Source organism: Psychrobacter sp. ANT_H56B, from assembly GCF_008369245.1.
Classification (GTDB): domain Bacteria; phylum Pseudomonadota; class Gammaproteobacteria; order Pseudomonadales; family Moraxellaceae; genus Psychrobacter; species Psychrobacter cryohalolentis.
The window spans coordinates 1-57671 of record NZ_VOBF01000009.1 but is presented as its reverse complement, the minus strand read 5'-3'; the positions used below and the strand labels follow the sequence as shown (position 1 = coordinate 57671).

The window sequence follows — 57671 nt, the reverse complement described above, 5'->3', positions numbered from 1 at the left end:
AGTTTTGTTGTGGCTTTAGTGTTAGAGCTTATGGAGTGGCGCGTTGTCTGATAAGCTTTTTATTAAGACAGCAGCGCCACTTTAGTCACAACTCATGGTATATGGTTGCGTCATGCCACAAGATATTAAAACATTTAAACAATGATGCAATGCTAAATGGTACATTGTGAATGAGAATACCGTTTTATATTGAAATATTGTTGCATGCGCCAATGCTTTTTAACCCTCTTATATTGGAATCATTATGGCAAACTTAAAAGAAATACGTGCCAAAGTCACCAGTATTCAAAGCACCCAGAAAATTACTCGCGCTATGCAAATGGTAGCTGCCAGTAAAATGCGCCGTGCCCAAGAGCGCATGGAAGTGGGTCGCCCGTATGCTGATAGTATGCGCCGGGTTATTTCGCATTTGGTGCATGCCTCATCCGATTATAAACATCCATATATGGTAAGCCGTCCAGTCAATAGAGTTGGCTATATTGTCATCACATCTGATCGTGGTCTAGCGGGTGGTTTGAATATCAACTTATTCAAAGCCTTATCTAAGAATATTCAGAAATACCAAGAGCAGTCTGTACAAGCTGAATTTGCTGTCATTGGCGCTAAAGGTGTCAGCTTCTTTAAAAGCTTTGGTGGCAAAGTCACCTCAGCCGTAACTGATTATGGTGATAAACCTACTTTTGAGCAGATAAATGCGCCAGTTCAAGCGATGCTTGACGATTATACAAACGGTAAAATAGATCGCATTTATGTGGTTTATAATAAGTTTGTCAATGCAATGACTCAAAAGCCAACGGTCAATCAGTTGGTACCTTTACCAGAGAGTGCATTTGGTGAAGAAGAGAGTGGCATTCAGACTGAACTTAGCTGGGATTATATCTACGAGCCTGATATTAAAACATTGATTGATGAATTGCTTGGACGTTACATTGAGTCTATCGTCTATCAAGCGGTAATGGAAAACATTGCCTCTGAGCAATCCTCACGTATGGTTGCGATGAAAGCGGCGACAGATAATGCTGGCGACCTAATTAACGATTTACAGTTGGTTTATAACAAGCTGCGTCAAGCGGCGATTACCCGAGAAATATCGGAAATCGTTGGCGGTGCTGCTGCTGTTTCATAATTGAAACCCTTTATAAAACCCAATATATACAGAATTTCCAGGAGAACGCAATGAGTAGCGGTCGTATTGTACAGATTATTGGCGCGGTTCTTGACGTTGAGTTCAACCGTAATGAAGTACCTAAGATTTTTGATGCTTTGCTAGTTGATGGCACCGAAACTACTTTAGAAGTACAGCAACAGCTGGGTGATGGCATCGTACGTACGATTGCTATGGGTTCTACTGAAGGACTCAAGCGTAACCTTCCAGTTACCAATACTGGTGGCCCAATTTCTGTGCCAGTTGGTATCGGTACGTTAGGTCGCATCATGGATGTTCTTGGTCGTCCTATCGATGAAGAAGGCCCAGTACAAGCAGATGAGCGTTGGTCAATTCACCGTGAAGCGCCAAGCTATGCAGAACAATCAAACAGTACTGAGCTGTTAGAGACTGGTATTAAAGTAATCGATTTACTTTGCCCGTTTGCTAAAGGTGGTAAAGTTGGTCTGTTTGGTGGTGCTGGTGTTGGTAAAACCGTCAACATGATGGAATTAATCAATAACATCGCGCTTAAGCATGAAGGTTTGTCAGTATTTGCGGGTGTTGGTGAGCGTACGCGTGAAGGTAACGATTTCTATCACGAAATGCAAGAAGCTGGCGTTGTAAACACCGAAGACTTTAGCAAATCTAAAGTTGCGATGGTATACGGTCAGATGAATGAGCCACCGGGTAACCGTCTACGTGTTGCACTGTCTGGTTTGACCATGGCTGAATACTTCCGTGATACGAAAGATCCTGCTACTGGCAAAGGTCGTGACGTATTGTTGTTTGTTGATAACATCTACCGTTATACACTAGCCGGTACTGAAGTATCAGCATTGCTTGGTCGTATGCCATCAGCGGTTGGTTATCAGCCAACACTTGCTGAAGAGATGGGTATGCTGCAAGAGCGTATTACTTCTACGCAATCAGGCTCTATTACTTCTGTGCAAGCGGTATATGTCCCTGCAGATGATTTGACCGATCCATCACCAGCAACGACGTTTGCTCACTTGGATGCAACTGTGGTACTAAGCCGTGATATCGCTTCACAAGGTATCTACCCTGCAGTTGATCCATTAGATTCAACGTCACGTCAGCTTGATCCATTGGTTATCGGTGAAGAGCATTACAACGTTGCTCGTGGTGTTCAAGAAGTTCTACAGCGCTATAAAGAATTAAAAGACATCATCGCGATTTTGGGTATGGATGAGTTATCAGAAGAAGATAAATTAGTCGTTTATCGCGCTCGTAAAATTCAGCGCTTCTTATCACAGCCATTCCATGTCGCTGAAGTCTTCACTGGTGCACCTGGTAAATATGTACCATTACGCGACACCATTGCTAGCTTTAAAGCAATCATCGCAGGTGAATATGACAGCTTACCAGAGCAAGCCTTCTATATGGCTGGCGGCATCGACGAAGTCGTTGCTAAAGCTGAAAAAATGAAGTCTTCTGCTGCGTAAGTGGTATTAGTATTCGCTAAAAAGTAGGTGTAATATAAACTTTATATCTACTCTTTAGTAACGTGTTGCGTTTTTGATCGCGCTTTGATAGTAAGGAATTAAGTATGGCAACGTTACAATGTCGCGTCGTAAGTGCTCGTGAAGAGTTGTATTCAGGCGAAATTAGCATGTTAATAGCTAGTGGTACCGAAGGCGAGATTGGTATATTGCCAGGTCACACTCCGCTTATTACTTTGCTAAAGCCAGGTGCAATGCGCGTACAAACGCCAAATGGCGAAGAAGAAGTGATTTACGTCTCAGGTGGCGTACTAGAAGTACAGCCAAAAATGGTTACCGTACTTGCTGATACTGCCATGCGTGCACACAATCTTGACGAAAGTAAAATCGTTGAAGCACGTAAGAAAGCGGAGCAAATGCTGGTCAACCAGTCTGATACCGTACAAACTAATGCTGCCTTGGCGTCATTGGCGGAATCTGTTGCTCAGCTACAGACCATCCGTAAGTACAAAAACCGTGCTTAATATTTTTTACTTGTAAGGGTAAGTATTTACTCTTGTAAGCAATCATAAAAAAACAGTCCTTTATGGGCTGTTTTTTTATGGCTGTTAGTTTTATTGGATAGTGATGGTTTTTAGCTTTTAGCCAAAAAGCTACTAGCAACAACGGCAATATATGGTTATATTAAGGGTTGGAAAATAGTTTGCTAACTTATAGAGTTGAGTTGTTTTATGCGCTTTACTTAGTGATCAGGCTTATGATTGAAAGCTTTAGACATAGCGAAACGGTTATCAGCAAATAAAGTTATTTGACGCTTTTTGAATATGATAAACGGTATGATTTTTGCACGTAAAATAAAGTTTTAATGGTCGTAGTTTATAGGTTTTGTTAACGACTATAAGCTATAGTATAAGAAGCTGCAGGATTAATAGTATACTGTGCTGCCAAGTTTGTAACAGCTATATAAACAGCAGTTGCACTATTTTGTAGTGCTATTCATTTTACTGCTCTTATTTTGACTACTTTTAAATGAGATGTATTAGAGGATATAACAATGACAACGAATGATGATGACAACACCCCCCGAATTTTGATTGTTGAGGACGATGAGCGTCTGGCCATGTTGACCCAAGATTATTTGGTCAAAAACGGTCTAGAAGTGGCGATTGAAACGGATGGTAATCGCGCCATTCGTCGTATTGTCAGTGAGCAGCCAGATTTGGTTGTACTTGATGTCATGCTTCCAGGTAGCGATGGCTTGACAGTCTGTCGTGAAGTACGTCCACATTACCAAAACCCTATCTTAATGCTGACGGCTCGTACTGAAGATATGGATCAAGTATTGGGTCTTGAGATGGGCGCCGACGATTATGTTGCTAAGCCTGCTCAGCCACGTGTTTTATTAGCGCGTATTCGTGCGTTATTGCGCCGTTCAGAAAACGCCCCGTCAGAAGATGTGCCACAGCGTCTAGAGTTTGGTGAATTGGTTATCGATAATGGTGGTCGTTCAGTGAATCTAGGTGATGAGTTAGTAGATTTCACCAGTGCAGAATATGATCTACTATGGTTGCTTGCTTCTAATGCTGGACGTATCTTGTCACGTGAAGATATCTTTGAGCGTCTACGTGGTATTGAGTATGATGGTCAAGATCGCTCTATTGACGTCCGTATCTCACGCATTCGTCCAAAAATCGGTGATGATCCAGAAAATCCAAAACGTATCAAAACCGTACGTAGTAAAGGCTATCTATTCGTAAAAGAAGGCAACTAATCGCCGACTTTTGCTATAAGTCTTGATTGTTCCTCGTTATGCAATAAGAAACCAGCGTAAAGCTGGTTTTTTAGGGTTTAAATATTAAGTTTTTAACCTTAGTTGCTGCGTTATGTGGTTTAATTAAGCGATAATTTTATGTACTAGTTTAATTATCATTAAATATATATCACAGCAACTATTATCCTATAGTGGTTATAATAGGTATTATATCTATTGATAACGCTTATTCATCAGGTTGGTCACGGCACGTATGTCATTAGTCTCTTCTCTTAAACACAGTATTTTTGTTCGTATTTATGCAGGGCTATTGATAGTCTGCTTGTGTGTGGCACTATTTGCCCAGCTATTGATGGATACCATCAATAAAGAGCGCGTCCAATCTTATCGTGAAAATATGGCGACAGGGGCGTTTCATATCGTGAGTGAGGGTTTGGCTCACCAAGAAAACGAGGCGCAACGTGATTATTGGTTGTCTGATGCCAGTAGTTTGTTTGGCTCAGAATTTAAGATCGTGTCTATCGATGAAGTTGATTTTAATGCCAGCGAGCTGCGCCGTTTTGAGAAAGAAAACACGGTCGTACGCTATATCAGCCAACTGACCACTGCCGATGTCTATTATCGCCTACCAGACAATCAAGGTGTTTTGACTGCGCGTATCTCACAAGTGACTGAGCAGCAAGTCAGAGCTATCGCCGTATTTTTGCTAGATGATTTGTCCTATTATATTACTTTGTCTGATAAACGTGCACGTTTGGCACAGTTAGAAGAAAAGTTTTCATTTCCTTTAGCATTTAAAGCAGTAGCGGCGCTCAATTTGGATCCTGATCAGATGGCACGCTTGCGCCGTGATGAGGTGGTTATCTTATTGCAAGATACCAATACCAGTAAAAGTAACTCGTCTATCAAAGTCATTGTGCCGTCTGAAATTAGTGATATGGCAATTTTGATCGGTCCAGTACCTTTATTTAATTGGTTTCCACTAAACTTGATCGTCAGTATGATTTTGATCAGTATGTTTTTAATTAGTTTGGGTGTGTATGCACTGATTTTCCCGCTTGAGCGCAAGTTACAACTGATACAGGTCGGGGTGAATGAGGTCAGTAAAGGTAATCTTGAAAGTCAAGTACAGGTGATTGGTCAAGATGAAATCGCCCGTTTAGCTGCAACCTTTAATGCCATGACTTCTCATATTAAGCGTTTGATTGAGTCGCAGCGAGAGCTAACGCGAGCGGTGTCACATGAGCTACGTACGCCCGTTGCACGTATTCGCTTTGCTGTTGATATGCTGGCAGATACTGATGATGAAGATTCGCGTTTTATGCAGCGTGACTTTATTGATGAAGATATCGAAGCACTTAATGGCTTGATTGATGAGATTCTCACCTATGCGAAACTTGAAGAAGGCTCGCCCAAACTAGATTTGGAACCAGTCAATCTTCGAGAACTGCTTGAGCAGATTGAGCGTGAAACCAATGCCTTGGGTAAACCGATTAAAATTGTCACCAAACTGCCAAATGCTAAAGTAGAAGCAATAGCAGATAGACGCTACTTACATCGCGTGATTCAGAATTTGGCTGGTAATGCTCTTCGTTATGCAGAGACTACGATTATCATTAGTGCTGGGGTCAAAAAGGGCAATGCCTTTGTCAGCGTTGAAGATGATGGTCACGGTATTCCAGAAGCAGATCGCGAAAAGGTCTTTATTCCATTCTCCCGCTTAGACGATAGTCGGACGCGTGCCTCAGGTGGCTACGGTTTGGGCTTGTCTATCGTATCACGCATTGCTTTTTGGTTTAATGGTCGTATGAAGGTTGATGAGAGCCGAGATCTTGGTGGCGCGCGGTTTGTGATGACATGGCCTATCAAGCCACTGACACAAATTTTAGCGGCCGATGAATTAACCCAAGATAAGAGTGAGCGTGAGTTTGATGCATAAGCATCGTTAATATACTTTTGAAATAAAACAGTGCTGTTAAGATGACTTTTATAAAGGTAGCAAAATGCCTATCGAAATAGTATTTCACTTGTAGCTATGTTATTTCTAACTGATCATAAATGAGGCTAACAAGTTATTTATTGCTGTTACTTAGTCTTTAATGGAGGAGGGCAACGGATGCCGTATTTATTTGGGGGTTTGGTGGTATTAAATGCTGTGACATTAGGATATTATTTATTCTTACAGCAGCCAAGTACTACTCAGACTCTAAAGGTAGCGCAGGATCAGATTACCCAGCCTTTAGCGTTTGCTAACAGTGCTGAGTATATTCCGCCTGCTATTGGCAACAAGTAATAAGTTTTATAACCGTTGAAGTTTTTATATCTAAAAAAATAATACTAAAAAAGCAACGATAGCCAGTCGTTGCTTTTTTAGTATTATTGATTGGCACTATTATGATCAGTTCAATATAAAAGTGATTAAGCGAGAAAAATTCGTCCCAGTCTCGCCCCATAAAATCACGTATCTATTTTATTTAATATCAACTTTCTCAATAAATGACTTTGTAGCGGGATCGACATCCAAAGGTTGCTCTCCGGCAACTTCTGAGATGAGAGGGATGCGAATACAGACCTGCAGACCACCATCTGGATGATTAATAGCCTCAACTGTTCCATGATGCAAGCGCGCGATACGGTCAACAATCGCCAAGCCGAGTCCACTACCCTGAGTGGTACGCGCTGATTCGCCACGCTCAAACGGCTGCATGACACGCTCGAGTTGGTCTTCTGCCACCCCATCGCCGCAGTCTCGCACACATATAATCAACTGCTCTTTTGCTTCTTTATTGACTGTATTTTCGGTCACGACATCGCTGTATTCTATCACCTCTTTTTCTACAAAGGTTGGCATGACAACAGCAGACAGATAAATAGGCGGCTCACCATAACGCTTGGCATTATTCACCAGATTGATAATCAGGCGCTTAATCGACATAGGACGTACGGGCACAAGCTTGCTGCATTCTGACTGATAAATAAACTCTAGTGGCGCAAATTGCACCATAATCTCATTAAATATGGTATCTAAATTGGTAAGGCGTACAGGCTCATCGGAGCCATCTTTCATAAACGAGATAAATTGCTCTAAAATAGCATCCATATCTTCGATATCGTAAATCAACCCTTCACGAAAAAAATCATCGGGCAGCATTTCAGCAGTTAAGCGCATACGAGTCAGCGGGGTACGCAAATCGTGTGAGATGCCGGCTAACATTATCGTACGCTCTTTTTGCGCTTGGTTGAGAGTAGTAAACAGACGGTTAAAAGCCATATTTACTTGGCGAATCTCGGTAGGACCATGACGGGTCGGTAGCGTTGTTGCATGACCCAACTGAATATAGTTGGTAGCAGCACGTTGAAGATAACGTAGAGGACGATTTAATTGACGGGCTAATAAAATGATCGTCAACAGTGTCAAAATGGGTAGCCCAAACAAAAACAAGATCAATAAAGTAGGGCTGTACTGCGAATAATAGACCACAGGTTCGCGTATCCAAAAACTGCTATCACGACTGTCTTGTACCCAAAGTTGAGGGGTTGGTTTAAATTTAAAATATACTTCAACTGGTCGCCCCAATTGTGCACTGATTTCTCGCTGTAACACATCCGTAAAAACACTGACAAAAGCTTTGTCCGCAACCTCTGGAAAGTCACTTGGATTATCTACCACTACTACATGTGAGTGCTGATAAATCCACTGACGGACTTCAGGGTTGTCCTGCCAGTCTCGATTGGCGCTGTTCATCAGCCGAAGCTCGCTGGTCAAATAGCGCGCATGGCTTTTGAGCTCTGGTAAATATAGACTGCGCCAAAAAAACAAAATTGATACCCCGACGCTAATGAGAACAATAAAAGCCACCATTAGAGTGGTTAGCAGACTATTAGAGTAAGAGCGGGGTAACCAGCTTTTATGAGGCAATGGTGGGTTTGGCGTGGTCATAGGAATCCAAATTATAATGAGGCAGTGACAGATGCTATTGCTAGGATAGCATAACCCATTAATAACGCTGGCAATATCATCCGCTTAAGATAAAGGCATATGATAGAGGAGTATCCATCATATTAGCAGCGTGAATGATGAATCTTATTTACAGTCATAACGATTTAAGCTATTGTTAATAAATAATTAAATAAGCACAGTTTATGTTTTCAATAAAATAAGACTGTGGTATAATTATGCCCTTTTTGGTATACCTGCGAAAGAGAGAATTCACATGGTTGTTATTCGTTTAGCACGGGGCGGTGCCAAGAAACGCCCATTTTATCAAGTAGTTGTTGCTGATCAACGCCGCGCGCGTGACGGTCGCTATATTGAAAACATCGGCTTTTTTAACCCACTCGCTAAAGATTCTGAAGAAGCAGTGCGCTTGAACATGGAAGCGTATAATGCGTGGGTCGCAAAAGGTGCACAACCTTCTGATCGCGTTGCTTCATTAGCAAAAGCTTATAATAAGTCTGCTGCTCAAACTGAAGCTACTGCTTAAGTTTTGGCTGCAACATACTGATAGTGCATTTATGCATCCATCAGTTGGCTTAAGAATACCTAGCGTAACTGGTCTAACCAGGGTACGCCATTAACTGTTTATCGCTTTTGACGACGTTTATCGTTTTTAATGGCTTTTTATTTATCATCGCTGTTTTTATCATTGTTAGGTTAGCCGTTATGTCGTCTGCTCCAAACGCTAGTGCCCTTATGAAAATTGGTCAGCTCAAAAAGCCTTATGGCATAAAAGGTTGGCTTTGGGTCTTTAGTGAAACAGACGATCGTACGGCGATATTTAATATCAAGCCTTGGTGGATGGAAACTGCTACCGGTATGAAACCTTTGACAGTAAAGGCTTGGCGTGAGCAAGGCACAGGAATTGTGGCTCAGTTTGAGCAGATTCCTGATCGTAATGTTGCTGAGACCATGAATGGGGTAACTCTTTGGGTCGAGCAAGACATCTTGCCAGAACCTGCTGAGGATGAATACTATTGGTCGGATTTGGTCAGCCTGCGCGTAATGAACGAGCAGGATGAATATCTAGGCGATATTACTGAGATGTTTGAAACTGGCGCCCACGCTATCATGCGGGTTGCGGCAACGACAGACAGCTTGGATAAAGAAGAGCGCCTAATTCCATGGCATAAGCAAACTGTAGTGAAAGTCGATCTGACTGAAAAGACAGTGCTGGTTGCATGGCCAAGTGACTATTGATAATAGTTTTAACTTTGCGGTTAAGCTTTATCAGTAATAACACCGATTTATTTAGCCAATATTAGCCACTGCGCAAGTAGACATCTGATGTATTTTGCCGTTATTAGTATTTTTCCTGAAATGTTTGCCACGATTCGTGAGTTTGGAATCACAGGTCGGGCAGTCACTCAGAAGCAAGTAACGATTGAATGCATCAACCCGCGTGATTTTACCAGTGATAATTATCGCCGTATTGATGAACGTCCGTATGGTGGCGGTCCTGGCATGGTGATGATGGCTGAGCCATTATCCCAAGCGATTGAGGATGCGCGCCTACGAGCAAGTCAGCATGGCTGCCGTGTCGACAAAGCGCACTGTCCGGTGATTTATATGTCGCCACAAGGACAGACGCTGAGTGAGAGTAGTGTGGTCGATATGACCGAGTATGACGGCATGATTATATTATGCGGTCGTTACGAAGGCATTGATGAGCGCTTACTGTCGCAGTATGTTGATATGGAAATATCACTTGGTGATTATGTGCTTACCGGTGGTGAGCTACCGGCAATGGTGCTAATGGATAGTGTGATACGTCGTCTGCCTGATATTATGGGTGATGATAAGTCAGCTGAGCAAGACTCGTTCGTCGATGGCTTGCTTGATTGTCCACATTATACCAAGCCGCATGAGTTTGCAGGTATGGCAGTGCCTGAAGTGTTACTTTCAGGTCACCATGCCAATATCGCGAAGTGGCGCTTTAGTCAGCAAGTCGAACGTACGCAAGCGCGTCGTCCAGACTTATGGCAAGCGTTTACGCCAACGGTAGAGCAAGCAAAGTGGCTAAAGGCATTAGCAAAAGCTGATAAAAAATAGCGGTTAAAAAGATAAGCAGTTAAGTAATAAAATTTTGAGCAACAACAAAACGAGTCATAGCATAATGGCCGTTTGTCATAACCTACTTACGTTGTGTCTTATTAAAAAGAGATATAATTAATTATTACAAACAGGTGATATGCGTCAAGCCTCTATTATCTAATGTGAGGAGATAACTCTCATGAGCAACAAGCATCCATTGGTTCAGGTCATCGAAAATGCTCAATTGATTGAGCGCCCAAGCTTTGCACCCGGCGATACCGTTGTGGTTCAAGTAAAAGTACGTGAAGGTGAGCGTGAGCGTTTACAGGCTTTTGAAGGCGTTGTAATTGCTAAGCGTAACCGCGGTTTAAACTCAGCGTTTACCGTACGTAAAATCTCAAGTGGCGTTGGTGTTGAGCGTGCATTCCAATTGCATTCACCAATCATCGATAGCATTGAAGTGAAACGCCGTGGCGCTGTTCGCCGTGCGAAACTGTACTACTTACGTGAGCGCTCTGGTAAATCAGCACGTATCCGCGAGAAGCTTGCTCCGCGTGCGCCTAAAGTTGTTAAGGCAAAAACTGATGCTCGCGTTCCTGATGCAGTTGAAACTGCACCTGGTATTTAAGCAAAAGTTTGCCATCTTTAGTGAGCTGTATGGTATACAGTTGACTAGAGTAAGGCGATAGTAGATACAAACCCTTATTCATAGGTTTATCATATAAATAAGCGGGTCATACCAAAAAAGACAAAACCCCAATCTGTGCATATGCCAGATTGGGGTTTTTGTTTCTGTCGCTTTAAATCACAGAATTAAATTAAAGCTTTAAACGTTGCCTTTAATCATCGAGATTTTCAATACGGCTGTTTTGGTCTTTAGATTTGCTGTACTTACGCAAGCGTATGTATAGCGTCTTGGTGACGATAGCGATGGTCTTTTGCTGATCGTCCACGATATCTACTTGGTATTCACGAAAGACGGGTTCACCCTCTTTTGCCAGCTCTTGAATGGCTTTAATCTCACTGCTAGGGATTTTCATGCGAGCAGTGACTTTGCTATTGCCCGGCGCGATAAATTCAATATGTGAACTTTTATCCCAAACAACGTAACTGCTACCCAGTTGATGCATGAGCATGAGCATATAAAATGGATCAACCATTGAATATAAGCTGCCACCAAACTGTGTCCCTACAATGTTCTTATTTAAACTATTTAGTCCCATATTGACCACACATAAACCCTGGTCAAGGTTTATGTGCTCAATCTTGATGCCGGCACCGATATAAGGTGCATAAGTGTTGATACGTAGCTTGAGCAGATAAGGCGTGAGCAATGGCATAATATTTTTTTTAGCGTTACGTTTTAGCGTCTCAAGATTTTTGGGTAGTAAACTCATAAACTTATCCTAGGGAACTTCTTGATTTTTAGACTGCTATTATTCAATCGTTATGGGTAAAAAGGTATTTATCATAGTGAAAAACTTATAAAGGCGCTAGAGCTAAAGCGTAACTTCATTCAAATCTTAGCGCTTTGTTTTTGTCTATTGCGTGATTGTCGATGGTTTATGTACCATAACGCATCATTAATTATAAGAACCATCATCATAATGACTACAATCTACTATTTTATTAGCAACTAAGTAGTTAATAAGTTTGTATTTATTTCAAAAGGAAACTTTATGTTATTAATGGCTGCTATATTTATAGTATATTCGAATCGTTATACATTCGCGTTCTAAAGTCTCATGACATACAATGACTGCATTTTTTCTTCAGTGGCTGAACACTTATCGTAAGAGTAGTAAGTGGATAAGCAGTCACTAAAACGTCGGTCGACACAAGGAAATGTGATGAGTAACACGCAGCTTCCCCCTTTAGATGCCAATCCGCAGCAGCCAACCCCTTCTGATAATGATGTTCAAAGTAGTTATGTAGAATTACATAAGCCCTATTCAAGTTTTAAAAATCGTGATGCCTACCTCAATCATGAACTGCAAATCATGCAGCCAAAACGCTGGCGCGCCAACTTACCGTTCCGTGACTATCGTTTTGAGTACGAGGATACTATTCCTGCAATGGCAGCGACCATTGGTAAAGTCGTGATGGTGGGTGCTATTGCGGCGACCTTTGCAGGACCACTCGGTTTGGGTGATGCTTTTATCTTAGAAAACGTCCGTTATGAGTTATTGATTGTTTCGTTTTTTGTCATTTTATTCTCAGGTTTTCTACTACCGACCGCCAACCTTGCGGGTACTCATGGGCCTTTAATTCCGCTTATTCCTATTGTTGTCGCAGCTGGTGGTCACCCGATGGCCTTTGGTCTGCTCATCGGTGCCTTTGGATTATTATTGGCAATCAGTAAAGGGGGCAGTTTACTAGCAAATTTGACCAGTAAAGGCGTGTGCGGTGGTTTGCTGCTCTACTTGGGATTTATTGGTACGATATCACAAGTTAAAAACTTGTTTGCATGGGCAGAGGGCATTGGCATGGCGCATATTGCTTTTGTGGTGATTTTGCTGACGATTATCTTGTATGCCGTGTTAGAAAATTTTCAAAAGCGCTGGCTGGCTGTGCCACTGAGCTGTTTGTTAGGTGGTGGCGTGGCGTTCGCTATGGGTGCACCTTTTGCCTTTAAAACCGCACCCGGTCTACCGCATATGAGCCCTATGTATTGGTGGGGCGAAAATACTGGTTGGATGTTAGGATTACCGACGGTTGAGAGCTTTATCGTGGTATTACCTTTTGCGGTGTTAGCAGTGGCGATGTGGTCGCCAGATTTTTTAGGTCATCAGGTTTTCCAGAAAATCAGCTATCCCAAACGTACTGAACGTGTACTGATGGATATTGATGATACGATGACCAGTGCATCGTTTCGTCAGGTCGTAGGTTCTGTGCTCGGTGGGGCGAACTTTGCGTCGTCATGGGGTACGTATATCGTACCTGCAGCAATTGCCAAACGTCCCATTCCAGCTGGTGCGATTTTGACAGGACTATTCTGCCTTATCGCAGGTGTTTGGGGTTACCCTATGGACTTGGCAATCTGGGAGCCAGTGATGTGTGTGGCTCTGATTGTTGGGGTATTCATTCCATTGCTTGAAGCTGGGATGGAGATGACTCGCGAAGGTAAAACCACCCAATCTGCCGCCATTGTCGTCTTTGCATCTGCGTTGGTGAATCCCGCCTTCGGTTGGTCTATTACTTTGGTGCTTGATAATTTAGGATTAATTGGCTCTAAAGAGCGTAGTGCCAGTCTGACCAAAATGAGCCGCTGGATTATTCCTGTGATCACCTTCGTGATATTGACCGGGGTTATGGCTATCGTCGGTATGTTGCCAGGTATCCCAGCACTATTACCAAATTTCCGTCACTAGTCGCACTGTAGGGTTGTTTTTCTGCAAAAAGTCAGCCTTGGTGCTGGCTTTTTTTATGGTTATTGCTAAGCTGATAAGGGTTCTTGTAAAACCCATACCATCGCCCCATAAACATCTGTATATCAGTATCTTGAGAGCAATAAATTCTATGGTCAATGTCTCAGAATCGAGTCCCATCGATGACAAGAAAGCCCGTCTTAAACATTTAATCCAGCGCCTGCCAAACTTGCCGGGAGTGTATAAAATGCTGGGTAAAAATGGTGATATTTTATATGTCGGCAAAGCTAAATCACTCAAGAGCCGTGTGAACAGCTACTTTGCGAAAACCATTGATCATCCTAAGACACGAGCACTGGTGGCACGGATACATAATATTGAAACCATCATTACCCGCAGTGAGACGGAAGCGCTGTTACTTGAGCAAAATCTGATTAAAGAATATCGTCCGCCTTATAACGTGCTACTGCGCGATGATAAATCCTATCTCTATGTGTTTATTTCAGCAGATAAGCCTTATCCAAGATTGGCTTATGGTCGCGGTAAAGGCAATCACCAAAAGGGTCGCTTTTTCGGTCCTTTTCCTTCTGCGCATGCGGCAAAAGAAACACTGGTGCTCATGCAAAAAATGTTTCAAATGCGCCAATGTACCAATACCTTTTTTAAGCAACGTAAGCGTCCGTGTCTTGAATACCAAATTAAGCGTTGCCGTGCTCCTTGTGTGGGCTTAGTATCGCCAGAAGAATATAGCGAGGACGTCAATAATACTATTCGTTTCTTAAAAGGTGACTCTAGTGATATCCATACTGCTTTGATTGAAAAAATGGAAGCTTCTGCTGAAGAGCTAGACTTTGAAAAGGCAGTTTTTTATCGCGATCAGCTGTCTATGCTGCGTGAAGTACAAGCCAAGCAAGCCGTTTATACAGTGCAGGGTGAGGCAGATGTGATTGCTATTGCCAGTCAAGCAGGCATGACCTGTGTCAACGTATTGACGGTTCGTGGTGGGCGCGTGCTTGGCGGTAAGAACTACTTCCCTGATGTCGATAGCAGTGAGCCTCTTGCAGACAATTTATCAGCGTTTATCACCTCATTTTATTTTCAGGTGACAGATGATTTGCCAGCAGAGATTATATTGAGCGATGAATTACCAGATCAGCTAGCAGTGAGTGAAGCGTTGGCAACACACTTTGGTAGTAAGGTCGTTATCAAAACCAGCGTACGTGAGCACCGTGCTGAATGGTTAGACTTAGCAAAACTCAATACTAATAATGCACTAAAAACCAAACTTGGTGATTATTTAGAGTTACATGCACGCTTTGGGGCGTTAAAAGATGTTTTGACTGAAGTCACGGATCGTACCATTGACCGTATCGAGTGTTTTGATATCTCGCATACGATGGGCGAGGCGACGATTGGTAGCTGTGTGGTCTTTGATCAAGGTGGCTCGCGTCGTCGTGATTATCGTCAGTATGCTATCCATGACATTGTCGGCGGTGATGACTATGCAGCGATGAAGCAGGTTTTGACACGGCGTTATAAGAAGCAGCCATTGCCGGATTTATTGCTTATCGATGGTGGTAAAGGGCAGCTTGGTATCGCCAAAGAAGTGCTGACTGAGTTGGGTATCCTTGGTGATACTTTGCTTATCAGTGTGGCAAAAGGTGAAGGACGTAAGGCTGGACTTGAAGTTCTACACTTTATTGACCATGAGCCACTTGACTTGCCTATGGATAGCAAGGCGCTGCATTTATTAATGCATATCCGCGATGAAGCGCATCGTTTTGCGATTACAGCGCATCGTAAGAAGCGCGATAAGCGTCGTTCATCGTCGGTGCTAGAAGTGATTCCGGGGCTAGGTGAAAAGCGCCGCCGTGACTTGCTCAATCACTTTGGCGGCATGCAGCAATTGCTCGGTGCCTCGCAGCAAGAATTGGCAGGCGTGCAAGGAATTGGTCCGGTATTAGCGAAAACCGTTTATAAAGTGCTGCATGAGTAGTCGAGGTAATGTTCGTCAAATTTAGGTTTATGTTCATAAACTTTGAACATGAAAAAAGAGGCTGTCCTAGAGTTATTTAGGATAGCCTCTTTTTACGTTTTGTTTAAAATTTTACTATTATTCAGCGCTTTTTATTTTATAAGTCACAAATCTAAAATCTAACGCGCTTTTTTCATCATGCATTTGCTCAGATTCTTCCGCAACTTCAAACTCACTTGGCAGCTCAGGATAAAAGGCATCGCCATCAACGATTTCAGTATCGACGTGAGTCAGTTCGATACGGTCGGTGTACAGCAATGCATCGCTAAACACGCGCTCGCCACCAATTACCCAAATCGTATCAAGATGCGCACCATGCGCAAGGCTTGCTGCTTGGGTTAAGGCATCGTCTAAATTATGCATTACATAAGCTTTATCACTGCCGACTAAGCCTTTTTGCTCAGCATAATCTATCTGGCTACTAATAATAAAGCTCACACGTTTAGGTAACGGCTTGCTGCCCATTGACTCAAACGTCTTGCGACCCATAATGACGATACCTTGTATCGCACCGTCATTTGGTTTGGTCGTCATGCTTTTAAAATGCTGTAAATCGGCTGAGATATGCCACGGTAGCTCATTGTCTTTACCAATACAGCGATTGCTACTGATAGCCGCTATTTGGGCAACTTCGGTGTTGGCATAACTCATAAATTATCCTTTGCTAATGTTTAAATATATTTAAATACAATTGAACAAACAGGCGCTATACCGCAACTTGCGCCTTAATCGCTGGATGAGACTCATACCCATCAACGCTGATATCCTCATAATTAAAAGCAAAAATATCTTTTACATTAGGGTTAAGTGCTAATGTCGGCAGCGTATAAAGCGAGCGGGTCAGCTGCAGCTCCACTTGCTCACGGTGGTTTTGATAAATATGGCAATCGCCACCGGTCCAAATAAATTCACCAACTTCTAGATTACAAACTTGTGCGACCATATGGGTGAGCAAGGCATAGCTGGCAATATTAAATGGCACACCTAGGAATAAATCTGCTGAGCGCTGATAGAGTTGGCAGGAGAGTTTATTATCCGCAACAAAAAACTGGAATAACGTATGACAAGGTGGCAGCGCAACTTGATCTGCTTCACCCGGATTCCAGCCAGAGACAATCAAGCGCCGCGAGTTAGGATTAGTCTTTATTTGTTCAACCACTTGTGCGATTTGATCGACACCGTCAGAGTTATACTGCCCATCTGCAGTTGTGGTCGCGCCATAATTACGCCATTGGTGACCATAAATAGGACCTAAATCGCCTGCAGGTCGATTAAAACGCGCAGTTTGCTCTGTAGTTGCCCATTCATTCCAAATGCGTACACCGTTTTGTTGCAAATAATCAACGTGGGTACTGCCACTTAAAAACCATAGGAGCTCATAAGTGATAGACTTAAGATGAACTTTTTTGGTGGTTAACAATGGAAAGCCATCGGCTAAATTAAAACGTAACTGCGCGCCAAAATGGCTCAGCGTACCAGTACCAGTACGATCACCTTTTTCCGTGCCTTCGTTAAAGACAAGGCGTAGCAGGTCTAAATAGGCTTGCTCGTTTTTACTGATAGAGCTGTTCATGGTCATAAAATTACTCTTCTGCGCTATTAAAACGCATCTTTAATATAGTTCTTAACGTGGTGCATGAAGAAGATAAAGCTTAATAAGCGGCTTGCTTACCCCAATCATAAATACCGCGCTTATAAGCATAAATTAGCATAATCAAACCAGCGATAATCATCGGTGCGCTCAATAGCTGTCCTTTAGTCATCCAACCTAATAAAATAAATCCTTGGTCAACATCAGGCTGGCGGAAGAATTCGATGATAAATCGGCTGATACCATAACCTAGTAAGAACACAGCAGAAGCAGCCATACGTGGACGCGGCTTTGATGAATACCACCATAAGAAGATAAATAGCAGCAGACCTTCGGCAAAGGCTTCGTATAGCTGCGATGGGTGACGCGGCAGCACATACTGACCATTGACCTCAATCATCAACTCTTGCAATTGTGGATTGCTCTGTAATTGCTCCATATCAAAGGCAGCGGCTTGCGGAAAGTAGGTCAGCCAGTTATAGCCACCGTCTGAGACGCGTCCCCATAGTTCACCATTAATATAGTTGCCGATGCGACCAAATAATAAGCCGGTTGGTACACAAGGCACGATAAAATCGAATACTTGAAAGGCAGTTTTCTTATATTTACGAGCAAAAAACCACATACCTACCATAACGCCGAGAAAACCGCCGTGGAAAGACATACCGCCTTCCCAAACTTTTAATAGATAGGCAGGGTTTTGTAATAGCTCGCCAAACTGATAAAACAGCACATAACCGATACGACCGCCTAAAATGACACCAAGCGCACCATAAAAGACCAAATCAGACACCATATCGGTGGTCCAATTGTCACGTTTGCTGCTGCGATACCATGCCAGACCAAAAGCTGCGGCAAATGCGAGCAAATACATCAAGCCATACCAGTGTACTTCTACTGGACCCAAGGACAGCGCTACAGGATTATACTGAGGATGAATTATCATAAGGGCATCATCATTATTGGTAATTAAATGCTGTCTATAATAGCAAAATTCATCCCTTGCGAACACTATGATAAATGTATGGTTTATTGAATGAATAGCAAAGCGCTAAAAAAACCGATAAGATGAAAAAAAGCGCATCAACTTCTAAGGAATTATCATGTCTGCTACCGTATCATCACGATCATTTTTGCACGATAAACGGTTAACTACCGTAGTTGATGTGCAATCGCCAAACCTTAAGCGAAACAGATTATCTTTATTGTGTATAGTCGCATCAGGCTTCAGTTTTTTCGTGCCAGTGACGGCGCAAGCAGCAACCAGTAGTATCGAACAAATTACCATTTATCAAGGCTTAGCCAGTGTCACTCGTGCATTACCCATCAGTGGCACAGGTGAGCAGACACTGGTTTTTTCCTGTCTTTCGCCTGCGATTGAACCCGAAAGTATTAGTGTACAAGCACTGGGCAATGTCAATATCGGTGAAGTTAGTATTCAAACCTTGAGTGGCGAGCAAGCAGCGCAGTGCCAGTATCAAGGAGCAGCTAATGTACAGACTCAGCAGAATAATCTAGCGGATATCAGTGCCGAATTGGAAGCGGCACGCCTGACCAAAGCCTATTTGCAAAACCTAACCAAAGTCACGCAAATAAACACCACTGGCACCCTTGCCAATAATGCACGCGACTTAGAAACGCAAGCCGCCAGTATTAACAAAAAAATAGTAGAGCTACAAAAACGAGAAGCTCGTGCTAAAGACGACTTAAATCAGCTGGTCGCTGGCAGTACTTCTTCAGTACAGAGTAATGTCACCCAAGTCAGTGTACGTACCGCTAGCCGTTCTGCTAGTAGTGTTAAATTACATTATCAAGTACGCGGTGCCAGCTGGGAGCCGACTTATCAAGCGCGTTTAAATACCGATAATAAACAACTCAATATCACCGCCTCTGCCATCATCGCCCAACAAACGGGAGAGAATTGGAACAATGTGCCAGTTATCTTAAGTACCGTTAATCCCAATCAAACGACGACCAGCCAGCTACCAAGAGTTAAACGTTTGTCACTATATGAAGAAGAGCAAGCTAAGTTGAGCCGTTATGCACAACCAATGATGGAAGCTGCTCCAGTGGTTGTTGTTTCTGCCAGCGACAGTTATGGCGGTGCAGGTGGTATGGCGCCGCTACCGAGCTTTACGGTTAGTAGTCAAAATAAAAACGGTATCACTGAATATCGCCTGCCGCAGCGCGTCAGTATTCCAAGTGATGGCAGACGCGTACGCACTATTATTGATGAACAATCCGGCATCAGTAAGCTTTGGCTACGGAGTACACCAAGCATCGAAGCTGCCGCTTACTGGTATGCGTCTGCACCGTTTTTGACGCCAGCTTGGGCAGATGGTTCATTGCAACTGTATCGCGACGATAACTATGTTGGTCAGTCGCGCTATGATTATCAGAGTTTAAAAGAGCAGGGGATTGGTTTTGGTGTTGATCCGAGCTTGCTTGTGAAACCACTGACTGATGAAGACAAAAAAGGCGACAAAGGCGTATTTAATCGTCAACAAACCAAGACCATCACTCAGGCTTATCAATTTACCAATCAGCACAATCGTAGTATGCGCATGCAAGTGTTAGGCGCAGAACCCTTGAGTAGCGATGACAGCATTAAAGTAACCGCGACGCATACACCAGCGATTAGCAAAAAAGATTGGAATGATAACAAAGGAATGGTAGCGTGGGAGTTCGATTTACCGAGTCAACAATCTCAAGTCGTGCAGTCGATCTATCAAATTAGCTATCCTGCGGATAAAAAATTAAGCACGAATTAATGTTAAATCAGAACCATATAATCGATTCAATTTAAAAAATACAATCCTGATGGGAATGCTGCTGGGATAAATTTTATGAAGCCTCTGGAGTGCGAAGCGCACAGCAAGCGAGGAAAATTTATCCCAGCATAACCCTATTTTGAACGACTCTATTTTATATTGAAATGACTATATAACAATCATATAAAAGGAATTCTATGTGTATTGTCGCCATTGCTTGGCAGTTATTTGATGAGCTGCCTTTGGTTTTATTATCTAATCGCGATGAGTTTCTACAGCGTCCGACAGAGCCACTACATCAATGGGAAGATAAGCCTATTTTTGCAGGGCGTGATGCGCAAAGTGGCGGTACGTGGTTAGGAATTCACCAAGAGCAGCATGCTGAATTTTATAAGCAAAATGGTCGCTGGGCGGCAGTATTGAACTTTCGCGATGGTGTGCAGGCAAGTAATGATGAGCGCTCACGTGGTGAATTGGTCGCTGATTTTTTGACCAGTTGCTTAAGCACGATGGAATTTGCACGGAAAATCAGTCTGCAAGAATATGCTGGGTTTAATCTGATTATCGGCGATAGCAAACAAGCGGTTGTCGTTAATAACCGTGGTCATGCACCAACACCTTTATATGCAGGCTTGCACGTATTCTCTAATGGTCAGCCAGAAGAGGGTTGGTTTAAGACAGAGCGTTTGCGTGGCAGGTTACGTCAAGAAATATTGCCATTAATTAGCGAAAATAGTGATTTTGAATACTGGCAAGACGCTGCTTTTAAGGTATTGTCCGATAATACTCAAGCACCAGAAGAAGAGTTACCAAATACTGGTATCGATATCAAAATAGAGCAAGCGCTGTCTTCGATTTATATTGAAGGTGCCAATCTTACTGGCATTGCTAGTAAGGAGGCTGCCAATAACGCCGTGCCAAGCTATGGTACAAGGACACAAAGTATTTTAACGTTACGGCGAAATACTATTAAAGATTCAGGCATTCAAGCTGAAATCGTCAGCCGTGAATGCTCTCATTAGCTTTTTATAAAAATCCAGTGATAAAAAAATACCGTTAGTGATATGAAATATCACTAACGGTATTCATTATTGTGCTAATTGCATGAAAAATTGGTGAGTTTATTCCACCAACAAATGGTTGTTTTGTTCCGGAATAATAAGCCCTTGTTGAAGCGGTAGCTCGGGCACCAATTCTTGTAAGGCGCGACGATATACGCTGCGTTTAAAGTGAATCACTTGTCCAAGTGGATACCAGTAGCTGACCCATTGCCAGTTATCAAACTCTGGTTTTCCCTCATCAAAGCGGATGTGTTGGGTATTTGGCTCATCTAAGCGTAGCAAAAACCATTTCTGTTTTTGCCCAATACATAAAGGGTACTGCCCATGACGCACATAACGTTTTGGTAAGCGATAGCGCAACCAATCTTGCGTAACCGCTAGCAAATCGACATGACGCGGATGTAGACCGACCTCTTCCCAGAGCTCGCGATACATCGCATCCATCGGCGTCTCCCCACGGTCGATACCGCCTTGAGGGAACTGCCAAGCGTTGTGACCAATACGTTTTGCCCACAGAACTTGCCCTTGTGTATTTGCCAAGATGATGCCGACATTGGCGCGAAAGCCGTCTGCATCTATCATGACGTAACCTTTTAAAATGTTTAAAAATAGCTTATTTCAACAAGGCACAGTGACAGCAATCATAATTATTATAGGGTGATTGCTATCGATACTTTGGCAAAATAAGATTCATTACCATCATTAAACCAAGAAAAGAGCAAAATGTGTAACAGTATTTTGCTATAAAATGTTTCACAGCTTTAATGATTTAAAATCAAGAGGTTATATAAAGATATTTAAGCAGACTTTTGTGTATTTTTTAGCTAAGGTATTTTGCTGTCAAAGTTTTTGCTTTAGTGTCTTATCGTTATAAGTGCTTACTTAATAATATAAGTAATAATACGAGTTTTTGATTCATTAATGCGGGTTTTAGCTTATGCTACACTAGTCATATTTTGCTTATCTTAATCAACGATAAAGTATTAAATCGATAAAGTTATTCTTATATATTGAACCAATAATATCGAACAAATAAGAACCTATTATTAAATAAAACTAGGAATATTAAAAATGTCAGAATCTAAAGCAAGCGTTACATGGCAAGAGAACAAAGCCTTTATGGGTATATCGCCATCAGGGCATAATGTACAAATCGATGCTGATAAAGAAAAAGGCGCCAGTCCAATGGAGCTGATTCTACTAGGGCTTGGAGGTTGTGCTAGCTATGATGTGGTGGCGATTTTGCAGAAATCGCGTCAAAATGTGACTGACGTACGTTGTGAGCTGACTGCTCAACGTGCTGAAACCGTACCGGCTGTCTATACTGATATTCATATGCATTTTGTCGTGACCGGTCAAGATGTCAAAGAAAGCCAAGTAGAAAAAGCCATAAAATTATCCGCAGAAAAATACTGCTCAGCCAGTCGTATGTTAGTACAAGGCGGGGTCAATGTGACGCATGACTTTGAAGTTATCGCAGGATAAAGGCGAATATATTGATGAATTTATTCTTAGGGTTGGTCTCTGATACTGCATCGTCAGCCATTTGGGCGATGGTCGTAGCAAGTCTGTTGCCATTAACAATGGCATTGACTGCAAAAATGCTCGGCGGCTTTAATTTGGCTGACAATGCCCATCCACGTAATTTTTTACAAGGTACGACGGGCGCTGCTGCACGTGCTAATGCCGCGCAGCAGAATAGCTATGAGACTTTACCGGTATTCTTAGCTGCAGTCTTAGCAGCGATGCTGTTTTTTGTGCCACAGCTGATTGTAAATACATTGGCTTGGCTATACGTACTGATTCGTATCAGTTTTTGCGTGGCTTACATCACTAATTTGGAGATGTTCCGCTCCATACTTTGGGCGTTATCGATTGCCTGTTGTTTGATGTTATTCTATTTAGCGATTAGAGTGAGTGTTTAATCTTATTCGTTAGACAAATTGCCTTTAAGATAAAAGCAGCTATTATTGGCGCACACTGGCTTGCAGTGCACTAATGATAGCTGCTTTATTTTTCTCTCTTTTAATACTGTCCCATAATATCTTCGCCTCGCTATAGCCTTTGGTGAGCATCGCTAACCATTGTTTATAACGACCGACCAATACAATATCGCTTTTTGCTGTGCCTTGCAGAAATTTAATCTGATGCGCAATCAGGTCTTGCCATAATAATGTTGTTTCATTGTTTAAAGTCTGACTATGTTCTCTATCAACCTGTGCAATTAAGTCGGGACGGGTAACTGCACCGCGACCCAACATCAAATGCTCTGTACCCGATTGCGTCATACAATTTTGTGCGTGCTCTGCATTCCATATTTCGCCATTGGCAATGACGGGAATATCAAGCGCATTAAAGCCTTGAATCTTGTCCCAATAGGCTGGCGGCTTATATCCTTGGGTTTTAGTTCGTGCATGAATGGTCAGCCAATCAGCACCACTGTCGTTAATCGCAGCTTTGATATCATCCATGCGACTGGTATCGGTATAGCCTAAACGAATTTTGGCTGAGACTGGAATGTCGGCAGGTACCGCTTGACGCACCGCGCTGATAATCTGATACATGGTTTCGGGTTCATCCAGTAATACCGAACCACCACGGTGGCTATTGACCGTTTTAGCAGGACAACCAAAGTTAATATCAATCGCTGGCGCACCAAGCTCGGCAGCATAAGCGGCATTTTCTGCCATGAGTTGCGCTTCACTACCGAGTAGCTGGATATGAATCGGTGTGCCACAGGCAGTTTTAGCATCATGACGCAATTCTGGAACGTACTTATAAAATACATGCGCTGGCAATACGTGCTGAGTCACACGGATAAATTCGCTAACCGACCAATCATAAGGGCGACCCAAGTCCGATGCAATTTGCGTGAGAATTTGTCGCATTAACGGGTCAGTCAAACCTTCCATTGGTGCAAGGAGTCGGACAGGATTGGCAAATAGATTTTGTATTGTTTTTTGACGTATTTGAAGTTGCTGACTATTATTCATGCTTGTTGTTCACTGCTAAAAGGGTGCTATTAAAATGTTGCCATAAAGAAAGATAGGCTAGAGGTTTAGAGTGGCAAATACAGAGAGTGACTAACTGAGGAAAATTAAGTATTACCAAAAATAACTTTCTTACCTGTCTGCAATCCTGATATTAGATCTTTAATATTATGAATATCTAAATTGCTCTGGGCACGCGTGCAAGCGACGTATAGTAAACGCAACTCTTCTGGACTTATCTTGACGGCATTGGTCGTCACATCATAATAGAAGTCATCATCGAGCTGTACTTTTCCCCATTCAAGCCCTTTCGCCTTATGGGCAGTGGAGATAACATAGTCAGCATTTTCGATACTGGTAAGACTATTGACAGCTTGGCTTAATACATTGGTGCCATGATCATCGACCAATTTCACCAATGTTTTTAGATCACTGCCTTCATTGGTTTCAGAGTACTCTTGTACATCGCCCCAATTATAAAAATACGCCAGTTCGGGCACGCCATAAGCAGACTTGCCATTTTTTAAGTTTTCGGCGGCCTGACAAAATTTAAGCATACGATCGGTATCAGCTTGTAGCGCCACGCGGTGACCGAGCTTGAGTCCAGTCAATAGTTGCGACATTGCTGCCGCATTGGTACGGCAAAGGATGGCATCTTTTTTACTATGTACCATACCCTTATCAGTAGAAGATTGCTTATTAGGATTGCCTTTCAACGGGACATCTTCTTGCAATGCTTTAAGCAAAGTATTGGCAATCTCAGCAATCGGTTCGCCAAAACGAAACGACTGGGTCAATAAGGTTTGTGGTAAGGGTAGTTTTTTCATCGCATTGACTGCGCCGCGCCATTCATAAATCTGCTGATGAGCGTCACCCACATAAATTACTTGCCGTGGCTGCTGGGTTAAAATTCCCATCATCAATGGATCGGCATCTTGGGCTTCATCAAACAATATAAAATCAGCGGGAATACTGGGTTTAGACAGTGCCCATAATTTAAGATAAATATCATGCCCGATACCAGCTGGATGGCGCGCATCAATCGACTGTAGCCAGCGTTGCTCAACGGCAGGGTAGAGCATTTCACGCAACTGTTCGGCATCTGACTCATCGAGCCAGCTTGGAAATTCGATATGCCTTGGTGCAGGATAACTGGCATGGGTGCTACAAAAATTGCTGACAGCGTCACTGACAAACCGAGATAGTCTAGCTGGTGTGAGGGTAATGTATTTATTAATGCCATCCATTTGCCGACGTACTTGGACGGGCTGCAAACCCAAATCATCACCCAGACGTTTGGGTGAAAAACGCGGCAACGACAGCTTAGCTGTGATATCACGGGCGACATGACGATAAGCAAGCGAATGAAAAGTGCGACATTCCACATGGGGTGGAAACTTTGAGCGAGCATCATTGGCAATCGTTTTGTTAAAAGCTAAATATAAGCCACGTCCACGCAAACGCTCACCAATCAGTTTTAAGGTCGTCGTTTTACCAGCACCCGCATAAGCCACCACTTTAAATGACTTGTGATCCATCGCCATGTTGAGCGCGCTCAGTTGCTCATCAGTGGGATCGCTCATATAAGCTGGCATAGATGCGGACATAAAAAATTACCTAAAAGAGTAAAACGGATCAAAAATGACGGGGGTAAAAAAAGCCACTGCATAGACAATGGCTGGCTCGTCATATGAAATTGCAAAATACTTGCAAGTGCACATGACAATAATAAAAAAACTGATAGAAAATAAAGGTGGAAATAAGCAGGTTATATTAACAGATTAGCACGTTGGCTGTTTTTGGAATAAGTGTCTGACAAGTGATGTTATTCTTTATTTAACCCTGTATCGCTTGCTAAGGTAGGACTGTGTTCTTCTTTAATTAATATTTTCGCTAAAAATAATCCTAGCTCAAATAGTAGCCACATCGGAATGGCAAGCATCAACATCGACACCCCATCAGGCGGTGTAACGACCGCAGCAACGGCAAAACAGCCGACAATAATATAACGACGTTTATCTTCTAAGCTCTGAATGGAGACGACGCCAGTCAATATCAATAGCAAGGTGACGACTGGAATCTCAAAGGTTAAACCAAAGACCATAAAGAGTTTGAGTGCAAAACTTAAATAACTGTCGATGTCGGTCATCGGCAAGACGTTCTGCGGCGCGAACATAATAAAGAATTTTAGAACCCCTTTAAGGACAATAAAATAAGAGAAAGCCACACCCGCATAAAATAAAAATATAGAGGACATTAAAACGGGAATGGCGATTTTTTTCTCTTTTTTATATAAACCGGGTGCGACAAACGACCAGATTTGATACAAAATGTAGGGCATTGCAAAGAATGCAGCGACAAAAACAGTCAGGCGTATCGGTGCCATAAAGTTGGAAGTGATATCCGTCGCGATCATCGTTGAGTTGGCAGGCAACTGGGCAACCAATGGGTCGGACAAAAAATCATAGAGCTCGCGGGAAAATCCGACCAAGGCTAAGAATATTACCAGTACGGCAACACATATCTTAATCAAATGACGACGCAGCTCAATCAAATGCTCGGTAATCGGCATATCGCCAAGTGAGCTTAGGATATCGCCAGAGTCGTCAGTATTGCTGTCGACATTACCATTAATGGTAGCTGTTGAGGTCTCGATATCTGAATCCGCGACTTTTTCTTGACGGCTTTTTTTACGTTTAAATAAGCCCACTAATTACTCTCCTGCTTATTAACAGAAGTCTGTTTGGGTAAAGGACTGTCTAGATGGCTGTTGAGTAAGATATCGGCTTTATAGTTTGGTAAGTAAGGCGGTTGCGGCAAACGACGCGCTTTATCATAAGCACCAAGACGAAACCACATGTTTTCCCACGGTCTAGTTGTGATGGTTTGAATCACTGGATTGGCGTTATCATTAAAGTCAGTTTTTAGACTGTCGTTATCACCTTGTGCCGATGGCTGCTCAGAGCTTTCTGGTTTCTCAGCCTGTCTATTACTATCGTAGGCGTAGTCAAAGGATTTTGGACTCACTGGTCGATTATCACCATTCTCACTACTGGCTTGGCTACTTTGCCTAGGCGTATTGCCATCGACTGGATCACGCGATGCTTTTAAATGCTGGTTTTTCGAGGATTCAAACTCTTGCATACTGCCGCGCATTTCTGCCATTTCACGGCGCATTTCTGCTTCAGTCTGGCGAATTTTGGCCAGCTCTTTTTGCATTTGCTGGCGCGTTTCAGCTAAGTCAAGCTCCGCTTCGATTTCAGATTGCAAAGTAGAAACCGTGCGGCGAATTTTGGCATACCATTGCCCAGCGGTACGCGCCGCTTGGGGCAGCTTTTCTGGCCCCAAGACGATTAAGGCAATGACGCCAAAAAGCAATAATTCAGAAAACCCAATATCAAACATAATGTTTCGATGTCACTGTCTAGATGCTATACATTATGCGTGTCATCAACCTTAGTGGTTGTTGGGCGCTCTTCAGTGTGTGCGTTGCCATCATGGTCGAGCACCACTTGCTTTTTGGCATGTTCAGTATTTTCATCTTTGACGGCTTCTTTAAAACCTTTGACCGCACCGCCCAAATCTTTACCAGCATTTCTCAGTTTGGAGGTGCCAAATACGACAACCACCACCACCAATAAAATCAGCCAATGCGTAATGGAAAAACTGCCCATAATGCTATCCTTATGTCTTAGTTTTCAGTCTTTATAGGAATACGTTGAGTGTATAGAGTATTGTGATCGTACACAAAAGCTATCGACCGCTTATGCGAAGTAACACGTCACTATATTATAACCTGCTGTTATGACAAAAAGGTGAAAGCAACAATAATCAAACAGGGTAATGGCTAATCTTATAAAACGCTATCGAGCGGCTTTTTCATCAATACCTGAGAGACCAAAGCGTCGACCTAGCTCATTTAATACTGCCTCTGACTCGATGTCGAACCAAGCCAAACCTACTAAGGTATGGAACCAAACATCAGCGACTTCATAGATCAGCTCATGACGCGCTTCGTCATATTGGGCTTTATCCGTATTTTCATTGCAATTAGCAAAGTCTTTAGCAGCGATAATGCTCTCTATACTTTCTTCGCCCACTTTTTCTAATATTTTATTAAGACCTTTGGCGTATAAGCTTGCTACATATGAGCTATCGGCATCCGCTTGTTTGCGCTCAGCCAATACACCGTCAAGCTGTTGCAAAATGGAGAGAGTGATGGGGCTGTGGTCATTCTGATTGGTATCAGAATCGACTATATTATGAGATGGTGCTTCGTTAATATCAGGCGTGGCTTGTGTTGCTGTATTTGAATGATAAATATCAGCAGGATCCTTCAATACTTTATCAACCGTTTGCCACTCAGGCGTTTGCCCTGATAAATCCAAACGCTGATAAAAACAAGATTCGCGGCCAGTATGACAAGCAATACCACCGGATTGAGTGACGCTAAGGACAATCACATCGGCGTCGCAATCTAGACGAATATCATGTATGCGTTGGGTATGTCCAGAGGATTCGCCCTTATGCCATAACTTGCCACGCGAACGCGAAAAATAAACCGCTGTCTGCGTTTGTGCGGTTAATTGTAGGGATTCGGCATTCATCCACGCCATCATCAAAATACGCCCAGACTTATGATCTTGAGCAATTGCAGGAATCAAACCATCATCATTAAATTTTATGGCAGCCAGCCAAGCAGGTGAAGTCATAATCTTGTTGCCATCTTATAGGTAGAAAATAATAAAAAGTCGCTAAGTATTCGCTCAATAATAGTTATTCAGCCTATCTGTCATTTATGCGAGCGCTTTATCAACACGCAGTCTCTACTTAAACACAGCTTAAGCTGACATTCAATATGTTAAATCAGTAAATACAGCACAATTATACTCGAGCTGAATTTTGATACAGCAAGAATTGCAAATTAACAGTGTTTTTAATTCGCCTAGTTTGTTTTCATCTAGCTATCGCTTGTGGCTGCTCAGTTTTTGCTTCTAAGCGTGTGCTTTAAGTGGCTAATAACCAAGTTTTGGAAGACGAAAATAAGCAGCAAGGTATTTGTGATTAGAAAGAACAACATACGCTAAACAGCGTTAAAACTTTCCTTGGCAAAACAGCGCACGATCTGTTAAAATGTCGCCTCCCACCTCGAGGCAAATAGAGGTTTGGTGCCTGTTTTTACAGCCACTAATCATTATTGACTATTTGACGACCAGGTTCTAAAACAGAAAAAGAGGCAAATCATCATGAAAAATAAGATGAAAACCAGAAGCGGTGCAGCTAAACGCTTCAAAAAAACAGCGAACGGCTTTAAGCGTAAGCAAGCATTCAAAAGCCATATTTTGACCAAGAAATCACCTAAGCGTATTCGCCAGTTGCGTGGTCTTAAGTTGGTGCACAAGTCTGACGAAGCAGCAGTTCGTCGTATGTGCCCATACATTTAATAGGCTATCGTCATTTATCTTTAATTAAGCGCTGTTTAATGAATAGCGACTGAATTAAAAGTATATGACTTTGCAATTTGATAACGATGTCTATTATCTGATGACATCGTGATTCGTTTAATAATGATTAAAAATATCTTGGAGTAATTTATGGCCCGTGTAAAACGTGGTGTACAGGCGAATCGTCGTCACAAAAAAATCTTAAAGCGTGCAAAAGGCTACTACGGTGCCCGTTCACGTGTTTACCGCGTAGCGGTACAGGCAGTGACCAAAGCTGGTCAATATGCTTATCGTGACCGTCGCAACAAAAAACGTACTTTCCGTCGTCTTTGGATTGCACGTATCAATGCTGGTGCACGCTTAAACGGCTTAAGCTATAGCCGCTTTATCAATGGCATGAAAAAAGCTAACATTGCAATCGATCGTCGCGTACTTGCTGACATCGCTATGCATGATGCAGCGACTTTCACAGCGTTGGTCGAAAAAGCTAAAGCGGAACTAGCATAAATATTAACCTTCCTTTAGGTAGGCTGCTTTTTAAATCATTATTGATAAGTAGTTATCTACATGGATAGGAATAATATTGATTAATAGGTTGATATTAATAAAAGCTACCGCTGGTCGGTGGCTTTTTTTATATCACATTGTCTGACTGCCCACTTTTAGTACCAGAATCACATACGCTGTTATAGGATAGCGTTTATCATCGTCTAAATATTCAAGCCATTCATATCATTGAAATTATCGTCACATGAATGGGTAAATGATTTGCAATATTTGGTCAAATCCCTACAATTACCTATCACTATTATTAATAGTCCGTTTAAATCAGGAAGAATGCGTCTTATGACTACCCCTGCTGCTACCACCGATTTGTCGGCGCTACCGACCTTGTCCACAGAGCTAAGCGAGCTTAATGAAGCTCAGCTAAATGAGTTGGCCAGTGCCGCTGAAGCCTTGATTCTACAAGTAACCGATGTGCGTGCGTTGCAAGATTTGCGGGTGCAATTGACCGGTAAAAAGAGTCCCTTAACTGGCTGGTCAAAGCAGATGGGTAAACTCAGCAGCGACGATAAAAAAACCTACGGCGGCTGGTTGCATCAAGTCCGTAGCCGTATTCAAGATGCGTTGACAGAGCAGCAGCAGCAGCTAGAAGTGGCTGCACTAAATGCCAAGCTTGCAAGCGAGAGCATTGATATCACCTTGCCTGCTCGCGGTGTTCAAAAAGGTCATTTGCATCCCGTGACCATGATTACCCAACGTATGCAGCAGTATTTTATACAAGCGGGTTTCAACGTTGCTACTGGTCCTGAAGTTGAGAGCGATTACTATAACTTTGAAGCGCTCAACATTCCGTCGCATCATCCAGCACGCGCGATGCACGATACCTTCTATTTTGATGCGCATTATTTACTGCGTACGCATACCAGCCCCGTTCAAATTCGAACCATGGAAAAGAATGAACCGCCGATTCGTATTATTTGTCCCGGTCGCGTCTATCGTAATGACTCGGACCAAACCCATTCGCCGATGTTCCATCAGCTAGAAGGTTTAATGGTTACCGAGTCGAGCACTTTTGCTGAGCTAAAAGGCTTGATTAGTGAGTTCTTGGAAGCGTTTTTTGCCAAAGAGCTAACCGTACGTTTCCGCCCGTCATTTTTCCCATTTACCGAGCCGTCAGCTGAAGTTGATATCCTCGATGATAATGGTAAATGGCTTGAGGTCATGGGCTGCGGTATGGTACATCCACAAGTGCTGACCAACTGCGGTATTGATGCCGAAAAGTATACTGGCTTTGCATTTGGGATGGGTATTGAGCGCTTTGCGATGTTATATTACGGCATCGATGATTTGCGCCTGTTTTTCCAAAACGACGTACGCTTCTTAAAGCAGTTTGGCTAGAGTGCTCTTTGTTTATATAAAAAGTGCTCCTTGTTAATATAACAAGTTAATGTGCCAACCTTTACTTCAAAATATTTATTATAAAATTCTGATCCGAGATACTTATGAAAATTAGCGAACAGTGGCTACGTCAATGGGTAAACCCCAATAATAGCAGTGAGCAATTGGCTGAACAACTCACGATGGCAGGGCTAGAGATTGATGATCGCTTTGCAGTCGCTCGTGCCTTTAGTGGTGTGGTCGTTGGTGAAGTTATCAGCGTCGAGCAGCATCCAGACGCTGATAAGCTACGCGTCACACAGGTCAATATTGGTGCAGCTGAGCGGTTACAAATCGTTTGTGGCGCGCCCAATGTGACTGTCGGTATGAAAGTGCCTGTTGCGACTGTTGGTGCCGTTTTGCCAAGTGATGACAAAAAAGGCTTCACAATTAAAAATGGCAATCTACGTGGTATCGATTCTAACGGTATGCTCTGCGGCGCTTCTGAAATTGATTTAGTCGATGACATTGATGGTTTGCTCGAATTGCCAGCTGATGCGCCAATCGGTATTGATATCCGTGAATATCTAGGCTTAGACAATCAAATATTGGATATTTCTATCACGCCAAACCGTGGTGATTGTTTTAGCGTACGTGGTATTGCGCGCGAGATATCAGTGATTAACGATTTGCCGTTACAAATGCCAAATATCCCTGATAATATCGATTTCACTCAAAACGAAGTGATGCCAGCTGTAACAGTCAGTGCTGTAGAAGCTTGTCCACGCTACCTTTTACAGTCGATAAGCAATATCGATCGTAGTATCGATACGCCAAAGTGGATGCAAGATGCGCTGGTTCAGTCAGGACTACGCTCGCACAACTTTTTGGTTGATGTGACCAACTATGTATTAATGGAATTGGGTCAGCCGCTACATGCTTTTGATGCCGATACTATCGAGGGCGATATCGTTGTGCGTTTGGCACAGCCTGAAGAAACCATTACTTTATTGAATGAGCAAACCATTACCTTAACCGGTGATGAATTGGTCATTGCTGATGATAAAGGCGCACTTGCACTTGCTGGAATCATGGGCGGTCAACGCAGTAGTGTGACTGATAGTACCACCAATATTGTGTTAGAGAGTGCCTTCTTTAATCCATTGGCTATCGCTGCACGTGCACGCCGTTTTGGTCTGCATACTGATGCCTCACAACGCTTTGAGCGTGGGGTAGACTTTGAATTGCCAGCGCTTGCTTTAGCGCGTGCTGTTGATTTGATTACCAGTGTCACGAATTCTCAAGCCGGGCAAATAATCACAGTCGAAAGTAGCAAGCACATACCGGCACGTGCGCCCATTACCTTGCCAATTGCTAAAGTCCGTGATGTTATCGGTATTGAGATTGAGCCAGCAGTCATGGTGCGTATCCTAACCCAATTAGGCTTTGAGGTAGAGCAGCAAGCAGATAGCCTGATTTGCATGCCGCCATCATATCGCTTTGATATGAGCATTAAGGAAGATTTGATCGAAGAGATTGCTCGTATCTATGGCTATGACAATATCCCAAGCATCTTGCCGCACCTGCAAGTCAGCATGGATTATGACGATACCGCAGACTTGACGCATGAGATAAAGCTGGCACTGGTCGATAATGGCTATATGGAAGCGATCAGCTTTAGCTTTAGTGACGCAAAAATAGAAGCCTTGCTCGATGATAAAGCCCTAGGAGAAGTACTGGCACTGGCCAATCCTATCTCTAGTGACTTAGCCGTGATGCGCCGTACTTTGCTATCAAGCTTATTGCCTTGTGTACAATATAACTTAAATCGTCAGCAGCCGCGCGTGCGTTTCTTTGAAACTGGGCTTAGCTTTGTTGGTCAAAGTATTAGCGAGTTAGTACAAACGCCAAGTATTGCGTTAGTAGCAGTTGGCGATGTCTGGGACGAGCAAGCGTATCAAAACCGTGCGTTAGACTTTTATGATCTTAAGCATGATATTGAGCAGTTATTACCTGCACAAATGGATAGTGCGCGTATTCGCTATGAGCGTAGTGAGCTAGCTTTCTTGCATCCGGGTCAAAGTGCTAAGCTCTATATCGATGATCAGTATGTCGGTTGGTTGGGGCAATTGCATCCTAATACCGCTAAACAGTTGGATCTGCCAGCTACGTGGGTTGCTCAATTATTACTTGCGCCATTACTAACGCTTGCTCGTGAACAGCATGCCATTACTACTCCAAGTAAGTTCCCGCAAGTACGCCGCGATATTGCCATATTAGTAGACAGCGATATCAGCCTTCAAACCCTACAGTCAACTATACGTAAGGCATCAGGTGCACTGTTGACTGATCTTTGGTTGTTTGATGTATACCAAGGCGAAAAAGTGCCAGCAGGTCAACGCTCATTAGCATTTGCCTTGATATGGCAAGATAAAATGCAAACCTTATCGGATGATGCTGTAAAAACGGCCACTGATAAAGTGGTACAAGCATTAACGGTTGAGCATTCAGCACAGCTACGTGACAGCTAGCCTCTAATCGAAAAAGACAAATACTCTATAGCCTCAATATAAATGAGGCTATGGATTTTTGCTATTTATAAAAATTATTAACTGATAGAAGATTTTATTCATAGAGTAAGTTAAGTAGTTATTAATAAAGGATTTTAATGCAGACTTTATTAAAAAGACGCACAAAAACCTTTATAATAGCTAACACTAATTCTCATACCGCTAAACCATGATATTCGACATCACGACATAGCATAGGAGTCGTACTGTGAGCACCTTAACCAAATCTGACATGATCGAGCATTTGATGAATCATCTAAACCTAACGCGCCAAGAAGGTCGCTGTTTGGTAGAGAATTTTTTTGACGAACTGTCAGAGAGTTTGATTGATGGCAAAGAGGTCAAGCTTTCAGGCTTTGGCAACTTTGAGCTTAAAGACAAAAATAGTCGCCCAGGACGCAACCCTAAGACAGGGGAGCCTGTCGCGGTATCAGCGCGCCGCGTTGTGACCTTTAAAACAGGACAAAAATTCCGTCAACAGGTCGATGAGCGCCTATTTGACCAATAATAGTAGTGAGTAAGACTAAAAGTGATGGTTCGCAGTTGTCTATTAAATCGACTGTTATAGCCATCATTTTTTTATGCGACATTGTCTCAGTTATATAAAACATAAATCGCAGGCATAAAAAAAGAGAGCATAGGCTCTCTTTTTTTAGTACAGTATTTTTATTTATAAAAATAAAAATTACTGAGCTGGTTGCTCAACTACAACTTCGTCAGCTGCGTCTACAGCTGGAGTTTCGCTAGCTACGTCAACGCTAGTAGTAGTACCGTCTACAGGTACTTCAGCATCGATTTCGTCAGTAGCAGTAGCAAGTTGTGCATCAGCGATATCAGCTTCAGCGCCAGCAACAGCAGCTTCTGCTTCAGCAGGAACAGCTTCGCCAGCAGCAGCAGCTTCGTCTAATTGCTCAGAAGCATCAGTTACTTCTTCTTGAGCGTCAGATAAATCTTCAGCAGCGTTTTCTTTGTTGCTATCACAGGCAGTTAAGCCCATAGTTGCAGTCATGATACCAGCTAGAGCAAGTAATTTTAAGTTCATAAGGTTTTCTCCGGGATAATTAAATGAGCAGTAGCAGCAAAAAAGGTTGAACATCCGAGATGTCTCAGATATTCAACTAGTCTTAGTCACAGCTACTCAGCTTTCACGCATTCTATATGATTTCTTTCTGCATAGAAAGAGGTTGTACAATTAAGTTACAATAAAATTGTAAAGAGGGTTTTATTTTACTTATTTTACATAATTATCCATACAAAAAGTCAAATTAATCGACGTATAATCAACGACATCTGCTTATTGCAGATAAATTTCTTATGTCTGGTACTTTGTATCTGTTTGCGCTATTTATGACAGCATAATAAAGAAGATAGCGGATACATAAGTAATGCTAAATGGTAGTCATAATAACTGGCTGTAAATATAAAAAAGCGCTAAGTGTTTTAAAGCAGTTTGTAGTCTGTGGCAGATGAAATTAGCAAAGGTTATCAAAATATGACATCAAAGGATTGAGCTAAAAACTATATAACATGAATCATGATCGATATGAGTGGCATAAGATATCGTATTTTTTGGGAGAAGGATTATGAAATGGCAAGGCAGACGTGGCAGTACTAATGTGCGTACTAGTAGTGGTGGCGGTAAGCTAATGGGCGGCGGTATCGGCGGTATCATTATTGCTGGTATTTTATGGCTAGTGTTTGGGGTAAATCCCATGACCGCATTGCAAACAGGTCAAGAGGTCGCAGGCGGTGGTAATACCTCTACTGAACCAGCTACCAGTGACGATCGGGATACACAGTTTGTCAAAGTTGTCCTAGCGGACACTGAAGAGGTTTGGCATCAAATATTCAATGAGGGTGGTAGTACATATAAAGAGCCGTCACTGATTTTGTTTAATGGGCAAGTCAGTTCTGCTTGTGGTAGTGCCAGCTCAGCGACTGGTCCTTTTTATTGCCCAGGTGATCAAACGGTCTATTTAGATACGTCGTTTTTCGTAGAGATGCGTCAAAAGCTTGGTATATCTGGTGATATCCAAAACTCAGGGGATAGTGACAATCAGAACAAAGCGGGCGATTTTGCCCAAGCCTATGTGATCTCCCATGAAGTAGGTCACCATGTACAGACTTTGCTTGGTATTACTCAGCAAGTAAATGAAGCCAGCCGTCAAGTGACTCGGGCACAAGCAAATAAATTGTCTGTACTACAAGAGCTACAAGCTGATTGCTTTGCTGGTGTTTGGGCGCAGCGCAATCAAGAGCGCGTACAGTTTTTAGAAGCAGGTGATATCGATGAAGCTATCAATGCTGCTGGTCAGATTGGTGATGATCGCTTAGCACGTGCAGGAGGCGGGGCGGTAGTACCTGATAACTTTACTCATGGTACTAGCCAACAGCGTGTAGAGTGGTTTACGCGCGGTCTAGAGAGCGGTAATGTGCAAACTTGTGATACGTTTAGCGGTGCTTTATAGCACTGACTATTATAAAACCAGTTATATTGATTGGTATGATCAATAGTTAATATAGTAATCATTAGACACAAAAAAGCCTGCAATCAATTGCAGGCTTTTTTTGTCAGCTAGTTGGCTAGGTAATATCTTTCATAAAATATATGTGCCAAAAGAGCTGCTTAAAACTGATTATCTAGTTTGATCATAGATATAACCACCAGCGCCGCCAATAGCAGCACCAGCGATTGCACCACGAGCGATATCTTTGCTATCGCCTTTACTTTTGATCAGTGCACCGGCAGCAGCGCCAGCAGTGGCAGCTTTAGCTGTATTACTTAGACCAGTGCTATATCCGTTAGTAGCACAGCCACCCATGATAAGAGCAGAACTAGTTAGAGCCGTCATTGCGATAGTTTTAGCAAGTTTCATAATATCACCTATTAAATCGTCAAGTTTAAAATACTAAGTATACAGTATATATTTCAGTATGTTCTTAACCCTTATAGTAGCCCTTATATATAAATCTGGTCGTAGTAAAAACGCTAAGCTTTGCAAGTAAGCTGTAAATTATGTTGCCTCACTGTGTCATTGGTAGTGCCTTTGCTTAGGGTTATTGTATTTATCCTGATAGTAAGCTAACTGTTTTCGACGCGAATTATTCCTAATGAGAGAGCCAATAGTAATAAAAACAAAAAGACCGCCTTATAGGCAGCCTCTATGAGTAAAACGTAAATTATTTATATAACTTTATTGTCGTAAAAGATTTAAAATCAATTTTGTGACTTACGCTTCATTTGCTCAAAAAATTCATCATTGGTTTTGGCTTCTTTTAAGCGGTCCAATAAGAACTCAGTTGCTTGTACACCATCCATCGGCTGTAGCAATTTACGCAGGATCCAAACTTTACGCAGCTTATCTTCATCAAGCAGACGTTCTTCACGGCGTGTACCCGATTTTTTGATATTAATGGCAGGGAAGACACGCTTTTCTGCCAGATCACGCTCAAGGGTAATCTCTTGGTTACCGGTACCTTTGAATTCTTCAAAGATAACACTGTCCATTTTACTACCAGTATCAATAAGGGCACTGGCGATAATGGTCAAGCTGCCGCCTTCTTCAATATTACGAGCAGCACCAAAGAAGCGTTTTGGGCGCTCTAACGCATTGGCATCCAAACCACCGGTCAATACTTTACCTGATGAAGGAATAACAGTGTTATAGGCGCGGGCAAGACGGGTAATCGAGTCAAGCAGAATGACCACATCTTGCTTATGCTCAACCAAGCGCTTGGCTTTTTCAATGACCATCTCAGCCACTTGTACATGGCGCTGTGGCGGCTCATCGAAAGTTGAGGCAACTACTTCACCGCGTACGGTACGTTCCATCTCGGTGACTTCTTCTGGACGCTCATCAATCAGCAGTACAATGAGGTAGCACTCAGGATTATTACGAGTGATCGATTGTGCTATTGACTGTAGCAGCATCGTTTTACCCGCTTTGGGCGGTGCCACAATAATAGAGCGCTGACCTTTACCAATCGGTGCAATCAGGTCGATAATACGACCGGTCAAATCTTCAGTCGTACCGTTACCTAGCTCAAGTTTTAGCTGCTCAGTTGGAAATAATGGCGTTAAGTTTTCAAAGATAAGCTTATGACGTGAGCGGTCTGGCGTATCAAAGTTGATTTCACCGACTTTTAATAGTGCAAAATAACGCTCAGAGTCTTTTGGTGGACGAATCGTGCCTGCGATACTGTCACCGGTTTTTAGACTAAAACGGCGAATTTGGCTTGGGCTGACATAGATATCATCAGGACCTGCTAAATAAGAGCCTTCAGATGAGCGCAAAAAACCAAAACCGTCAGGGAGCACTTCAAGCACACCATCACCATAGATGGCCTCACCGTTACGGGCATGAGTTTTTAGAATGGCAAAGATAATGTCTTGTTTACGGCTACGTGCCATATTATCAAGACCCATCTCTTTAGCGATGGCCAGTAGCTCAGCGATTGATTTTTTCTTTAATTCAGTAAGATTCATAGATAGGTCGTTAGCAGTTGATAAGATGAGAGATGCCATTATTCACAAATCACGACAGTGATTAAAACAATGTTATTAGGGCGATAGAGGGTATATATACAGAGTTAAAATTTATGTAGTTTTGATTTTATGTGTCAGTTTATGAGCTTGTCGCAAGAGAGGCAGACAAGTTATAAAAGGTGAAGATAAAGAAATCTACATAAGAGTCTGCGTCAAAAACTCAATATCAGTCATTGTGTTTAGTCATTCGGTCAGTAGTGGTATTTAATAATGACGATGGTGTTTTTGTTGATAAACACGAGGAGAATAGCGACAAGATATTTAGGAGAGCCATTAGTGTTCTCTTATCAGCAGACTATACGGGCTTAAAGATAGTATTGTCAATAATTTTTGCCAAAAAAGTAAAGTAATCTAGCTTTTTGCTCATAAAATCAACAAAAAAGCCACTATCTGTATCAGATAATGGCTTTGACGTTTACGATGTTTTCAGCGCGTTTACTAAGAATAACCAAAGCAAGCATGCATTAATTTACAAATGCTTATCTAGCACTTTTGCCAATTCAGCCTTTGGCTGCAAGCCCATGACTGAATCCACTTTTTCGCCACCTTTAAATACGAATAGGGTAGGAATGTTGCGGATACCAAAACGGCTTGCCGCTTGTGGGTTATTATCAACGTCAACTTTAACGATTTTAACTTTACCTTGGTACTCAGTCGCTAAATCTTCTAAAATAGGTGCGATTGCTTTACAAGGACCACACCATGTTGCCCAAAAATCGACTAATACTGGCACATCAGATTGTAAGACGTCTTGGTCAAAGTTGGCATCAGTGGTATTAACAATAAGGTCTGACATAATTTTTCTCTCTTGTTTTATTATATGTATCACCATTTATCGATAAAACAATAAATGTCATACCAAAATGATGACCGGCTAAAGAATGTTAAGAATGGGTAGAGATCTGCCATTATATTAACATGTTTGCCCAAAGTTGACAGACGTAGACTGGTTAAATTGTTTAACAATTACGATTAGCACAATAAATCGACACATAAGGATACAGGGTTGGCTTTTATCTGTTACCTACTGTATTTATTTCTGCCTTTAACTGCTCGTTAAGATTACTTGCATTTTGATTCTATAACGGATTCTGATTTTTATATCCGAACTGATTAATATAAGTCCATTCATATAAGTAGCCCACATTTATGCCCTTTACAGATGAAAAAATCGATGCCCTTAATGCTGAAGAAAAAACCCGTTCGCTTGATTTTTTTCAAACATTTGCAAAAAAAGTTACCGTCTATGAAGATGAAGACATCTGGGTAGTCGATAAGCCAGCAGGACTATTGAGTGTCGACGGTAAGAGCTTGAAAGTAAGCTTGCTAGCTCGCCTTGAACGTGCCAATCCTGCCGTCAAACTGATTCATCGCCTCGATATGGATACCTCTGGGCTGCTTATTTTCGCCAAAAATGCAGCCGCACAAACCAATATTAGTAAGCAGTTCATCGACCGACTACCGCAAAAAAGTTATCAAGCGCGTGTCTTTGGTCAATGGGACAGCGTTGGCGCTACTGGCAAGATATCGGTACCAGTACGTTATGAGCCTGCAACCAAACCGCGTCATATCGTCGACCATGATTGGTCAAAACATGCGCTGACTTTATATGAAGTATTGGCGCATGAAGAATGTGATGGTCAAATAGTAACTCGCCTCCTATTAAAACCAGTCACCGGTCGTAGTCATCAGCTGCGCGTCCATATGGTACATGTCGGACATGTGATGATTGGTGACCCGATTTATGCAGAAGGTATTGCATTGGATATTGCGCCAAGACTAAATCTACATGCGCAGCAACTGCGCCTAAAACATCCAACGCTTGGAGCGTGGATGGACTGGGAAAGTCCAACGCCTTTTTAGTGTTTTTAAAATAAACTAAAATCTAGTATTGTTGCAAATTACTAGATAAAGTTGCTAGGTAAAGCTGCTATAGAAAATTAGTAAGGCATCCTGCGCTCTGATAGGTCAGCCAACTTGCAAAACAAGGATTGTATTATGCTTAATATGACTACTGCCAAGCAGGCGCTTAAGAAGCGCTTTAAAGCTAAACCTTATTCATCAGATGCTCCTACAGATTATGAGGTACTGATTATTGGTGCGGGTATCGCAGGCATCAGCATGGCTTGCCATTTGCAGCAGCAGAGCTCGCAAAAAAGTCATCAAAGTCTTTTTGATAGTAAAAGCGTTAAGCAGAAAAAACGCCTCAAACTTAATAGCCAACGATTTTTAATCGTAGAAAAACGTGAGGATTTGGGCGGTACATGGGATTTGTTTACCTATCCTGGTATTCGTTCTGACTCGGATGCGCTGACTTTTGGCTATAGTTTCCGTCCGTGGCTGGATCATAAGATGCTTGCAAAAGGTGCAGACATTAAAAGCTATATTGCTGATACAGCACGCGAGTTTAAAGTGGTAGAGCATATTCGCTATCAGCATGAAGTACAGCAGTTATCATGGTCAAGCGACAGTCAGCAATGGACGGCGATGATTAAAAATCATGCTACCGGTGAAGTATTGAGCTTAACGGCAAACTTTGTCGTTGGGGCGACCGGTTATTATGACTATGAAACTGGTTATAGACCACATTTTAAAAATGAAGAAAATTTCAAAGGTGAAATAGTCCACCCACAGTATTGGCAAAATACACAATACAACGATAAAAAGGTCGTCGTCATCGGTAGTGGCGCGACGGCGATGACACTGATACCGGCATTGGTTGATGAAAGTAGTAAACAATGTGCCCGTCATGTCACCATGCTGCAACGCTCACCGACGTATGTTGCAAGCGTACCAGGCGATGATCATGCGCTTGACTGGCTATCAGGTAAATTCTCACCTTTATCAACAGCACAGGCGTACACCTTGTTGCGTACGCGCAATGTGATGTTTCAACAAGGTGTTTATCGGGTGGCGATTTATGCGCCAAAGATGATGAAAGCGCTATTAAACCATAAAGTTAGAAAAGAGCTTAAAGGTAGTGGCGTGGATGTTGCCCATTTTAAGCCGGCTTATAATCCTTGGGAAGAGCGTTTGTGTGCGGTACCTGATAGCGATTTGTTTCAAGCTTTGCATAGCAAGCGCGCTGAAGTAGTAACCGATAGCATCAGCCAGTTTACCTCAACTGGTATTGCATTAGCATCAGGCAAGCATTTGGACGCAGATATCATCGTTACTGCGACGGGTCTAAAATTACAGATGTTAGGCGGTGCAGCTTTATATGTCGATGGGGAGCCGATCGATGTAGGCGCACGGATGACCTACAAAGCAGTGATGCTTGAGGGTGTACCAAATATGGCAATCATGTTTGGCTATACTAACGCGTCTTGGACATTGAAGATTGATTTGGCCTGTCAGTATGTGCTGCGTTTACTGAGTTATATGAATAAAGAAGGATACAAAACAGTATGTGCGCAGGCTGAGACGGAGCACGAACAAGTGAAAATGCAGGCAGATACGGTACTTGGGGCACTATCGGCAGGGTATGTCAGCCGTGCCAAGGATGAGCTGCCAAAACAAGGTGATCGCTATCCTTGGCGAGTGAACAACAACTATGTCACCGATCGCATCATGCTCAAATACTGTAAAATCAAAGATGAGTGGCTACAGTTTAATCGTTAGAATTTGCTAATTATTAATATTACTGCGCTTGATTGATAAAATCACTGACTTGTTTACTAAGCATCTGCCATAAGGTTTCTTGCGCGCTTTTGCTGCCCCATGCCTTGTGCGGACTAAATATCACGCGTGGATGCTCGCCAAGAGCCAGTAAAGGATCATTGGCAGCTATGGGTTCTTGCTCAAAAACGTCGCTGCCATACCCTAAAATCTGCTCATTGTTAATGGCATCAGCAAGCGCTTGGCTATCAACAATACCACCACGAGCGACGTTGACAAGTAGAGGTTTTTTAGTCATTTTGGCCAAGGTGTCTGCATTGATAAGGTGCTGAGTTTTCTCATTTAACGGGCAATGTAAGCTAATCACATCAGCACAAGCGAGCACTTCATCAAAGGCGGTATAATCATCATTACGCGGCATACGCCCTTGGTGCTCCGCCCACAATACCGTCATGCCAAAAGCACGCGCAATATCAGTGACACGTTTGCCAATGGTACCAATGCCAATAATACCCAGCGTTTTATTTTCCAAATCTATAAGCGGGATATCAAGTAGGCAAAAATTACCATTATCTGCCCACGTGCCATCGGTGACTTTATTATGATAATGCAGACCGGCACGCATGGCATTTAGCATCAGCATAAAGGTATGCTCAGGCACGCTTTTCACCGCGTAACCGGCGACGTTATAGAGCGCGATATTATGCTCAGCACAAGCATCTTGGTCGACGTTATTCATGCCAGTAGCGGTCAGTTGAATGAGTTTTAGCTTCGGCAACTTAGCAATCGCTTCGGCATTGATTTGCACTTTATTAGTAAAAATAATATCGGCGTCTTTGCAGCGCTCAATGATCAGTGCTTGAGGCGTATCATCGTAAGTAATGTAATCAGTAACGCCAGCGGGTGCTGGCAAATCGACGTTATCAGAAAAAGTGCCTTTATCTAAAAAAACCGCTTGCATGATGATTCCTTATCTCGTTGTTATCGTAAATGGGTTTTGTTTATTATCGGCTTAATGTAGCACGTTGCTGCATTTAGTCAAAAAACATGTCAAAAAGCACAAAGCAAAAAACCTCTACTTCAAGCTGAAATAGAGGTTTTATTTATTGAGACACCAGTTTCTTGCGCTTACTTATTTTTTTGCGCTTATAAAGAAAAACGCTTACGCAATTTACCGATCAGACTACGTACACGACTGCTCAAGTCAATGCGCACATCGTTTTCAGGATCGTGCTCGACTTCATAACGTTTGACCAATTCAGGGCTGGCTTTTAGTTTTGCATGGTGCTGGAATGCACGATTGACACTAATTTCAAGGAGGCTTGCGCGCATTGGCTTCGGTAGGCAGCGATAGACCTGACCTTTATTAATCAAATCAATCAGCAGTCCTGCATCTTGGAATTCGGTCTGTACCAATACGACTAAATGCGGCGCATCTTGCTTTAGGGTAAAGATAATCGGCGCAATATTCTCGCCGCTGACATTGATGTCGGTAATACAAACACCGATATCTTCATTCGCTAAATAATCGTAAGCTTCCTCTAAACCTTGGGCGTGCAGCACTTTATAGTTGTTAGAGAATTGCTTACGTATTTGCTCAATCAACTCATTGGTCTCATCAATGACCAATAAAGTCTGCTTATTGCCTGAACTATCGAACTGCTCGGCGTCTTCGTCTGGGTTATAAGTCAAAGCGATTTCAGTGGCGCGTCCGACGACAGCGAGCAGTTCTTCAGATTTACATGGCTTGGTTAAATAACGGTAAATTTCACCATCATTAATAGAGCCAATAATCGCGTTCAAATCGGCATAGCCGGTTAATAATATACGCATGGTAGACGGTGAGACATCTTTTACTTCGCGCAAGATATCAACGCCAACCCGCTCAGGCATACGTTGGTCACTGACCGCGACGTGTACATGGTTGTTTTTGATATAGTCGATGTATTCAGTCGGGTCAGTAGTAATAAAAACGTCATGCGTTTTACGAAATAACAGTTTCATAGAACGTAAAATACGTTGTTCATCGTCAATGAACGCCAATTTCGGTTTCGCTTCAACCCCTAACTCAGCGGTACTTATGTTATTGTTGGTGTCATTACTGGTGTCATTTTCTAATTCATTCATGGTGAGTTCCTTATGATGAATAACAGTGATATAGCTTTATATAATCATTAAAATAGTAATTAAAATAACAGCAGAACCTAGCGATTATGCCGCTAGTCTTTTTTCTGTCAGATCATTATTAATCGGTAGCGTTAAGGTAAAGGTGGTGCCAACGCCTACAGTCGATACGGCTTTAATATCGCCATTATGCTGCTCCATAATCTGCTGACTGATTGCCATACCAAGACCAGTACCTTCGCCTGCGCCTTTAGTGGTAAAGAACGGCTCAAATATCTGACTGAGCACTTCTGAGCTCATGCCTTTACCGTTATCGATGACATCAACATAGACATTGCTGTCATCGGCGCGGGTACGCACTTCGATTTTGCCATCAGATTTTTCACCCATGGCTTGCGCGGCGTTATTGAGCAGATTGACCAAGACTTGATTGATTTGCGACGGTGAGCATTTAATTTCAGGTGTCGGCGCAAAATCAGTGACAATCTCTTGATGTCTGATAGAGTTACCCGCGATTTTCAGCGAGGCTTCGATACATTCGCGCACATCAATGGTCTTCACTTTTGACTCATCAAGACGGGCAAAGTTACGTAGGTTTAATACCATCTCGGTGATTTGCTCGACGCCAAATAGCGAGTCTTTAATCAGCTCTTTTAGCTCAGTGGACAAATCATCTTCTTGAATTTCATCAGAAGCACGGACAATATCTGCTAATAACTTATCAATCTTGCCATCAGATGTGACGTCAGACTTGATACCTTTTAACCCTTGTACCAGTTCAATCAGCTCTTCGTATTGCTCAGTTAACTGACCGATAATCTCGAGGTTATTCTGTACATAAGATAAAGGCGTATTTACTTCATGGGCAACACCCGCAACCATCTGCCCCAACGTTGCCATTTTTTCTGAACGGATCAATTGTAGCTGCGAGCTTTTCAGCTCTTTTAGTGTGTCTTGCAGCTCAGCAGTACGTTCTTCTACTTTAATCTCTAGCTGTTGGTTAATATTGGCAAGCTTACCTTCGTTAGATTGGATACGATCTAATAGATCGTTAATAGAGCCGTTTACCAGTCCAATCTCGTTGCGACCTGTCTTAAATTTAACTGAGCTTAGCTTGTTGTACTGCTTGTTATTAATGATGTTTTCTGCGAGAGAAATTTTATCAGTGGTTTCTTTCAATGGCTTGAATGCTAAGAAAGTTAGCATAAAGTAGATAATACCAGCGGTGATAAGGAGCGCTAACGCAATCCAGTTAATCAAGTTTTCACTTAAATTGTCGGCAATGGCGTTAATCTCAGCATCAGGTTGGACAACGATAAGTTTCCAATAGGTTTCAGGAATCTCAAAGACATAGGCTTGACTGCCGTTATAAAAGTTATCATTGGTCAGCTCAAAGCTTTGTAGCAAGCGGCTATCCATAGCATTTTGCTTGTTTTCACCGTTATTTAGGTAAGCAGCATAGTTGACCAAATAATAACCTTTGGAATCACCTGTTTCTGCTTTATCAATCGTATTCAATACTTGCTGAACTTGCGGTGACACGCTAGCTGCAACTTGCTCGATAATCTCGTTACGCTGAGTTTCCAAGAAGTTTAATACCGGATTCCAAGCAGGGTCAGAGTTGATAACTTGTTTGATATCAAGTGGTGTACCGGTTGCTTCATCAATATAGCTTAAGCGTTCAGGGTTAGATGAGGCGATTACCTTATCACTGTTATCTAATAATAAAATGTAGCCTGAACCAGAGCTCTCACTCAACTTGACGATGTTCTCTTGCAACTGGTTTAGGGTAAAGTTAACCGTACTGGCACCCCAAAACTGATTGTCACGCTCAATTGCGACACCGCAGCTCATGGCAAGCTCGCCTTTGGTTTGGCTGGCGCGAACATGGTTCCAGATACAGCTGTCAGGTTTGAGTAGTTTTAAGACGCTAAACCAATCTTCTTGATAATAAGGATTGGTTGGGTTTGGATCGCTTAGTACCGCTTGATAATCACCGTTTTGGCGTACCATCAAAAACGGATGGGTTGCAGTATTGGCACCAAGAGCGCCTTTTTCTGGCCAAATGCCGCCACTACCCAATAAGTTATAGTCGCGTTTATCGAATGCATTGGCGGTACTGACTTGCAAAATATTCTCTTGCGGTGGCAGCGTTTGCGCGCTTTGCTGTAACAGCAAGGCACTACGCATGACACGATTGATGTCGGCTGAGATACTATTAACCGCGGTATTACCACGTTCAGCGACCAGCTTTGCTGACTCAAGACGGATTTTATCATGGCCTTCTTTATCAACGACATAAACAACGACCGCAAGTACGACCGCAAAAGCAATGAACAAAATAGTGGTAACTTGGGTACTGACTTGATTAAAAAAGCCAACTTTTTTAGAGGCACTCATGACGGGATTTGTCCTTGGGAGTAGGGAGCACAAAAAGAATTGCCAATGGGATGGATTGGCTACAACGAAATATATGGTTAAGTTTCATCAAGATAACTTGTTAACACTAGTCATAAACGTCAACTGAAAATAGTGTTAACATAACTTAAAATTATGATAATAAACTTAACTTATAACTTAATGGACTATTATGGACAATAGCATACTCATAATCGCTGATAAAGCATCGATAACGGTTATGAGGTCTATGCTATTTTTTATATAAGTAGTAGTTAGCTAAAAGTCTAATGACTTAGTTAAATTGAATAGCTTTGGTATTAAGAGAGATGTTCTATTGCATTTTTTAACAATACAGTAACAATTTTACGATAACAATATTTTTTGTTTACTTGCTAGTCGTTATCTTGTTGGTTTATAAGCCCAACTTATGCTTAGCCTTGACTTTATCTGGCAGAAATCTGCTCTTGAAAAGTGAACTTAACGCACTCATCTAAGCGCTAACGTTATATAATGATCTGTTTTATCGACGGATTTGGCTTACAAGCTGATGTGCCTGATATATCTCGTGACAATATACTGAATGACCGTATATTGAATAAACGTATATCCAATAATTATCAGTTAGTCCATGTAATTGAGCCAGCAAGCATGGCTTGCATCGTAAACTACCTATTTTCTTATCATCTGAGTACAAAAAGACATCGCCCTATGACTATCTCTATCGCTTCATTGCACAGCACCGAATTCGCCGTTGGTCAACGCTATTTATCTGATACGGAGTCCGAGCTGGGCTTAGGTGTGGTCATCGATGTAGACGACCGATGTGTGCACATTTTATTTCCGCAAAGTGAAGAGACGCGCGTTTATGCAAAAAACTCTGCGCCGTTATCTCGTGTGGTGTTTAAAGTCGGCGATAGTATCTCTGATCAGGCAGGTAAGAGCTATACAGTAAATGCTGTTGAAGAAGTGATGGGCGTGCTCAAATACAGTGTTGATGAGCATGAAAAAGCCATTATGGAAACTCGTCTGGCTGCTAATATTACTTTGGCGAAACCACTTGAGCGTCTGCTGGCAGGTCGTATTGAGCGCAGTGATTGGTACGATTTGCGTCAAGATATTTTGCGTATGCAATCAGCGCTTGCAGGTCATCCGCTCAAGGGCTTAATGGGCGCGCGCGTCGATATCATTGAGCATCAGTTATATATCGCTCATGAAGTCGGCAAACGTATTGCGCCGCGAGTTTTGCTGGCTGATGAAGTCGGTTTGGGTAAAACCATTGAGGCAGGTCTGATTATTCATCAGCAGCTACTGACTGGCAAAGCTGAGCGGGTATTAATCCTTGTACCAGACAGTTTGCAATACCAGTGGATGATTGAGCTGCGCCGCCGCTTTAATCTCAACTTTGCCTTGTTTGATTTGGTGCGTACCGCAGCGATTAAAGAGCATGACCCTGAGCAAAATGTCTTTATGACTGAGCAATGTGTCATCGCTGGTATGGACTTACTCCTTGACCATCCTGACTTGTATGATCAGGCGATGGAAGCAGGGTTTGATTTACTGGTCGTCGATGAAGCGCATCACCTGCATTGGGATGAAGCGCAAGGCGGCAATGATAAGTACGACCTCATTGCAGATTTTGCTGAAGAGACGGCAGGAGTCATGCTATTGACGGCGACACCTGAGCAGCTTGGGGCGCAAAGTCACTTTGCCCGTTTGCGTCTATTAGACCCAGATCGCTTTGATGACTTAGATGAGTTTATCGATGGTCAAGATGCCTTTGCAGAAACGGCAGCCGTCGCCAGCCTATTAATAGAAGATAAACCTTTAAGTGATGGTCAAATTGCCGCACTGAGCAGTTTACTGACGATTAGTATCGATGAATTAGCAACGATTAACGAAGACGAAAAACTCCGTACTTATGCCCTAAATGAATTGCTAGATCGCCATGGTACGGGACGTATTTTATTCCGTAATACCCGTGAGAGTGTGAAAGGTTTTTATGGTCGTAGTAGCCAGCCTTATCCACTGCCATTACCTGAAGCATGGGTCGACAGCTATCAAACCAATGGTAAATTGCGTGAACAGCTATGGGGCGAAGAAAATCAACCTGATGGTGGCTGGTTGGAAGACGACCCACGTGTGCCTTGGCTGATTGATATCTTAAAGGGTGAGCTTAAGCACAAAAAAGTACTGTTAATTGCCCGTAGTGGTGCGACCGTTGAGAGCTTGGAAGCAGTATTGCGTCTGCATGCAGGTATTAAGACTGCTATCTTTACCGAGCAGATGACCTTGCTTGAGCGTGACCAAGCCGCGGCGTTCTTTGCTGATAGTGAAGGCGCGCAGATATTATTATGCTCAGAGATTGGGTCGGAAGGTCGTAATTTTCAGTTTGCAAGCCAGCTGATATTATGGGATTTGCCTGCCAATCCAGATACCTTGGAGCAGCGTATCGGTCGTCTAGATCGTATTGGGCAGACGCAGCAAATCATGCTACATGTACCTTATGTCCAAAGTACCGCGCAAGAGCGTCTGTATCAGTGGTATAACAATGCGCTAAATATGTTCAATCAGATCTCACCAACAGCGCAGAGCGTACAAGAGCAGTATATTCAAGAACTAAAACCGATGCTTGAGGGTGCCGATAACGACGTCAATCGTGCAATATTAGCAGATATTATCGCAGAAGCAGCACAGACACGACTGGGACTTGAAACACAATTGCAAGCTGGTCGTGATCGTTTATTAGAATACAACTCATGCCGTCCGCGCGTTGCTGGACGTATCGCTGATGCCATGCGCGATTTTGATGGGCACAATCTATTGCCGCAGTTTATCGAGCGCTTTTTTGCCTCAGCCAATATCGAGCACAATATCCAACGCGATGGCTCGTGGGTGATTTCACCGATTGACAGCACTGAGATTAGTGATTATATCGATGGTCTGCCACTCGGTGATGAAGACGGTATGACGTTGACTTTTGAGCGTGAGCAAGCGCTGCAACGTGAGGATATTGCTTTTATTACTCATGAACATCCATTGATGCAGGCGATTTATGAGCTAGCAAGTACCAGCACCTTTGGTAATACCACGGTTGCAATGCTAAAAAGTGCTGCGGTACCACAGGGCATGGTGATGTTAGAAGTGAATTTCCGCGTTGAAGCCATTGCGCCAAAACTGCTTAACTTGCCTGCAACCTTGAGCACGCAAAATATCCGCGTCTTTATCAGTGAGCAGGGCAGCGATTTGTCAGCGCGTATCAGTGCCGATATGATCATGCCGCACATTGAGCGCCTAGATAAAAACCGTGCCCGCCAAGTGATTAAAGTACGCGGCGATGTCATCGAGCAGCGTTATTATGAAGCGGAAGATATTGCTCGTCAGCAGTTGGCTGAGATTGGTGAGCAAGCAAGTGCCCGCTTTAGCCAGCAGTGGTCGCGTGAGATCAAACGTCTTAAGCATCTACAAACTATCAATCCAAACGTACGTCCAGCAGAGATTGAGCGTTTAGAGCAGCTAAAATTACAAGGCGAGCAAGCATTGGCGGGCTTGTCATTGGTGCCAGATTCTATCCGTGTATTGGTGGCAGTAAAACCATAAATTTAATACAATAGTAAAAACGAGGTGTATTTAAGCATCTCGTTTTTATTTATGACTTTTTATCATGAGTTTTCGATAATCCATTTATTGCTCATCTAAAGATTTATCTTGTATATTACTGCTATTGATTTCATATTATTTAAATTAAAACGCCATATCGGCTCAAGCCATATCGTCTTGATATTCTTTGGCGCTTATATCTAGATGCTTGGCGTTATTGATAAAAATAAGGAAAGTAATCGTCATGTCTGATTATTCACAACTAATAGATGAGCTATTGGCTACCGTCGCGCTCATCGAAGTCAGCCCTGATGTATTTGAAGGTAAAAGCCATGACTATGTCGGTGCCCGTATCTTTGGTGGGCAAGTGCTCGCACAAGCGATCATGGCAGCAGCGCATACGCTTGATGAAGACAAGCCTTGTCACTCCTTGCATGGGTATTTTTTGCGCGGCGGTGATATCAACCAGCCGGTGATTTATCAAGTGCGCCGCTTACGTGATGGGCGTAGTTTGTCCGCGCGCGAAGTAACGGCGATTCAGTATAAGCAAGTACGTGGTAAGCCGCCGGTTGAGCAAGTGATATTTTCTATGATTGCCTCTTTTTCACCGATGGAAGAGGGCTTAGAGTATCAAGAAGATATGCCTGTCTATCCACCGCCTGAAGACTTACTTGCGGAGCAGGATCTAAAAGAAGACTATGTTGGTAAAGTCCCAGAGGCATTAAAATCTCGTTTTATGCGCCGTCGTCATATCGAGATTAAACCAGTGAAACCGCGTGACCCGATCCATCCGGAACCAATGAAACCTAAGCAAGCGAACTGGCTGCGTATCCGCGAGCTTGGCAATCAACCCGTCGCGATTCAGCAAGCATTATTGGCATTTTCCTCTGATTTTTATTTGGTTGGCACGGGGCTGATGTCACATGGTATTAGCTTTATGACCAGCGGCTTGCAAGCTGCTAGTATCGATCATTCAATGCATTTTCATCGTCACTTTGACTTGAACGATTGGCTGTTATACGACATGTGGAGTGATACGACATCCAATGCGATGGGGCTCAATCATGGTCAGTTTTGGCAAGATGGGAAGTTGGTCGCGACCGTACAACAAGAAGGCTTAATGCGTTTGCGAGTGCCGAAGTCTTAAGTTTTTATATTGCTATAAATAAAAAAAGCGACTTAGAATTATTCTGAGTCGCTTTTTTATGGCGTATACAATCGTTATTTTAAGCGGATTTTTTAGTGATTATATATGTAATCCTATTCTAAAATTTTCACCATCGCTCTTGGCAATCCTAACGTTGCTTGTGCATCATCAGCGTTTAACCAATTAATATTAATTTGTGCAGATTGCAAGGCTTCGGTTATCTCAGTCACCTGTTTATCGTTTAAAGTTACTGATTGCGGGGTTAAATACCAATGAAAATGGGTCAATGAATGTTTGATAGGCGAATCATCGAGTAATGTGTTGCTGATTGATTTTGTAACCAATTGATTCTTATCTAACCACTCATTAATAATTTGCTCAGCAGTAGTAAATTCTGTCTCGTATATTTTTTCATTACTAGCTACTTCTAAAAGCTGATTATCATTCGCTGCAATTGGTTCCTTATTTTTATTCTTGTCAGCATCCTTCACGGCAACTTTTCCGCTAATTTTTTCTATAAATGCTAGCGGCAAACTCCACAGTCCGCCCCAAATGCCATTATCAGGGCGCTGTAACCAAAGTATTTCGCCATTTTCGTTTTCAATAAGCAGTGCATTACTAAATTTACTCGGTTTAGGCTGTTTCTTCGCCTTGACTGGATAGTCCGTTTCACGACCTTGCGCATGCGCTAAGCAATCATCTTGTAGTGGACATAGTAGACAAGCAGGCTTACTACGCGTGCACAAAGTTGCACCCATATCCATCATCGCTTGCGCAAACAATCCTGATTGTTCTCTAGGCGTTAAACGCTCTGCCAATGCCCACAGCTCTTTAGTCGTCGCGGACTTAGTGATGTCACCATCAATTGCTGCCCAACGCGTCAAGACACGTTTAACGTTGCCATCGCAGATGACGCCATAACGATGCAAGCCCATTGACATAATCGCCCCAGCGGTCGAAGGACCAACACCTGATATCGCTTCCCAACCTGCCAAGGTTTGCGGAAAGTCGCCAGATTCGTCAATCACAGCGACCAATTGCTTCGCGCCTTTATGCAAATTACGTGCACGCGCATAGTAGCCAAGTCCCGCCCAATGCTCCGCGATGGTGTCCCATTCTGCTGCTGCTAAATCTTGCACGGTCGGAAAGGAGTCCATAAAACGGGCAAAGTAGGGCAGCACAGTGGTCACTTGTGTCTGCTGTAGCATGACCTCGGATAGCCAAACAATATAAGGATTTGGCGTATCGGTTTGATGCTGTTGCCAAGGTAAATCGTGGCGACCATTTTCGGCAAACCAAGCGAGGAGGCGCGGGGCGAATGCGTCTAAAGAAGTTAATGAGTGAGAAAATTGAGTATGCAAGAGTATTCCTTGTAAATTTAACAGGGATATATAAAATTTGGGATTAAGGTTATTTATGGGGTGTAATACGATTGATACAAGACAACAGTAGGTGAGCTTAGTTGTGAGGATCATTGGATAAAATGGCAATTAACTGTATTGTTTGCCAAGTGAGATTGTGAGGATTTTCAGATAAGTTAAAGGTGAATTATAAAGATAAAACAGGTGCGCTAGGCGCACCCTACGAGCTATGTTAATTAGTGTTTACTTCCGATTCTTCCGCGTTTTAAGGCGACGCAAGCGTTTCTCTTCTTCTTTAGCGATTCTTTTTTCTTCTGACGCGATGCGTTGTTCAGCGACGACGACTTCTTCAGCCTCAGTCATAGCAGGCGTCTCCAAAGTGATACGCCCAATCTTACCGCTACGCAGCTCATTTACTAGGATTTCAGACATCCGGTAGGTATCGACTTTATTGCCCGCGCGCACGCAGCCACGATTGCGACCAGCTATTTCAAAGAACTCCCAATCGGTCTTAGGCAGTTCTTCAATTTTATAGCGGGTTTTTAGCAGCTCAGGATAGGCGGTTAATAAATACTCAGCGGTATAACCGGCAACATCCGCAAAATCAAACGCCGTATCACGAATGCCGCCTGTTGCAGCCAAGCGATAGCCAGAGTTTTCGTTTTCAACTTTTGGCCACAGCATGCCGGGCGTGTCATAAAGCATGATATCGTCATCAAGTTTAATCAATTGCTGCGACTTGGTGACCGCTGGCTCGTCACCGGTTCTTGCCACAGCGCGTCCAGCCAAAGTATTAATCAAAGTCGATTTACCGACGTTTGGAATACCCATAATCATGGCTTTGATTTGGCGACCCGTACCAACTTTATTGGGGACGAGTTGTTTACAGATAGCGATGATACGTTTGACATCATTGGCTTTATCAGTATCGCAAGCAATGGCTTTAACACCATTTTGCTGCTCAAGATAGTCCATCCATGCTTGGGTCAGCTCAGGATCAGCAAGATCAGCTTTATTTAAGATTTTGATAACCGGTTTTTCACCACGTAAGGCAGCGACCATCGGGTTTTCGCTGCTATAAGGAATACGCGCATCAATCACTTCGATAACCACATCCATCTGCGGCATAATTTCTTTGATTTCATTACGGGCTTTGTTCATATGTCCAGGGAACCACTGAATACTTACTCTCTTATCCATCTGCTTTCATAACCTTTTATAAAAAATGCTCAAAGTAAGACGATCGTCATTTACTTTTCATGGTGTTCAGTTTACTACATAAGCCACGTACGGATGCTAAAAAGTAATAATGCTAATAGTGCTCACGCTATAATTTCAATTTACTCTAATAAGAAACTATGATTCGACCTGCTCTGCTGTTCCATCACGCGCCGGCGGCAACGGTGCCAAATAACCAATCAATAAAATCAAGCTACCCGCACCAAGGAAAGAAATCACTCGCCAAATTGCCTCAGTCTGTGACAAATCAACTAAGACCAATTTTAAGACCACAATACCCAATAAGCCAATGCCCATAAACCAAAGCGCGCGCTGCCAATAGCGACTGGCGATAATGGTGGCGACCAATGCCAGTAGCGTCCATAAAATCGTCAGTCCAGTCTGTACTTGCTCACTATCCCATGCGCTGCCAGTATGATCATATAATTCCGCTATCCACAGCGGTGTATTAATAAAAGCGTGCAGCGTTCTGACCAGCATACTAGAGAGTATCCAAAAGCTAATCAGCGCTAGTACGATCAACAACGTGTCACTCTTACGAATGGCGCTAAATAGATTTTGCGAGTGCTCGCTACGTTGACGCAATAAATAAACGCCCAATCCATAAAACAACACCAGCCACAACGTCACATCATACAAGTTAAGTAGTGGAAAATAGGGCAGTCCCCAAATCACCCCATCATAGGTGAAATTGGTAAAAATGACCCAGCACAGTGTTAATGGCACAAATATTTTGGCGCAACCTAACAGCGCACGTTGCCAGTCAAACCAATACATAGAGAGCGGTGAAATTAGATTTTTCATCTGATTATTATTTTGCTGACGGTACGTCAACCAGAGCCCAGCTAACATAAGCACAACCGGCACAAGAATAGTCAACACGCCTTTTGAATCGGGCAAACCATAATGTACAGCCTCAGCCAAAATTATAATGCCAGTAACAAGCCAGCTTGCACTATCGTAGCCTTTTAATTCTGCACCGTTATTGTCGTCGTTATTAGCATTGTTATGCCACGTCTTTAGCCATAATTGACCAAGAATCAGCCAGCCGATGAACAACGTTGTAAATATCGGCCAATAAAAGGCTGTCCATTGATAGTCAAATTCATATTGTTGTGGCAGTTGTAAGATCAGCATCGCATAAAATAACAGCAGCAAACCATGGCTAAATTGTCTGATTTCTCGCCATGAACGATATTGATTGATAAAATGATAAATAATCATGCTAACGACACTTGATAAGGCGATAAGCGTCGATGTTGCCAATTGCCAGTTGGCAAGCCATTGGTCAAAATCGAGGACTAACACATACAGCAGCCAACCCACCGCAGTGAGCGTTAACAGCCGTATTAAAGAAGGGCGTTGCCAAATGATTTTAAACGCGATACTTTGGTTGTTGATACTTTCAAACCATTGCTGAGTTGCTGTCTCGCTAATACCTAACGCTTTGCCGTATTCGGACAGCGTATTATTGGCATTAAGCTGATTTTTAGAATCGTGGACAGATGGCATTGAGCCTTGCGCCGCTGTCATAGGCGATGAAATAGGTAATGAAATAGGTAATGAAATAGGCGAATTACTAGCACGTAAGATAAAGACGCTAGCAATTGCACTGATGGCAGAAATGGTTAATGCGAGCGTTGGATAGTAATCAAGAGTAATGACAAAGGTATTTGATAACATGCCAATGCTAATTAGCTGCAATACTAAACCCAATAATACTGACCATGCACGAAGAGAACGCCTGCCAAACCATACCAATGCTAATCCTTGAACCGACCAGCCGAAGGCAATCCATTCTGCATTTAATGCCAGCGGAATCACTAATGCCAAAAAGCCAAAACCTAATGCCAGCATCCCTTCCGTAATCAATGCATAACGCTGACTGCGCTGAATAAACGTCCAGCCAAGCCCTAAGTATACAACTGCTAAAACTGCGCTAGTTAGGGTTAAAGCGTGATTGATATCGTACAGTAACGCTGAAAATAAACCAAACGCCATTAGCGGTACAGAGAACAGCAGCCCAATATCAATAGGAAACACATAGCTGGCATGCTGACTCTTAATATCAACAGTCTGGTCGGTATCAGTAGCAATAACGGTAGTGGCGTCACTATTGTCATAAGAAATAGCATCATTGTAAGCAATGATTTGCTGTGCATAGCGAATGACGACGAATAGATACAGCAGTACATGTAGCGCGACGAGTAATACCAACGTCCAGCGTTGATTTTCTATAACTACCGCTAAATTTTCAGTCAATCCCCAGTAGTATGCCAAACCAAATGTGACGCTCGCGCCAAATAAATTGAGCACCTTCCATGGGCGATAATGGGCAATAATGGCAATGGTAATATTTAATAACAAGTAATAGCTAAAGAGTATCGTTAAGCTGCCAGCATCTTGACTGGTCAAAATCGGTGCAAAAAATCCACCGGATAATGCTAATAATGCCAAAGGAAAAGCGTTTTGGCGTACCGCTAAAGCGACCGTGACTGCTGATAATATGCCAAGCGCTATAAAGCTTGGCAGACTACCAATCACCTGATAGACACTATAGGCAAAAAATGTGGTCAAATAAGCAATGGCTAAGCCAGTACCTTGCAAGCTTATACCATACGCAAAGCGTTTTGCCGCCAGCTTTAAGCCTAATCCTGCCAGCCCTAATCCTATGATAATAATGACTGTTAGCTTGACGCCAATAGGCACTTGGATTAAGTCACTTAGTAAGCGCAGCAGTAGAACCACGCCGATTAGTAAAACCAATACTCCAACACGCACTACTAGGTTGCCACCCAAAAACCAATTTTGAATCGAGTGAATAAGAGAGGTAACAATAGGAAATGAGCGCTCGTCAGGTTCTATCGGCGCATTAGCAGCTTTATCGGTCAAAGGCTGACTATTGGAAACTGATGATTGTTTTGCAGATGTTGATACAAAGTTATTTGATAGAGGATTAGAGGATAAAGCACTAAGTGGTAACGGGGGCGGCATTGATTTTTCTGTTGATGACAATGCATTATCACTAGGTAATTCGATGTCAAATATACTTTTTACAGCAGTACCTTTTGCAGTAGTGGTACTATTCTTTTTCTGCTCAAGCTCGCTCTTTAGCTGCGCCATATCTTGACGCAGTTGTGCCAATTGCTGATGTAGCCTAATATAAAGAGCAATCATAATTACTATTAAAGTAATTATAACCAGCCAACCTAAAGAACCCATCAAAAAATATAGCATCATTCCCACTCAATCTGTCTGTCCATTGAGTGATAATGACGCTATTTGATTATAAGCACAAGAGTGACGCGCCCAACACGCCACAAATGAGCTTATTCAACGAAATTGAAAGGGCTCAAATAAGCTTATTGAATGTCAAAGTAGTATAAAAAACTAGGGGCTGTAGTAGATAAGCACTATGCTAGACTGCTTTTATGAAGATAACCCGTTGTAAACTAAGTAAAAAAGTACAGCGACGACTGTTAGAGTTTTTCACGGCTGAAGTAACCGCTAGAACAGCCG

General features: G+C 42.7%; 48 protein-coding genes and 1 pseudogene. 27 read left to right on the top strand and 22 right to left on the bottom strand.

Translation table 11 applies throughout. The features are described 5' to 3' along the window. Nucleotides 1-244 precede the first annotated feature (244 nt). The 6 genes from atpG (at nt 245) to FQ082_RS13030 (ending at nt 6671) form a co-directional block, all read left to right on the top strand. Nucleotides 245-1126: a F0F1 ATP synthase subunit gamma gene (atpG, locus tag FQ082_RS10780; protein WP_011514634.1), complete on the top strand. Its 882-nt coding sequence runs from the start codon at nt 245-247 to the stop codon at nt 1124-1126. A 50-nt stretch (nt 1127-1176) separates the two neighbouring features. Further along, nucleotides 1177-2610 (top strand): F0F1 ATP synthase subunit beta, encoded by a 1434-nt coding sequence (gene atpD / locus FQ082_RS10775; protein WP_011514633.1) that lies wholly within the window; start codon nt 1177-1179, stop codon nt 2608-2610. Between the two features lie 104 nt (nt 2611-2714). Continuing rightward, entirely contained in the window at nt 2715-3131 is a 417-nt protein-coding gene (locus FQ082_RS10770; RefSeq protein ID WP_149493092.1) for a F0F1 ATP synthase subunit epsilon, read from the top strand. Nucleotides 3132-3661: 530 nt separating this feature from the next. Beyond that, a complete protein-coding gene (locus tag FQ082_RS10765) occupies nt 3662-4378 on the top strand; it encodes a response regulator (RefSeq protein ID WP_011514631.1) in 717 nt (238 codons plus the stop codon). 253 nt (nt 4379-4631) lie between these two features. After that, entirely contained in the window at nt 4632-6317 is a 1686-nt protein-coding gene (locus tag FQ082_RS10760; protein WP_020444431.1) for an ATP-binding protein, read from the top strand. A 177-nt stretch (nt 6318-6494) separates the two neighbouring features. Then, nucleotides 6495-6671: a hypothetical protein gene (locus tag FQ082_RS13030; protein ID WP_188018949.1), complete on the top strand. Its 177-nt coding sequence runs from the start codon at nt 6495-6497 to the stop codon at nt 6669-6671. A 177-nt stretch (nt 6672-6848) separates the two neighbouring features. On the opposite strand, the gene FQ082_RS10755 is transcribed toward FQ082_RS13030, so the two are convergent. After that, nucleotides 6849-8318, bottom strand: a complete 1470-nt coding sequence (locus FQ082_RS10755) for an ATP-binding protein (RefSeq protein ID WP_149493091.1) — start codon at nt 8316-8318, stop codon at nt 6849-6851. A 274-nt stretch (nt 8319-8592) separates the two neighbouring features. Here FQ082_RS10755 and rpsP point away from each other — a divergent pair, with 274 nt between their 5' ends. The 4 genes from rpsP to rplS all read left to right on the top strand — a co-directional run bounded on the left by rpsP (nt 8593) and on the right by rplS (nt 11037). Beyond that, a complete protein-coding gene (rpsP, locus tag FQ082_RS10750) occupies nt 8593-8862 on the top strand; it encodes a 30S ribosomal protein S16 (protein WP_011281274.1) in 270 nt (89 codons plus the stop codon). Between the two features lie 179 nt (nt 8863-9041). After that, nucleotides 9042-9575: a ribosome maturation factor RimM gene (rimM, locus tag FQ082_RS10745; protein ID WP_149493090.1), complete on the top strand. Its 534-nt coding sequence runs from the start codon at nt 9042-9044 to the stop codon at nt 9573-9575. Nucleotides 9576-9662: 87 nt separating this feature from the next. Continuing rightward, on the top strand, nt 9663-10427 hold the full coding sequence (trmD, locus tag FQ082_RS10740; protein WP_011514627.1) for a tRNA (guanosine(37)-N1)-methyltransferase TrmD: 765 nt from the start codon (nt 9663-9665) through the stop codon (nt 10425-10427). Between the two features lie 181 nt (nt 10428-10608). Then, nucleotides 10609-11037: a 50S ribosomal protein L19 gene (gene rplS / locus FQ082_RS10735; RefSeq protein ID WP_011514626.1), complete on the top strand. Its 429-nt coding sequence runs from the start codon at nt 10609-10611 to the stop codon at nt 11035-11037. Between the two features lie 211 nt (nt 11038-11248). On the opposite strand, the gene FQ082_RS10730 is transcribed toward rplS, so the two are convergent. After that, on the bottom strand, nt 11249-11806 hold the full coding sequence (locus FQ082_RS10730; RefSeq protein WP_149409727.1) for a DUF4442 domain-containing protein: 558 nt from the start codon (nt 11804-11806) through the stop codon (nt 11249-11251). Between the two features lie 453 nt (nt 11807-12259). On the opposite strand from FQ082_RS10730, the gene FQ082_RS10725 reads away from it, so the two are divergent. Both FQ082_RS10725 and uvrC read left to right on the top strand, forming a co-directional pair. Continuing rightward, on the top strand, nt 12260-13780 hold the full coding sequence (locus tag FQ082_RS10725; protein ID WP_149493089.1) for a DUF3360 family protein: 1521 nt from the start codon (nt 12260-12262) through the stop codon (nt 13778-13780). 148 nt (nt 13781-13928) lie between these two features. Then, the gene (gene uvrC / locus FQ082_RS10720; RefSeq protein WP_020444423.1) at nt 13929-15773 is read left to right on the top strand and encodes an excinuclease ABC subunit UvrC; all 1845 of its coding nucleotides are present in this window, start codon (nt 13929-13931) and stop codon (nt 15771-15773) included. Between the two features lie 117 nt (nt 15774-15890). Here the strand turns inward: uvrC and FQ082_RS10715 are convergent, their stop codons facing one another. The 3 genes from FQ082_RS10715 to lgt all read right to left on the bottom strand — a co-directional run bounded on the left by FQ082_RS10715 (nt 15891) and on the right by lgt (nt 18349). Then, nucleotides 15891-16463 (bottom strand): dihydrofolate reductase, encoded by a 573-nt coding sequence (locus FQ082_RS10715; protein ID WP_133104941.1) that lies wholly within the window; start codon nt 16461-16463, stop codon nt 15891-15893. Nucleotides 16464-16518: 55 nt separating this feature from the next. Next, on the bottom strand, nt 16519-17391 hold the full coding sequence (locus FQ082_RS10710) for a thymidylate synthase (protein ID WP_149493088.1): 873 nt from the start codon (nt 17389-17391) through the stop codon (nt 16519-16521). Between the two features lie 73 nt (nt 17392-17464). Beyond that, on the bottom strand, nt 17465-18349 hold the full coding sequence (gene lgt / locus FQ082_RS10705) for a prolipoprotein diacylglyceryl transferase (protein ID WP_149493087.1): 885 nt from the start codon (nt 18347-18349) through the stop codon (nt 17465-17467). 157 nt (nt 18350-18506) lie between these two features. Between lgt and FQ082_RS10700 the strand changes: the two genes are divergently transcribed. After that, entirely contained in the window at nt 18507-20174 is a 1668-nt protein-coding gene (locus FQ082_RS10700; RefSeq protein ID WP_149493086.1) for a DUF4139 domain-containing protein, read from the top strand. Nucleotides 20175-20371: 197 nt separating this feature from the next. Beyond that, the gene (locus FQ082_RS10695; RefSeq protein WP_149493085.1) at nt 20372-21196 is read left to right on the top strand and encodes an NRDE family protein; all 825 of its coding nucleotides are present in this window, start codon (nt 20372-20374) and stop codon (nt 21194-21196) included. Nucleotides 21197-21295: 99 nt separating this feature from the next. On the opposite strand, the gene FQ082_RS10690 is transcribed toward FQ082_RS10695, so the two are convergent. Further along, nucleotides 21296-21817, bottom strand: a complete 522-nt coding sequence (locus tag FQ082_RS10690) for an RNA pyrophosphohydrolase (RefSeq protein WP_011514617.1) — start codon at nt 21815-21817, stop codon at nt 21296-21298. A gap of 489 nt (nt 21818-22306) precedes the next feature. On the opposite strand from FQ082_RS10690, the gene FQ082_RS10685 reads away from it, so the two are divergent. Both FQ082_RS10685 and FQ082_RS10680 read left to right on the top strand, forming a co-directional pair. Further along, complete coding sequence (locus FQ082_RS10685; protein ID WP_133104916.1) at nt 22307-22720, top strand: OsmC family protein; 414 nt, start codon at nt 22307-22309, stop codon at nt 22718-22720. Between the two features lie 14 nt (nt 22721-22734). Next, nucleotides 22735-23160 carry an MAPEG family protein gene (locus tag FQ082_RS10680; protein ID WP_149493084.1) on the top strand — a complete coding sequence of 142 codons (426 nt, stop codon included), beginning with the start codon at nt 22735-22737 and terminating at the stop codon, nt 23158-23160. 42 nt (nt 23161-23202) lie between these two features. On the opposite strand, the gene FQ082_RS10675 is transcribed toward FQ082_RS10680, so the two are convergent. The 6 genes from FQ082_RS10675 to hisIE all read right to left on the bottom strand — a co-directional run bounded on the left by FQ082_RS10675 (nt 23203) and on the right by hisIE (nt 28937). Continuing rightward, nucleotides 23203-24228 (bottom strand): tRNA dihydrouridine synthase, encoded by a 1026-nt coding sequence (locus FQ082_RS10675; protein ID WP_149493083.1) that lies wholly within the window; start codon nt 24226-24228, stop codon nt 23203-23205. Nucleotides 24229-24332: 104 nt separating this feature from the next. Further along, entirely contained in the window at nt 24333-25832 is a 1500-nt protein-coding gene (locus tag FQ082_RS10670; RefSeq protein ID WP_020444415.1) for a UvrD-helicase domain-containing protein, read from the bottom strand. A 218-nt stretch (nt 25833-26050) separates the two neighbouring features. Then, on the bottom strand, nt 26051-26935 hold the full coding sequence (gene tatC / locus FQ082_RS10665) for a twin-arginine translocase subunit TatC (RefSeq protein ID WP_149493082.1): 885 nt from the start codon (nt 26933-26935) through the stop codon (nt 26051-26053). Next, a complete protein-coding gene (gene tatB / locus FQ082_RS10660; RefSeq protein WP_149493081.1) occupies nt 26935-27630 on the bottom strand; it encodes a Sec-independent protein translocase protein TatB in 696 nt (231 codons plus the stop codon). The genes tatC and tatB overlap by 1 nt, the downstream gene beginning before the upstream one ends. A 26-nt stretch (nt 27631-27656) precedes the next feature. Next, on the bottom strand, nt 27657-27899 hold the full coding sequence (gene tatA, locus FQ082_RS10655; RefSeq protein ID WP_011514610.1) for a Sec-independent protein translocase subunit TatA: 243 nt from the start codon (nt 27897-27899) through the stop codon (nt 27657-27659). 189 nt (nt 27900-28088) lie between these two features. Next, the gene (gene hisIE, locus FQ082_RS10650) at nt 28089-28937 is read right to left on the bottom strand and encodes a bifunctional phosphoribosyl-AMP cyclohydrolase/phosphoribosyl-ATP diphosphatase HisIE (protein ID WP_133104910.1); all 849 of its coding nucleotides are present in this window, start codon (nt 28935-28937) and stop codon (nt 28089-28091) included. Between the two features lie 534 nt (nt 28938-29471). On the opposite strand from hisIE, the gene rpmI reads away from it, so the two are divergent. The 5 genes from rpmI to FQ082_RS10625 all read left to right on the top strand — a co-directional run bounded on the left by rpmI (nt 29472) and on the right by FQ082_RS10625 (nt 34628). Next, nucleotides 29472-29669, top strand: a complete 198-nt coding sequence (gene rpmI, locus FQ082_RS10645; RefSeq protein WP_011514608.1) for a 50S ribosomal protein L35 — start codon at nt 29472-29474, stop codon at nt 29667-29669. Nucleotides 29670-29819: 150 nt separating this feature from the next. Continuing rightward, nucleotides 29820-30176, top strand: a complete 357-nt coding sequence (gene rplT, locus FQ082_RS10640; RefSeq protein ID WP_011281252.1) for a 50S ribosomal protein L20 — start codon at nt 29820-29822, stop codon at nt 30174-30176. Between the two features lie 339 nt (nt 30177-30515). Further along, nucleotides 30516-31571 (top strand): phenylalanine--tRNA ligase subunit alpha, encoded by a 1056-nt coding sequence (pheS, locus tag FQ082_RS10635; protein ID WP_149493080.1) that lies wholly within the window; start codon nt 30516-30518, stop codon nt 31569-31571. Nucleotides 31572-31675: 104 nt separating this feature from the next. Then, a complete protein-coding gene (gene pheT / locus FQ082_RS10630) occupies nt 31676-34081 on the top strand; it encodes a phenylalanine--tRNA ligase subunit beta (RefSeq protein ID WP_149493079.1) in 2406 nt (801 codons plus the stop codon). A gap of 247 nt (nt 34082-34328) precedes the next feature. Next, nucleotides 34329-34628, top strand: coding sequence for an integration host factor subunit alpha (locus tag FQ082_RS10625; protein WP_011514605.1), 300 nt, complete (start codon nt 34329-34331; stop codon nt 34626-34628). Between the two features lie 177 nt (nt 34629-34805). Here the strand turns inward: FQ082_RS10625 and FQ082_RS10620 are convergent, their stop codons facing one another. Beyond that, a complete protein-coding gene (locus tag FQ082_RS10620) occupies nt 34806-35162 on the bottom strand; it encodes a hypothetical protein (protein ID WP_020444409.1) in 357 nt (118 codons plus the stop codon). A 541-nt stretch (nt 35163-35703) separates the two neighbouring features. On the opposite strand from FQ082_RS10620, the gene FQ082_RS10615 reads away from it, so the two are divergent. Further along, the gene (locus tag FQ082_RS10615; protein ID WP_011514603.1) at nt 35704-36588 is read left to right on the top strand and encodes a neutral zinc metallopeptidase; all 885 of its coding nucleotides are present in this window, start codon (nt 35704-35706) and stop codon (nt 36586-36588) included. Between the two features lie 168 nt (nt 36589-36756). On the opposite strand, the gene FQ082_RS10610 is transcribed toward FQ082_RS10615, so the two are convergent. The 3 genes from FQ082_RS10610 to trxA all read right to left on the bottom strand — a co-directional run bounded on the left by FQ082_RS10610 (nt 36757) and on the right by trxA (nt 39462). After that, nucleotides 36757-36996 (bottom strand): hypothetical protein, encoded by a 240-nt coding sequence (locus FQ082_RS10610; protein ID WP_011514602.1) that lies wholly within the window; start codon nt 36994-36996, stop codon nt 36757-36759. Nucleotides 36997-37337: 341 nt separating this feature from the next. Then, entirely contained in the window at nt 37338-38606 is a 1269-nt protein-coding gene (rho, locus tag FQ082_RS10605) for a transcription termination factor Rho (protein ID WP_020444407.1), read from the bottom strand. Between the two features lie 529 nt (nt 38607-39135). After that, nucleotides 39136-39462, bottom strand: coding sequence for a thioredoxin (gene trxA, locus FQ082_RS10600; RefSeq protein WP_020444406.1), 327 nt, complete (start codon nt 39460-39462; stop codon nt 39136-39138). Between the two features lie 353 nt (nt 39463-39815). Between trxA and FQ082_RS10595 the strand changes: the two genes are divergently transcribed. Together FQ082_RS10595 and FQ082_RS10590 are read left to right on the top strand one after the other, a co-directional pair. Continuing rightward, nucleotides 39816-40529 carry an RluA family pseudouridine synthase gene (locus FQ082_RS10595; protein ID WP_149493078.1) on the top strand — a complete coding sequence of 238 codons (714 nt, stop codon included), beginning with the start codon at nt 39816-39818 and terminating at the stop codon, nt 40527-40529. A gap of 135 nt (nt 40530-40664) precedes the next feature. Continuing rightward, nucleotides 40665-42287: a flavin-containing monooxygenase gene (locus FQ082_RS10590; protein ID WP_149493077.1), complete on the top strand. Its 1623-nt coding sequence runs from the start codon at nt 40665-40667 to the stop codon at nt 42285-42287. A gap of 19 nt (nt 42288-42306) precedes the next feature. Here FQ082_RS10590 and FQ082_RS10585 read toward each other — a convergent pair whose 3' ends face one another. The 3 genes from FQ082_RS10585 to FQ082_RS10575 form a co-directional block, all read right to left on the bottom strand. Continuing rightward, nucleotides 42307-43245 carry a D-2-hydroxyacid dehydrogenase gene (locus FQ082_RS10585; protein WP_149493076.1) on the bottom strand — a complete coding sequence of 313 codons (939 nt, stop codon included), beginning with the start codon at nt 43243-43245 and terminating at the stop codon, nt 42307-42309. 185 nt (nt 43246-43430) lie between these two features. Then, nucleotides 43431-44411 (bottom strand): response regulator, encoded by a 981-nt coding sequence (locus FQ082_RS10580; protein WP_149493075.1) that lies wholly within the window; start codon nt 44409-44411, stop codon nt 43431-43433. An 84-nt stretch (nt 44412-44495) separates the two neighbouring features. After that, a complete protein-coding gene (locus tag FQ082_RS10575) occupies nt 44496-46808 on the bottom strand; it encodes a sensor histidine kinase (RefSeq protein ID WP_149493074.1) in 2313 nt (770 codons plus the stop codon). A 708-nt stretch (nt 46809-47516) separates the two neighbouring features. On the opposite strand from FQ082_RS10575, the gene rapA reads away from it, so the two are divergent. Next, complete coding sequence (gene rapA / locus FQ082_RS10570; RefSeq protein WP_188018948.1) at nt 47517-50405, top strand: RNA polymerase-associated protein RapA; 2889 nt, start codon at nt 47517-47519, stop codon at nt 50403-50405. A gap of 244 nt (nt 50406-50649) precedes the next feature. Continuing rightward, nucleotides 50650-51552, top strand: coding sequence for an acyl-CoA thioesterase (locus FQ082_RS10565; protein ID WP_020444398.1), 903 nt, complete (start codon nt 50650-50652; stop codon nt 51550-51552). A 113-nt stretch (nt 51553-51665) separates the two neighbouring features. Here the strand turns inward: FQ082_RS10565 and mutY are convergent, their stop codons facing one another. The 3 genes from mutY to FQ082_RS10550 form a co-directional block, all read right to left on the bottom strand. Then, entirely contained in the window at nt 51666-52913 is a 1248-nt protein-coding gene (gene mutY / locus FQ082_RS10560; protein ID WP_223145358.1) for an A/G-specific adenine glycosylase, read from the bottom strand. 243 nt (nt 52914-53156) lie between these two features. Then, a complete protein-coding gene (gene ylqF, locus FQ082_RS10555) occupies nt 53157-54113 on the bottom strand; it encodes a ribosome biogenesis GTPase YlqF (RefSeq protein ID WP_133104898.1) in 957 nt (318 codons plus the stop codon). Between the two features lie 156 nt (nt 54114-54269). After that, nucleotides 54270-57329 (bottom strand): DUF2339 domain-containing protein, encoded by a 3060-nt coding sequence (locus FQ082_RS10550; protein WP_262498207.1) that lies wholly within the window; start codon nt 57327-57329, stop codon nt 54270-54272. A 254-nt stretch (nt 57330-57583) separates the two neighbouring features. On the opposite strand from FQ082_RS10550, the pseudogene FQ082_RS10545 reads away from it, so the two are divergent. Beyond that, a pseudogene (locus FQ082_RS10545) lies at nt 57584-57671 on the top strand (IS1595 family transposase); the annotation flags it as partial.

Bases quoted from the DNA above. Each gene is read 5' to 3' on its own strand.
- FQ082_RS10725 (WP_149493089.1), top strand. From the start codon at position 12,260: ATGAGTAACACGCAGCTTCCCCCTTTAGATGCCAATCCGCAGCAGCCA.
- FQ082_RS10670 (WP_020444415.1), bottom strand. From the start codon at position 25,832: ATGTCCGCATCTATGCCAGCTTATATGAGCGATCCCACTGATGAGCAA.
- FQ082_RS10550 (WP_262498207.1), bottom strand. From the start codon at position 57,329: ATGATTGCTCTTTATATTAGGCTACATCAGCAATTGGCACAACTGCGT.
- FQ082_RS10620 (WP_020444409.1), bottom strand. From the start codon at position 35,162: ATGAACTTAAAATTACTTGCTCTAGCTGGTATCATGACTGCAACTATG.
- FQ082_RS10700 (WP_149493086.1), top strand. From the start codon at position 18,507: ATGTCTGCTACCGTATCATCACGATCATTTTTGCACGATAAACGGTTA.
- FQ082_RS10575 (WP_149493074.1), bottom strand. From the start codon at position 46,808: ATGAGTGCCTCTAAAAAAGTTGGCTTTTTTAATCAAGTCAGTACCCAA.
- FQ082_RS10595 (WP_149493078.1), top strand. From the start codon at position 39,816: ATGCCCTTTACAGATGAAAAAATCGATGCCCTTAATGCTGAAGAAAAA.
- FQ082_RS10615 (WP_011514603.1), top strand. From the start codon at position 35,704: ATGAAATGGCAAGGCAGACGTGGCAGTACTAATGTGCGTACTAGTAGT.
- tatB (WP_149493081.1), bottom strand. From the start codon at position 27,630: ATGTTTGATATTGGGTTTTCTGAATTATTGCTTTTTGGCGTCATTGCC.
- rpsP (WP_011281274.1), top strand. From the start codon at position 8,593: ATGGTTGTTATTCGTTTAGCACGGGGCGGTGCCAAGAAACGCCCATTT.
- rplT (WP_011281252.1), top strand. From the start codon at position 29,820: ATGGCCCGTGTAAAACGTGGTGTACAGGCGAATCGTCGTCACAAAAAA.
- FQ082_RS10580 (WP_149493075.1), bottom strand. From the start codon at position 44,411: ATGAATGAATTAGAAAATGACACCAGTAATGACACCAACAATAACATA.
- rho (WP_020444407.1), bottom strand. From the start codon at position 38,606: ATGAATCTTACTGAATTAAAGAAAAAATCAATCGCTGAGCTACTGGCC.
- trxA (WP_020444406.1), bottom strand. From the start codon at position 39,462: ATGTCAGACCTTATTGTTAATACCACTGATGCCAACTTTGACCAAGAC.
- FQ082_RS10760 (WP_020444431.1), top strand. From the start codon at position 4,632: ATGTCATTAGTCTCTTCTCTTAAACACAGTATTTTTGTTCGTATTTAT.
- FQ082_RS10610 (WP_011514602.1), bottom strand. From the start codon at position 36,996: ATGAAACTTGCTAAAACTATCGCAATGACGGCTCTAACTAGTTCTGCT.
- rplS (WP_011514626.1), top strand. From the start codon at position 10,609: ATGAGCAACAAGCATCCATTGGTTCAGGTCATCGAAAATGCTCAATTG.
- hisIE (WP_133104910.1), bottom strand. From the start codon at position 28,937: ATGACTTCACCTGCTTGGCTGGCTGCCATAAAATTTAATGATGATGGT.
- FQ082_RS10590 (WP_149493077.1), top strand. From the start codon at position 40,665: ATGCTTAATATGACTACTGCCAAGCAGGCGCTTAAGAAGCGCTTTAAA.
- atpG (WP_011514634.1), top strand. From the start codon at position 245: ATGGCAAACTTAAAAGAAATACGTGCCAAAGTCACCAGTATTCAAAGC.
- FQ082_RS10585 (WP_149493076.1), bottom strand. From the start codon at position 43,245: ATGCAAGCGGTTTTTTTAGATAAAGGCACTTTTTCTGATAACGTCGAT.
- FQ082_RS10770 (WP_149493092.1), top strand. From the start codon at position 2,715: ATGGCAACGTTACAATGTCGCGTCGTAAGTGCTCGTGAAGAGTTGTAT.
- rimM (WP_149493090.1), top strand. From the start codon at position 9,042: ATGTCGTCTGCTCCAAACGCTAGTGCCCTTATGAAAATTGGTCAGCTC.
- FQ082_RS10680 (WP_149493084.1), top strand. From the start codon at position 22,735: ATGAATTTATTCTTAGGGTTGGTCTCTGATACTGCATCGTCAGCCATT.
- lgt (WP_149493087.1), bottom strand. From the start codon at position 18,349: ATGATAATTCATCCTCAGTATAATCCTGTAGCGCTGTCCTTGGGTCCA.
- FQ082_RS10755 (WP_149493091.1), bottom strand. From the start codon at position 8,318: ATGACCACGCCAAACCCACCATTGCCTCATAAAAGCTGGTTACCCCGC.
- FQ082_RS10710 (WP_149493088.1), bottom strand. From the start codon at position 17,391: ATGACCATGAACAGCTCTATCAGTAAAAACGAGCAAGCCTATTTAGAC.
- FQ082_RS10715 (WP_133104941.1), bottom strand. From the start codon at position 16,463: ATGAGTTATGCCAACACCGAAGTTGCCCAAATAGCGGCTATCAGTAGC.
- FQ082_RS10690 (WP_011514617.1), bottom strand. From the start codon at position 21,817: ATGATAGATGCAGACGGCTTTCGCGCCAATGTCGGCATCATCTTGGCA.
- trmD (WP_011514627.1), top strand. From the start codon at position 9,663: ATGTATTTTGCCGTTATTAGTATTTTTCCTGAAATGTTTGCCACGATT.
- pheS (WP_149493080.1), top strand. From the start codon at position 30,516: ATGACTACCCCTGCTGCTACCACCGATTTGTCGGCGCTACCGACCTTG.
- FQ082_RS10685 (WP_133104916.1), top strand. From the start codon at position 22,307: ATGTCAGAATCTAAAGCAAGCGTTACATGGCAAGAGAACAAAGCCTTT.
- FQ082_RS10730 (WP_149409727.1), bottom strand. From the start codon at position 11,806: ATGAGTTTACTACCCAAAAATCTTGAGACGCTAAAACGTAACGCTAAA.
- FQ082_RS10695 (WP_149493085.1), top strand. From the start codon at position 20,372: ATGTGTATTGTCGCCATTGCTTGGCAGTTATTTGATGAGCTGCCTTTG.
- FQ082_RS10675 (WP_149493083.1), bottom strand. From the start codon at position 24,228: ATGAATAATAGTCAGCAACTTCAAATACGTCAAAAAACAATACAAAAT.
- rpmI (WP_011514608.1), top strand. From the start codon at position 29,472: ATGAAAAATAAGATGAAAACCAGAAGCGGTGCAGCTAAACGCTTCAAA.
- tatA (WP_011514610.1), bottom strand. From the start codon at position 27,899: ATGGGCAGTTTTTCCATTACGCATTGGCTGATTTTATTGGTGGTGGTG.
- pheT (WP_149493079.1), top strand. From the start codon at position 31,676: ATGAAAATTAGCGAACAGTGGCTACGTCAATGGGTAAACCCCAATAAT.
- ylqF (WP_133104898.1), bottom strand. From the start codon at position 54,113: ATGGATAAGAGAGTAAGTATTCAGTGGTTCCCTGGACATATGAACAAA.
- atpD (WP_011514633.1), top strand. From the start codon at position 1,177: ATGAGTAGCGGTCGTATTGTACAGATTATTGGCGCGGTTCTTGACGTT.
- FQ082_RS13030 (WP_188018949.1), top strand. From the start codon at position 6,495: ATGCCGTATTTATTTGGGGGTTTGGTGGTATTAAATGCTGTGACATTA.
- FQ082_RS10765 (WP_011514631.1), top strand. From the start codon at position 3,662: ATGACAACGAATGATGATGACAACACCCCCCGAATTTTGATTGTTGAG.
- uvrC (WP_020444423.1), top strand. From the start codon at position 13,929: ATGGTCAATGTCTCAGAATCGAGTCCCATCGATGACAAGAAAGCCCGT.
- FQ082_RS10565 (WP_020444398.1), top strand. From the start codon at position 50,650: ATGTCTGATTATTCACAACTAATAGATGAGCTATTGGCTACCGTCGCG.
- rapA (WP_188018948.1), top strand. From the start codon at position 47,517: ATGACTATCTCTATCGCTTCATTGCACAGCACCGAATTCGCCGTTGGT.